This is a genomic window from Rhodococcus sp. 05-2254-5 (assembly GCF_002258575.1).
GTDB classification, from domain to species: domain Bacteria; phylum Actinomycetota; class Actinomycetes; order Mycobacteriales; family Mycobacteriaceae; genus Rhodococcoides; species Rhodococcoides fascians.
The window spans coordinates 519,044-576,714 of record NZ_NOZG01000002.1 but is presented as its reverse complement, the minus strand read 5'-3'; the positions used below and the strand labels follow the sequence as shown (position 1 = coordinate 576,714).

Sequence of the window (57,671 nt, the reverse complement as noted above, 5' to 3'; positions counted from 1 at the left end):
TGACGATGATTCCGCCCGCGTGCAGCACCAAGCGGATGTCGCCCGAGACGTGTTCCTGCGTGTGCTGAACGAACGTGTCGAGTGCACCCTTGAGCGGCGAGTACCACAGGCCGTCGTAGACCAGCTCGGCCCACTTCTGGTCGGTATGACGCTTGTAGCGGCCGAGTTCGCGCTCGAGGGTCACGTGCTCGAGTTCTTCGTGCGCACGGATCAGGACCATCGCACCGGGAGCCTCGTAGATTTCACGGCTCTTGATGCCGACGAGCCGATCCTCGACGACGTCCAATCGGCCGACACCCTGAGCGCCCGCACGGGTGTTGAGTTCTTGGATCGCACCGAGCACCGACAGCGGACGGCCGTCGATGGCGACCGGGCGACCCTTGTCGAACGTGAGTATCAGTTCGTCGGGTGCCTGGAAGTTGACCGTCGGATCCTCGGTGTAGTCGTACACATCCTTCGTCGGCGCGTTCCACAGATCTTCCAGGAAGCCGGTCTCCACTGCTCGTCCCCACACGTTCTGGTCGATGGAGAACGGTGACTTGGTGGTGACGTTGATCGGAATGTCGTTCTCCTCGGCGAACGCGATCGCCTTCTCCCGGGTCCACGCGTAATCGCGTACCGGTGCCAGCACTTCGAGCTCCGGAGCGAGCGTGTTGAAACCGACCTCGAACCGGACCTGATCGTTGCCCTTGCCCGTGCATCCGTGGGCGACGACGGTTCCGCCGTGCGCACGTGCGTTCTCCACCAGATGCTTGACGATCAGCGGGCGGCTGATGGCCGAAACCAACGGATACCGATCCATGTACAGCGCGTTGGATTGCACCGTCGGCAGGCAGTACTCGTCGGCGAACTCGTCCCTGGCGTCGACGACGACCGATTCGACTGCGCCGCAGTCCAATGCGCGCTGGCGGACGACATTCATGTCCTCACCGCCCTGGCCGAGGTCGATGGCAACAGCGACGACCTCCTTGCCGGTCTCCCGTCCGATCCAGCTGATGGCGACAGAGGTGTCGAGTCCGCCGGAGTAGGCGAGGATGACGCGTTCGGCCATGGTGATGACGCTCCTTCGTGGTTCGTGTGGTGCAGTGCGGAGTGACCGGATCTCAGTTTCCGCGTCGAGCGAGCTTTTCTATCTTGTCGGCGATCTCGCCGCCGGTGGTCGGTTCACGGGCGATGAGCAGGATCGTGTCGTCCCCGGCGATCGTTCCCACGACTTCCGGCAATGCAGCACGATCGAGGGCGCTGGCCAGGTAATGCGCAGCTCCGGGCGGTGTCCGCAGAACTGCCTGGTTTCCGCTGTGATCGGTGGACACCAACAGCTCCCCCAACAGCCGCAGGAGACGGTCGGTTCCGCCCGACACCCCGCGCACCGGGCTGCCGTCCTCGGGGACCACGTACACCCCGACGCCGCCGTCGGGAGCGCGCAACTTCACCGCACCCAACTCTTCGAGGTCACGCGACAGCGTCGCCTGGGTAGTGTCGATCCCCTCGGCGGCGAGCAACGACGCCAGCTGCGGTTGACTGCGCACCTGATGCGTGGCCAGCAACGCGATGATCCGCGCCTGTCTGCCCGCGCGGGTCGACGCGGTCAGCGGAACCGCAGTGACGTCGTCACTCACGGTCGCCGAGCCTGCTCGAGGAGCCAGACCAGCAGTGCTTTCTGCGCGTGCAGACGGTTCTCGGCCTCGTCCCAGACGACACTGTGCGGACCGTCGAGCACCTCGTCGGTGATTTCCTCGCCGCGGTGGGCAGGAAGGCAATGCAGCACGACCGCATCGGATTTCGCCTTCGACAGCAGCTCGGAGTCGATGCGGTAGGGCCGGAACGGAGCGACTCGATCGAGTCCGTCGTTCTCCTGACCCATCGATGTCCAGGTATCGGTGACGAGAGCGTCGGCACCGTCGGCGGCCTCGTCGGGGTCTTCGGTCACCGTGATGGACGCTCCGGTCTCCTCGGCGCGCGCACGTGCGGCATCGAGGACGTAACCGAGTGGTGCGAATTCCTTCGGAGCGGCGATCCTGACATCGAGTCCCGCGGTCACTCCGCCGATGAGAAGCGAATGTGCCATGTTGTTGGCACCGTCGCCGAAGTACGCCAGCGTCCTCCCGGTCAGGTTTCCCTTGTGCTCGATCAGCGTCTGCAGATCGGCGAGGACCTGGCAGGGATGGAACTCGTTGGACAGCGCATTGACGATGGGAATCGTTGCACCCGTTGCCATCTGCTCCAGCCGCTTCTGGCCGAACGTACGCCAGACGACCGCCTCGACGTAGCGGGACAGCACGCGGCCGGTGTCCTGCAGAGTCTCCTCGCGTCCCAGTTGAGTGTCGCTTCCGGTGACCACAACGGCGTGGCCACCCAACTGCGCAATGCCCAACTCGAACGAGAACCGAGTTCTGGTGGAATTCTTCTCGAAGATCACACCGACGCCCTTCGGCCCCTCGAGCGGCCGCTTGGAGAACGGAGCCCGCTTGATCTCGGCCGCGAGCGCCAGGATTTCTCCCTGCTGCTGCGGGGTGATGTCGTCGTCGCGAAGGAAGTGCTGAACGGTCATGGCTGGTGTGCCTCCTGTGCTGCGTCGAGAATTGCCGGTAGTGCCGAGACGAACGACGCGGCCTGCTCTTCGGTGATGATCAGCGGCGGTGCGAGCCGCAATACGTCTGGTTGCGCTGCATTGATCAGGAAGCCTGCGTCACGGGCCGCCGCCTCGGCCGCAGGCGCAACTGCGGCCGTGAGCACCACTCCGAGCAGAAGCCCGGAGCCCCGAACATGGCTGACGAGAGGGTGTTCGAGAGCCTCGATGGAATGAGCGATGGTCTTGCCGAGACTGTCGGCGTGCGAAACGAGGTCGTCGGCGGCAATGGTCCGCAACACAGCCAACGCAGCAGCGGCGCAGACCGGGTTGCCGCCGAAGGTGGTGCCGTGCTTGCCCGGATGCAACAACTCCCCCGCCGCCCCGATACCGATGCAGGCTCCGATGGGCAGACCCCCGCCCAGTCCTTTGGCCAAGGTGATCACGTCGGGCACGATGCCGACCGACTGGTGGGCGTAGAACCAGCCCGTGCGGCCGATACCGGTCTGCACCTCGTCGAGGACCAACAGCGCGCCGTGCTTCGCCGTGATCTCACGTGCGGCAACGAGATACCCGTCGGGAGGAACGACCACGCCGCCCTCCCCCATGATGGGTTCGAGAAACACTGCGGCGGTGTCGGAATCGACGGCTGCCTCGAGCGCGGCGATGTCTCCGTAGGGCACGTGCTGGACACCGGCAGGCATGGGTTCGAACGGAATTCGCTTGTCGGCTTGTCCGGTGAGCGCCAGTGCACCCATCGTCCGTCCGTGAAAGGCCTTCTCGGCGGCAATGATGTGGGGACGACCGGTCAGACGCGCGATCTTGAACGCCGCCTCGTTGGCCTCGGTACCCGAGTTGCAGAAGAACACTCGTCCCGTCGCACCCGCACCCAGATGTGCGAGCAATTGCTCGGCCAGTTCGATACCCGGTTCCGTCGCATACAGATTCGACGTATGACCCAGCGTGGAGAGCTGAGCAGTGACCGCCTCGATCACCGCAGGATGAGCGTGGCCCAGGATATTGACGGCGATACCGGCCAGCAGGTCGAGGTACTGCTTGCCGTCGGCGTCGGTCACCACAGCGCCTTCGCCTCGGACGAGCGCTACGCGCGGCACACCGTAGTTGTCCATCAGCGACGTGGACCACCGCTGCTGTAGATCGACCGTGGACTGCGTGCCGGTCATGACGTGACTCCTGACGTAGACGAGTGATCGGGGGTGACCATGGTGCCGATCCCCTCTCCGGTGAACAGCTCCACCAGAACCGAATGTTCGACGCGACCGTCGATGACGTGCGCCGACGGCACTCCGGCACGAACGGCCCGCAGGCAGGCTTCCATCTTCGGAACCATCCCGGCATCGAGCGTGGGCAGCAATGCGTCGAGTTCCGACGCGTCGATTCGAGAGGTCAGGGAACTGCGATCGGGCCACGCCGTGTAGAGACCCTCGACATCGGTGAGCACGACCAACTTCTCTGCCCCGATCGCACTGGCGAGAGCAGCAGCAGCGGTATCGGCGTTGATGTTGTGCACCACGCCGTCACTGTCGGGTGCGATGGTGGAGACCACCGGAATGCGGCCTGCGGCAATCAGATCGAAGATCGCCTTCGGATCTACCGAGGTGACGTCGCCCACCAGACCGATATCGGTATCGACGCCGTCGACCAGGACCGAACGACGCGTCGCGGTGAACAGGTGTGCGTCCTCCCCCGAGATTCCGACGGCATACGGCCCGTGACTGTTGATCAAGCCGACGAGTTCACGGCCGACCTGCCCGAACAGCACCATCCGAACGATGTCCATGACTTCCGGTGTGGTGACCCGAAATCCGCCGCGGAACTCACCCGTCAGGCCCAGCCTGGTGAGCATGGCCGAAATCTGCGGGCCTCCGCCGTGCACGACGACGGGGTGAATTCCGACGGTGCGTAGAAACACCATGTCGGCGGCGAACGCTCGTTTGAGATCGTCGTCGATCATGGCGTTCCCGCCGTACTTCACCACGACGATCTTGCCCGAGAAGCGCTGGAGCCAGGGCAGCGCCTCGGCGAGCGTGAACGCCTTCTGCGCTGCCGTCAATTGCGTTGCAGCAGCAGTCATGACGAGTACGCCGAGTTCTCTTCGACGTAGGCGTGGGAGAGATCCGTCGTTCTGATCGTGGCCGTACCGGACCCGAGTCCGAGGTCGATGGTCACGGCGATATCGACTCCGGACAGGTCCACCTCGCGCGCACCCGGAGCGCCGACGCCGTCGATGCACACCGGATTGCCGTTGAACGACACGGCAATCCGATCCGGATCGAGTTCGATCGGAGCAATACCGATCGCCGCGAGTACACGGCCCCAGTTGGGGTCCGAACCGAACAGGGCCGTCTTGGTGAGACTGTCCCTGGCGACCGTCCTCGCACCGACGAGAGCCTCGTCCTCGGATACTGCACCGGAGACGGTGATCTTCACTCGCTTCGTGACGCCCTCGGCATCGGCCATCATCTGATCGGCGAGGTCGTCGCATACCGCCAGAACAGCAGCGTCGAGGTCCTCCTGCGACGGGCTCACACCGCTCGCCCCGGAGGAGAGCAGCAGTACCGTGTCGTTCGTGGAGGATGCGCCGTCGACGTCGAGTCGGTCGTAGGACAACCGGGTGGCCGCACGAAGCGCGGTGTCGAGCTGCTCCGCGGTCGCGACGGCGTCGGTGGTGATGACACTGAGCATCGTGGCCAGCGAGGGTGCGAGCATGCCCGCGCCCTTGGCCATGCCACCGACATTCCACTTGTCTGCGTGATGAATCGCGGCCTGCTTCGGAACGGTATCGGTGGTCATGATCGCGTAAGCGGCATCGGTGCCACCGGAGATACCGCCGGCCAGTTCGTGCACCACCTCGGTCACCCCCGGCAACAGCTTGTCCATCGGCAACCGATCGCCGATGAGACCTGTCGAGCACACGGCAACCTCGATGGCCCCTGTTTCCGAACCCCAGTTGCTCAACACGGACGCGACCTCCTCGGCCGTCCGATGCGCGTCCTGGAAACCGGGTGCACCGGTACAAGCGTTGGCACCGCCCGAGTTCAACACCACCGCGCGAAGCCGACCGGTGGTGAGCACCTGCTGCGACCACAGCACCGGCGCGGCCTTGACCTTGTTGCGGGTGAAGACGCCCGCTGCCGTGAAGTCCGGGCCCTCGTTGAACACCAGAGCCAGATCGGACCTGCCACTTGCCTTGATACCCGCGGGAATCCCGGCCGCACGGAATCCGGCGGGAGACGTCACGCCCTGGGAACGCACGAGCTTCCCCGCGATCGAGGCGACCGTATCCGTCTCGCTCTTCAGGCCGGTCATGGAGCAACTCCTACGGTAGAGAGACCGTCGGTCTCGTCGATTCCCAACGCCAGATTCATCGATTGCACTGCTGCACCGGCTGTTCCCTTGGCCAGGTTGTCGATGGCCGCGATGACCACCAGCAAGCCGGCGTCTGCATCGACGGACACACTCATCTGCACGGCGTTCGATCCGATGACCGAACCGGTCTGCGGCAGCCGCCCGGCCGGAAGAACATGAACGAAAGGCTCTGCGGCATAGGCCTTCTCGTACACCTCGACGGCCTGAGCCTCGGTAGCGGTGGTCACGGCCGTACAGGTGGCCAGAATGCCACGCGGCATCGGCGCGAGTACCGGAGTGAACGACACCGACACGTCGGTACCGGCCACAGCCGACAGGTTCTGCACGATCTCGGGAGTGTGCCGGTGCGCGCCTGCTACCGCGTATGCGCGAACCGAGCCCATCACCTCGGAGCCCAGCAGGTCGGCCTTGGGTGCCCGGCCCGCACCGGACGTGCCGGTGACCGCAACGATGTTGACCCGTGGCTCGATGATTCCGGCGGCAACTGCCGGGGCCAGGGCTAGGCTCGACACCGTCGGATAGCACCCGGGCACGGCGATACGCGTGGCCCCGACCAGGAGCTCGCGGTGCCCCGGTAGCTCCGGGAGCCCGTACGGCCAAGTCCCCGCATGCGGGGACTTGTAGTACTTCTCCCAGGCTGCCGAGTCGTTGAGGCGGAAATCGGCACCGCAGTCGATGATCACCACGGATTCGGGCAACTGGAGCGCGAGTTCGGCGGATTTACCGTGCGGCAACCCGAGGAAGATCACGTCGTGTCCGGCAAGTTCGTCGACCGTCGTGGGGCCGAGCACACGGTCGGCAAGCGGCAACAGGTGGGGATGGAACTCACCCAGTGTCGCGCCTGCATTGCCACCCGCAGTCAGCGCTCCGATGACCAACGAGCCGTCGCGTACAGCTGGGTGGCCGAGCAACAGGCGAAGGATCTCACCACCGGCGTAGCCACTGGCACCCGCCACCGCGATGCGCTTCGGCGTTGCCTCCGAAATAGTCATGCGGTTTATTATGCAGCATCATGCAAGCTCATTCATCGGCGGGCCGGAAACGCTAGCTGCTACCCATCGATCTACGAATTTCGTCGAGCTTCTTTCGGCCCGCTTCCTGCCGATCGTTCCACTGTTTGTCCAGGTCCTGACCGGCTCTCGATTCCCGGTCCAGCTCCTCCGCCCCGACAGCCGTACCCGAGCGGTGCTCCACCTTCTCTCGCACCCCGTCCCAGGTCGGCACCCCGGAGTCGGTGAACTCGCCCGTAGTCGCACCGCCGACATAACCCCCACCCCCGCCGACGGGCAGGTCGTCTACCAATTCCGCATCGATGACGCCCGGCACCGTTCCGCCCAACGGAGCTCCCGGTGGTGGATCGCCGAGCGGCTGGTCGATACGAGGTTTCGTCACCTGCGGAACATCCACATCGGGAACGGTTCCCGGCGGGACGCCGCGATCCGGACCGGCTGGCTCGGGTTCCGCCGTCCCCAACTCGGCCGCCAGAGCGGATGCCGCCGCTGCCACCGGAGCCAACCGAGGTCGGCCGGCCACCGCCGCGAGAACCTCGTTCAACACCTGCAGATCCGAGGCCGTGGCCTGCGTGTCGGATTCACTCATCGGCTGCTCCCGTCGTCGTGCCCGTCATGACACCACGCTACGCACAACACCGGCCGCGCCGTCGACGGTTCAGCTACGCAGCTGGGCACCGACCGCTGTGGATGCCGCCGCCACGGCTGCGTCGCGAGCCGCCGTCGCCTGATCCTCGGTCAGGGTTCCGTCCGAACCGCGGAACCGGAGGGCGAACGCCAACGACTTACGCCCCTCGCCGACCTGTTCACCCTCGTAGACGTCGAACAGTCGGATGGACTCGAGCAGTTCTCCACCGCCGATCGTCAGTGCTGCCTCGACGGAGGCCGCGGGCACAGACGCGTCGACCACGACAGCGACGTCCTGCAACACGGCCGGGTATGGGGATACTTCGGGGGCCGGAAGCGATTCGACGACGGGCAGAGCGCTCAAACTCAGCTCCACCGCACACGTACGCGGCGGCAAACCGGCTCGCTCGAGCACAGCCGGATGCAGTTCACCTGCGTGCCCGACGACCTCACCGTCGAGAAGAACCTCGGCGCACCGGCCCGGATGCCAGGGAAGGTGTTGTGCTGCACGAAGATCGACGTGCACGCCGGACGCCGCGGCAACCGTGCGCACAGCGGCGAACGCGTCTGCGGCCTCGGCTGCTCGGCCCGGTCCCCAGGGCCCGGACGGCTCACGCTGACCGGCGAGCACCACGCCCACGTGTACCGGCTGTGCGGGGAGGGACCCACGGAGCATCGCGATCTGATCGTCGGTCGGTCGCCGGTCGACCGGCAACGCGTCCACTGCAGCGGTCGCGTCGTGCCGGAGAACGACCTGGGCGATTCCGAACAACGACACGTCCCGCTGACCGCGCGCGATGTTCCTGTTCAGCATTTCGAGCAGACCGGGAAGCACGGTCGTCGCAAGATCGGGGCGGTCGGCCTCGAGCGGGTTCAACACCGACGTCGTCGCCCGGCGCGGGTCGTCCGCGTCGAGGCCCCACGTGTCGAAGATTCCCTTGGGCAGGAACACCGGCGGAAGAACTTCGACATAGCCGGCGAACGCAAGGGCCTTGCCGACTGCCCGCCGACGCTTCTGCTCGGCGGTGAGGCCGCGCCCACCGGGAGCGGACGGCAGAATCGACGGGATCTTCTCGAGCCCTTCGAGCCGCAGCACCTCTTCGACCAGATCGGCGCGCTGCACCAAGTCGGGTCGCCACGAGGGAGGATCGACGACCAGTTGTCCGTGGCCGCCACCGTCGACATCCACCTCGACGGTGCATCCGATCTGAGTGAGCCGTCGAGCAGCGGTCCCGTCGGGGTACTGCACACCCGCGATCCGATCGGGCAGGTCGAAGTCCATCGTCACCGACGGGAACCGGGCAGCCTCGCCGATGTCGGTCAGCACCGGTTCGATACGTCCACCGGCGATCTCGACGAGCAACTGTGCGGCCCGATCGAGCGCCGCAACCGGGAGCGCCGAATCCACAGTCCGCTCGAAACGCTTGCTCGCCTCGCTCGACAGCTTGTGGCGACGGCCGGTTCGGAACACCGCGAGCGGATCGAACGATGCTGCTTCGAGAACGACATCGCTGGTCGAGTCGTCGACCTCGGTGGACGCCCCGCCCATGACGCCGGCCAACGAGATGGCTCCCGTTCCGTCGGCGATGACCACGTCTTCCGCATCGAGCGACCGCTCGACGCCGTCGAGCGTCGTGAGCGTCTCCCCCGCATTCGCGCGCCGCACGACGAGATGACCGTCGAGCTTGCTTGCGTCGAAAGCATGCAACGGCTGTCCGAGTTCGTGGAGCACGTAGTTGGTCACGTCCACGGCCGCCGAGATCGGTCGCACCCCGGCCAGCAGCAGTCTCCGCTGCATCCACCAGGGAGTGACGGCAGCGGGATCGATACCCACGACCTTGCGCAGAGCGAACCGAGAAGTACCGGACTCAGGCTCGACCGTCACGGGCCAGGCGTCACCGGTGACCTCGGTGGGCATCGTGCGCGCCGGATCCACATACGGAAGATCGAAGCTGCACGCCAACTCACGAGCCAGGCCGCGTACCGAGAAGGCGTACCCGCGGTCCGGTGTCACGTTCAGCTCGATCACCGAATCATCGAGGCCCAGAACGACTTTGGCATTGTCGCCGGGCTGCGCAGTCCCTTCCGGTAGCACCAGGATGCCGGAGTGGTCCCGGCCGAGACCGAGCTCGAGCGTCGAGCAGATCATCCCGTTGGAGTTGCGGCCGTACGTCTTGCGCGACGCGATGGCGAACCCGCCCGGCAGAACGCTGCCGGGCAGCGCCGCGACGATGAGGTCCCCCTCGGCGAAATTGCGTGCACCGCAGACGATCTCCTGCGGCTCGTCGGCCCCCACGTTCACGAGGCAGAACCGAATGGGCTTCTTGAATTCGGTCAGTTCCTCGATCGACTCGACCCGACCCACCACGAGGGGCCCCGTCACGTTGTCCAACGAGACCAGCTCCTCGACCTCGAAACCGACGCGTACGAAACCCGCGTCGAGCTCGTCGGGCGAGACGGACCAGTCGGGAGTACCCGCGTGCAGGACCTCGGTCAACCAGGAATGTGGGACTCGCACGTGTGCTCAGCTCTTTCTTGTATCCGAGATGAAGTGGGGCTGGAGAGTGGCCGCGTCAGGCCTGAACACCGAAGGGCAGAGTGAACCTGATATCCCCCTCGACGATGTCCCGCATGTCCGGGATGTCGTTGCGGAACTGCAGAGTTCGCTCGAGACCCATGCCGAACGCGAAACCGGTGTACACCTCCGGGTCGATGCCGCTGGCCTGCAACACCTTCGGGTTGACCATTCCGCAGCCACCCCATTCGACCCAACCGGCTCCACCCTTCTTCTTCGGGAACCACACATCGACCTCGGCGGAGGGCTCGGTGAACGGAAAGTAGTTGGGCCGCATCCGAGTGCGCGTATCGCTGCCGAACAGAGCCTGCGCGAACGCGTCCAACGTTCCGCGCAGATGCGCCATCGTCAGGCCCTTGTCGATCGCGAGCCCCTCGACCTGATGGAAGACCGGAGTGTGCGTCGTATCGAGCTCGTCGGTACGGAACGTTCGGCCAGGGCAGACGACGTAGATCGGTACGTCGCGGGAGAGCATGGACCGCACCTGCACCGGCGACGTGTGCGTACGCAGTACCTGCCGCGAGCCCTCCGGTGCGATGTGGAACGTGTCCTGCATCGTGCGAGCCGGGTGATCGGGCAGGAAGTTCAACGCGTCGAAGTTGAAGTGCTCGGTTTCCACCTCGGGGCCTTCTTCGACCTCCCAGCCCATACCGACGAAGACATCGGCGACCTGCTCCGAGATGATCGTGATGGGATGGCGCGCTCCGACGGGTGCCCGGTCGGTCGGCAGCGTCACGTCGATCGTCTCGGCCACGAGAATCGCTGCATCGCGCTCCGCCGACAGCACTGCGCGGCGCTCGTCGAAGGATTTCTGCACCCGGTCTCGTGCCACCTTGACGCGCTTGCCTGCGTCCGCCTTCTGATCACCGGGTAGAGCTCCGAGGGCGCGCTGAGCCAACGCCAGTGGCGCCTTTCCACCCACGTGATCGATTTTGACCTTCGTGAGCGCATCGAGGTCCGACGCGTCGGCGAACGCCTGCTCGGCCGAGTCCACCGCAGCGTCGAGTGCGGACTCTTCGAGAACGCTCGGATCTACCGGCTCGGGCCCGGACTCTTTCTTCGCCACGACAGATGCACTCCTCGAATAATGGTCGGTCTGCACGAAGCAGAGTGGTAACGATCCTAGGCGACCGTATTCACGGGGTCGCCGACCGTCGTCGAACACGGGCGCTCGCGTAGAGGCACAGTGCCGCGGCGGTCGCCAGGTTCAGACTCTCCGCCCGACCGTGGATGGGAATTCTGATCCGGTGATCGGCAGCTTGGGCAACGGGGAGGGACAAACCGTGGGCCTCGTTGCCGAACAACCACGCAGTCGGCTGCTCGAGCAGCTCGTCTGCGTCGTCCAAGTCGACTTCGCCGTCGGCGGCAGTCGCCACGACCGTCAGGCCGGCACGGCGCAGTGCGTCGATACCGTCTTCGATCGAGCGCTCCCGCGCAATGGGAAGATGGAAGACGCTGCCGGCCGAGGCCCGCACGCATTTGCCGTTGTGCGGGTCGACGGAGTCGCCGAGCAGGACCACCGAATCGGCCCCGGCGGCATCGGCAACACGAATGATCGTGCCGGCATTACCAGGCTCGGCCATTTGCACCGGAACGGCCACCAGCCGCGGTTTTCCTACCAACGCACGGTCGATCGGGACGTCGACCAACTCGGTGACTGCGATCAGACCCTGCGGGGTGACGGTGTCCGACAATGCCTTCGCAGCACGATCGGTGATCGGAAAGACCCGTGCGCCACCGGCCTCGATGGAGGCGATGAGGCTCTCGTGTCGGTCGAGGGCATCCGCGGTGAAGAACAGCTCGCGGACCGAACCGAACCGAGCAGCCTCGGACACAGCATTGAAGCCCTCGGCAAGGAACAGTCCCGTCTTCTTGCGCTCTGCAGCGCGAGCGAGCTTGACGGCCGAAACGACCCGCGGAGTTCGCTCGGTCAGCGAATCCACGGGTCGTTTCGGAGTTGAATCGTCGTGCGGCGACTCGCTCAGGCTGCTTCTCCAGCAGGAGCGTTGACATCGGCAGGCAATGCAGCCTTGGCGATGGCGACCAAGCCGGCGAATGCCTCGGCATCGGACACAGCGAGCTCGGCGAGGATCTTGCGGTCCACCTCGACGCCCGCGGCCTTCAGGCCCTGGACGAAGCGGTTGTAGGTGATGTCGTTGGCCCGCGCTGCAGCGTTGATACGCGTGATCCACAGCTTGCGGAAGTCACCCTTGCGCGCGCGGCGGTCCCGGTACGCGTAGGTGAGCGAGTGGAGCTGCTGCTCCTTGGCCTTGGTGTACAGACGTGAGCGCTGTCCGCGGTAGCCCTTGGACGCTTCGAGAATCGAACGGCGCTTCTTCTGGGCGTTGACGGCCCTTTTTACGCGTGCCACTGGTGAATCCTGTCGATCTGGGGGCGTGTGAAACCCCGAATGGTAATGGGATGAAGCCGACCGAAATCAGTCGGCGGCGAGCCGGATCAGATGCCGAGCAGGCGCTTGATCCGAGGCACGTCGGCCTTCTTGACAACGGCGACACCATCGAGGCGACGAGTCACCTTGGTGGGCTTGTGCTCGAGCAGGTGGCGACGGCCGGCCTTCTGGCGCAGGATCTTGCCGCTGCCGGACACCTTGAATCGCTTCTTGGCACCACTGTGCGTCTTCTGCTTGGGCATGAAATCCTCTGTTCTGTATTAGCTCTTCGGTGGTGCATGGCACAGCCACGCAGCGCCTCGGAACGGACTGCGCACCGAGGCGGGTGCGGGACTGTCTTACTGGTAGAGCGCGAAGCTCAGTTGGTCTGAGCCGGAGTAGCCGGAGCTGCTGCGGCCGGTGCCTCGGCAGCCGGAGCTGCTGCGGCGGGCTGTTCCGGCGCGGGGGCCGGTGCGCGTTGCGCAGGCGGCGCGGCAGCGCTTTCCTGAGCCTTCACGCGAGTCTTGGCACCCTTGTGCGGAGCCAGGACCATGGTCATGTTGCGGCCGTCCTGCTTGGCCGACGTTTCCACGAAACCGAGTTCCGCGACGTCGGCACCCAGGCGCTGCAACAAACGGAAACCCAGCTCGGGGCGCGACTGCTCGCGACCACGGAACATGATGGTGACCTTGACCTTCGAGCCGGCTTCGAGGAAGCGAACCACGTTGCGCTTCTTGGTCTCGTAGTCATGCGCGTCGATCTTGGGGCGGAGCTTCTGCTCCTTGATGACGGTGAGCGTCTGGTTCTTGCGCGATTCGCGCGCCTTCTGCGCAGCCTCGTACTTGAACTTCCCGTAGTCCATGATCTTGCAGACCGGCGGACGTGCGTCGGGAGCTACTTCGACAAGATCGAGGTCGGCTTCGAGAGCCAAGCGGAGTGCATCTTCAACACGCACGATCCCCACCTGTTCACCGCCTGGTCCGACAAGACGGACCTCGGGAACTCGGATGCGATCGTTGATGCGGGTCTCAGTGCTGATGGGGCCTCCTAGGTAGTGCGGTGTGGTGTGTAACCCGACCGCCTGCCACTTACACAGCCCGTCGCCCTCGAACCTCGACATCACGCTCGGCGAACCAACACCGAAAACGAAAAAACCCTGCAGCCGGTCTGTACCGACAGCAGGGCCCGATGTCGACCGGTCGATCCGTACGACATAGCGCGTCGTACAGTCTCCTCACGAGGAGGAAGCACTGGGGAATCCCGATTGGGAGACCTTCGTGCGACCGGACCGGAAGCGATCCATTCGGATCACATACCGGTGGGAGTCGGGCTCCACTTGCTGCCTCCATGCGGTGAACTCCATCGAGGAGCGCACGCCGAAGACGGTCGTCGAGTCAGACTACCAGCAGAATGCCGAAACCGACAATCGCACCGGTCGATGAAGCCGAGTCGACACCCGATCCGACCGACGGCACCCGCGGCGTGGGATTCTCGTAGGTATGACCAGTTCATCCACGCCCGCCGATCCCGCAGGCACCGACCCCACCGGTATCGAGCAAGAAGTCCGGGAACTCGCCGAGGTTCCCGCGGTCGAGGTCATCAGCCGTGCAGCGGTGATGCTGATGAGTTCCGCGGCCGAGAAGCTGGGTCTGTCCGAGCCCGATCCCGCGGAGAGCCCCTACCTCGATCTCGACGAGGCCCGACGCGTCATCACCGCACTCGCCGGCTTGGTCACCGCGTCGGTCGAGTACCTCGGTCCCCACGCTGGACCGATTCGCGACGGCCTCCAGGCACTGCAACGCGCGTTCCGGGAAGCCTCGGCACACCCGGACGAGCCAGGACTCGGCCCCGGTGAGAAGTACACCGGCCCGGTGCACTGAACGAGCGCACCCCACCCCACCCACAGACGACGAAGCCGCATCCGGCAATCCGGATGCGGCTTCGTCGTCGACGTGTTCGCGTCAGACCGCAGCGACCTTACGAGCCCGACGCTTCTTCGGGGCCGCCTTCGGCGTGGACGCCACTACCTCGCGGGAGAGCGCCTCCTGCAGGAACTTTCCGGTGTAGCTTTCGGGCACCGCTGCTACGGCTTCCGGATTACCCTGCGCCACAACCGTTCCGCCGCCCGAACCACCTTCGGGCCCCATGTCGATGACCCAGTCGGAGACCTTGATGACATCCAGATTGTGCTCGATGACAATCACGGTGTTCCCCTTGTCGACGAGTCCGTTCACCACGCCGAGCAACTTCCGGATGTCCTCGAAATGCAGGCCCGTGGTCGGCTCGTCGAGAATGTAGACAGTGCGGCCGGTCGATCGCTTCTGCAACTCGGCTGCGAGTTTCACACGCTGAGCTTCGCCGCCGGACAGTGTCGTCGCCGGTTGCCCCAGGCGGACGTAACCGAGGCCGACCTCGACGAGTGTCTTGAGGTACCGATGAATCGACGTGATGGCCTCGAAGAAGTCGGCAGCCTCCTCGATCGGCATGTCCAGGACCTCGGCGATGGTCTTGCCCTTGTAGTGCACTTCGAGCGTCTCGCGGTTGTAGCGAGCGCCTTCGCACACCTCGCACGGTACGTAGACGTCGGGCAGGAAGTTCATCTCGATCTTCAACGTGCCGTCTCCCGAGCATGCCTCGCACCGACCGCCCTTGACGTTGAACGAGAATCGCCCGGGCTGATACCCACGAACCTTGGCCTCGGTGGTGGCCGCGAACAACGTACGGATCTTGTCGAACACCCCGGTGTACGTCGCGGCGTTGGACCGGGGCGTGCGGCCGATCGGTGACTGGTCGACGCGAACCAGCTTGTCCAGTTGGTCCAGACCGTTGATCCGGGTGTGCCGACCGGGAACCTGCCGGGCACCGTTGAGCTTGTTGGCCATCACGGTCGCGAGGATGTCGTTGACCAGCGTCGACTTACCCGAGCCCGAGACACCGGTGACCGACGTCAGAACACCGAGAGGGAAGCTGACGTCGATTCCCTGGAGGTTGTGTTCACGGGCACCCACGACGGTGACCTGTCGCTTCTTGTCGACCACCCGACGGGTGTCCGGCAGCGGGATCTCCATGCGACCCGACAGATACGCACCCGTGAGCGATTCGTCGTTGGTGAGGAGGTCCGCGTAGGAACCGCTGTGCACGACGCGTCCGCCGTGCTCACCGGCCAACGGTCCGATATCGACGACCCAGTCGGAGGTACGGATGGTGTCCTCGTCGTGCTCGACGACGATCAATGTGTTGCCGAGATCGCGCAGTCGCGTCAGCGTGTCGATGAGCCGGCGGTTGTCCCGTTGGTGCAGTCCGATGGACGGCTCGTCCAGTACGTAGAGCACGCCGACGAGGCCGGAGCCGATCTGCGTGGCGAGCCGGATACGTTGGGCCTCGCCGCCGGACAGCGAGCCCGCGGTGCGCGCCAACGACAGGTATTCGAGACCCACGTCCAGCAGGAAGCCGAGTCGAGCCTGAACCTCCTTGAGGACCTGGCCCGCAATCGCTTCCTCGCGTCGCCCCAGAGTGAGACTGTTGAGGAAGTCGGCCGTATCGGCGATGGAGAGTTCACACACCTCGGCGATCGACTTCGGCCCGAAATCACCTGCCGCGATGGTGACCGACAGAATTTCCGGACGCAGCCTGGCTCCGTTGCAGGTAGGACACGGAACGTCGCGCATGTAGCCGTCGTAGCGTTCCTTCATCTGTTCGGATTCGGTCTGCTCGAGGCGGCGGTGCAGGAAGGGCATGACGCCCTCGAACTCGGCGTAGTACGACCGGGTGCGGCCGTACCGGTTCTTGTACTTCACGTGCACCTGGTGGTCGCTGCCCTCCAGGACAGCTCGCTTGACCTTCGCCGGCAGCTTGTTCCACGGAGCGTGCAGATCGAAGCCCATGGCGTCGGCGAGTCCGGACAGCAAGCGACCGAAGTACTCCGACGTCTGGCCCATCGACCAGGGCGCGATGGCACCGTCGGCCAGACTCAGATCACCGTCGGGCACCACCAGCTCGGGATCGACCTCCTTGCGCACGCCGAGCCCGACACAGTCGGGGCAGGCGCCGTAAGGCGAGTTGAACGAGAACGATCGCGGTTCGAGGTCGTCGATGGACAGCGGGTGGCCGTTGGGGCACGCGAGCTTCTCCGAGAAACGACGCTCCCGATCGGGGGCGTTCTCCTCACGGTCGACGAAGTCGAGAACCACGATGCCGTCCGCGAGCCGCAGTGCGGTCTCCACCGAGTCGGTGAGCCGCTGCTTCGAGCTGGACTTGACGGTGAGTCGGTCGACAACGACCTCGATGTCGTGTTTTTCCTGCTTCTTCAAGACCGGCGGGCTGCTGAGCTGGTGGACGACACCGTCGACGCGCACACGTGAGTAGCCCTGGGTGTTGAGCGAGTCGAACAGGTCGACGAACTCGCCCTTACGGGTTCGGACCACCGGCGCGAGGACCTGGAATTTGAGGCCCTCCTCCATGTCGAGAACCTGATCGACGATCTGCTGTGGGGTCTGCTTGGCGATCTGCTCGCCGCACACCGGGCAGTGCGCAGTGCCCGCCCTGGCGTAGAGCAACCGTAGGTAGTCGTAGACCTCGGTGATGGTGCCCACGGTGGAGCGTGGGTTGCGGTTGGTCGACTTCTGGTCGATCGAGACCGCGGGCGACAGGCCTTCGATGAAGTCGACGTCGGGCTTGTCCATCTGCCCGAGGAACTGCCGTGCGTATGCGGACAGCGACTCCACGTAGCGACGCTGGCCTTCGGCGAAGATCGTGTCGAAGGCGAGAGACGACTTGCCCGAACCGGACAAACCGGTGAACACGATCAGCGCGTCCCGGGGCAGGTCGATATCGACCCCCCTCAAGTTGTGCTCCCGTGCACCTCGCACTATCAGGCGATCCGCCACTGTGTTCCCTTCTTTTCTCACGAGCACGTCGAGCCGTGTTGCTGCTCGGCGCAGCATTGTCCGACGTCGAGTCGATGATGACGCGTGGTGCCGATGCACCGATCACACGCCGTGTAGCCGAGGACTCCACGTCGAAAACCTGTCGAGGTGAGGGACGAACCTCACCTCGTAGCAATGGTAGGTCCAGGTACCGACACACTTTTCCACGAGCGTGACCCCGGCGCTCCCGTCGTTGCTGCCGACGGTAGCGTCCTCGAAATGGACGAGCACCTCATGGTCATCGACGACAATTACACCGGCGTCGTTGCACAGGGTTCACCCCCGCAGCGGCGGACGATCCCCGGAGCCACGATCACCAAGATGTCGGTCGGCCCCATGGACAACAACACCTACCTGGTCGTCTGTTCCGCAACGGGCCATTCCCTGCTGATAGACGCCGCCAACGAGGCCGACCGCATCTCACTGCTTCTCGACGAGAACGCACCGACGCTGTCTCTGATCGTCACCACACATCAGCATGCCGACCACTGGCAGGCGCTGGCCGATATCGCCGGTGGCACCGACTCCCCCACCGCGGCCCACGAGCTGGACGCAGAACCGCTGCCGGTAGCTCCGGACCGTTTTCTTGCCGACCACGACACGGTGTCGGTGGGAGAGCTCACGTTCGATGTGGTGCATCTGACCGGTCACACTCCGGGCTCGATAGCGCTCGCGCTGACCGACGCCGAGGGCAAGACGACGCACCTCTTCACCGGTGATTCCCTGTTCCCCGGCGGCGTCGGCAAAACCAACGGCCCCGAGGACTTCACCCACCTGCTCGACGACGTGAGCGCCAAATTGTTCGACCGTTTCGCCGACGACACCGTCGTCTACCCCGGGCACGGCAAGGACACCACTCTCGGTGACGAGCGGCCGCACCTGGCGGAATGGCGCGAACGCGGCTGGTGACGCCGCACGTGCTTGAGACCGTGAAACACGGGGTATGAAGAGTGTGACAAAAGTGCACGCACCGGTGATTTCGATCTACTTTCGGTGCGAGTCCGCACGTACAACCGCCATGACACGAGAAACTACGCAGGAGGCTGTCAATGCTGGTCCGCCGTATCGCCCGTCCGCTGATGTCTACGATTTTCATCTCCGGGGGCGTCGATGCACTTCGTAATCCCGCCGGCAGGGCGAAGGCAGCCGCTCCGTTGATCGAGCAGAGCAAGGATGCTCTGCCCAACGAGGTCACCGCGAACGTGCCGACCGATCCCGAGACGTTGGTTCGGATCAACGGCGGAATCCAGGTCGCCGGCGGCATTCTGTTGGCCACCGGCAAGGCACCGCGTATCGCATCGCTCGCTCTGGCTGGAAGCCTCGTTCCGACGACGCTGGCCGGACACGCGTTCTGGAACGAAACCGACCCGGAGACCAAGGCTGCGCAACGCATCCACTTTTTCAAGAACCTCAGCCTCCTCGGCGGACTGCTGATCGCAGCCGTCGACACCGAGGGCAAGCCCTCCGTCGCGTGGCGCAGCAAGCGGGCGGCACGCCGCGCACAGGAATCTGTGGTCTCTGCGCTGCCCGGTCACACCACTCACGACACCGGGGAACGCGTCAAGGAAATTGCCTCGATCGCAGCGAGCCGCGGTGCCGATCTGGCCGACGCCGCACAGCCGAAGCTGGCCAAGCTCGCCGACGCCGCACAGCCGAAGCTGGCCAAGTTCGCCGACATCGCCGGCGAGAAGGGCTCGGAGCTGGCAGAGGTCGCGCAGCCCGCTCTGAACCGGTGGGCTCACATCGCCGCCGACAAGGGTTCGGAGCTGGCCGAAGAAGCCCAGAAGCGTGGCTCGAAGCTGGCCGAGCTTGCTGCCGACCGCGGAAGCGATCTGGCCGAAGAAGCGCAGAAGCGTGGCTCGAAGCTCGCCGACAAGGCCGCGCACCGCAGCTCGGATTGGGCCGAGCTCGCTCAGAAGCGGGGCTCGAAGTTGGTCGACGTCGCTGCCGACCGTCGCAGTGAACTGGCCGAGGTGGCACAGAAGCGCGGAGCGAAGCTCGCCGATCTCGCTGCCGAGAAGGGATCCGTTCTGGCCGAAGAGGCTCAGAAGCGCGGTGCCACGTGGGCCGACATCGCGTCGGATCGGGTAGACACGCTCGGCAAGCGCGCTCGTAAGCGGGCCGAGAAGCAGAACAAGGAACTCGAGAAGGCAACCGAGCAGGCTCGGGCCAAGCTCGAGAAGCGAGTTGCCAAGGCGCAGAAGAACTTGGACAAGAAGCTCCAGCAGTACGCGAAGTAGGTCTACCCACGACGCTCGGCGTCGTTCGCGCGCACGGCCCTGTCCCAGAACTCGCGGTTCTGCGGCAGGGCCGTTCTGCGGCGTAGACTGCTCTGGCTGATTTCGAGGCGATATCGTCGCCTCGGCCGAACTCCCGAGGAGAACCTTTGCCGGACGACGGCCACCCATCGAACGATCCCGGTGCACCCATCGAGGAAGACCTCGAACAGGCGCACCTGACGCGGTTGTACACGCAGCTCGATTCGCTGCGCGAGTATGCAGCAAACCGACTTCGCGCCGTGCTGCTCGAGACCGGCGGAACACCGCAGGCCCGAAGCGAGCGCGAATCCTTCAACCAGATGTACACCGAGGACATCGCCAAGTACGACGCAGCCGAGAACGGGCTCTGCTTCGGACGCATCGACCTCGACCCGGACACCCTCGATCCGAAAGTCGACGACCGCCCCGAGCGTTACATCGGCCGTGTCGGCATCCTCGACGACAAGAACGATTACGAGACACTACTGCTGGACTGGCGAGCCCCCATGGCCCGTCCGTTCTATCTGGCGACACCGGCAGCTCCCGAAAACGTGTTGCGCCGCAGGCATATTCGTACCCGCGGACGCAAGGTGACCGCCATCGCCGACGAATTCCTGGACCTCGAGTCCGCGCAGTCGTCGAACGATGCGGCTGTCGCGGGTGGCGTCGCCAGTGAGGGTGCGCTGCTGTCCGCTCTCGATGCAGCGCGAACCGGTCAGATGAACGACATCGTCGAGACGATCCAGAGCGAGCAGGACGCAATCATCCGCTCACAGCATCGCAGTGTGCTGGTGGTGCAGGGCGGACCGGGCACCGGCAAGACGGCCGTGGCACTGCACCGAGCTGCGTATCTGCTGTACACGTACCGTCAACAGCTCGGCAAGAGCGGTGTCCTGATCATCGGGCCCAACGCCACGTTCCTCGACTACATCGGCCAGGTGCTGCCGTCGCTGGGCGAAACCGGGGTATTGCTGTCGACGATCGGCGATCTGTACCCCGGAGTCCGTGCGCAGCGCGAGGATTGGGCTCTGGCCACCGAGGTCAAGGGCAGACTGTCGATGGTCGACGTACTGACGCAGGCGGTGCGTGATCGCCAGGAGGTGCCCGCACAGCCGCGCCGGCTGAAATTCGACACCTACGACATCACCCTCGATCGAAAGATAGTCACGCGTGCCCGCGGCCGCGCCCGGTCCTCCCGGCGACCACACAACTTGGCTCGGCCTCTGTTCGTGTCCTCGGTCATCGACCAGTTGGCCAATCAGCTGGCCGCGAAACTCGGCCAGAACGTGGTGGACGGATCGAGCTTGCTCAGCGCCGACGACATTGCGGACATGCGGGACGAGATGCGCGAGGACCACGACGTGATGGCTGCGATAGACGAGTTGTGGCCGGATCTGTCGCCCCAGCAGGTTCTTCGAGACCTGTTCGCATCGCCGGAGAAAATCGCATCGGCCGCACCTGCGCTCGACGAGTCGGAGCGCGAGTCGCTGCTGCGCCGCGGCCACGGCTTCTCGTCCGCGGATGCCCCGCTGCTCGACGAGCTCGCCGAGCTGCTCGGCGTCGACGATGCTGCCGAACGTGAACAGGCTCAGCGTCAATGGCGTGGCCAGATCGCCGATGCCCAGGGCGCACTGGACATCCTGACCGGGTCTGCTCCACAGGACCTCGAGGACGAACTGGACCCGGAGATTCTGATGGCGTACGACCTGATCGACGCCGATCAGCTTGCGCGACGCCAGAATTCGGGTCAGCGACTCACCACCGCGGAACGCGCAGCCGGCGACCGTACCTGGACCTACGGGCACGTGATCGTGGACGAGGCACAAGAGCTGTCGGCGATGGCGTGGCGAATGGTGATGCGGCGCATCCCCAATCGGTGGATGACACTGGTGGGTGACACCGCGCAGACCGGTGATCCGGCCGGAACCTCGTCCTGGGGATCGGTGCTCGAACCGTATGTGGCTCAACGCTGGAAGCTCACCGAACTGACGGTCAACTACCGAACGCCGTCGGAGATCATGACCGTGGCGCACGACGTGCTCGCGGCGATCGATCCGGAGCAGTCCGAACCGCGATCCATTCGCAGCACCGGCGTCGAGCCGTGGGCTCAACGCGTAGCCGCAGCAGATCTGGTGACGACGGTCGAGAAGCGAGTGGCCGACCACCCTCGTCCCGGCCTGAGCGCAGTGCTCGTTCCCTCCGAACTCGTCTCCCAACTGCAGCACCTGGCGTCGGATGTGGTGACCGTGTCGACGGTCAAGGACGCGAAAGGGCTCGAGTTCGACTCGGTGATCATCGTCGAGCCGAGCGCGATCGTTGCGGAGTCCGTCAAGGGTATGAACGACCTCTACGTGGCCCTGACCCGAGCAACCCAGCGACTCGGAGTCGTCCATGTGGATCCTCTGCCCCAGGAGCTCGGGGCCCTGCAGCCCTTCGACGCCGAGGTCTGACGAGAACAGTCCGACGAGAACAATCGGCCCGCCCCGTCATCGTCGACGGGGCGGGCCGATTGTCGTACTACGAGAAAATCAGCGGACGGTATGGACGATCAGGACGTCACAGGTCGACTTGCGGGCCGCGTCGGACGGAACCGAACCGAGCAACCGCCCGGTCAGCGAGTTCAGCCCACGGTTGCCGACGACGAGTAGATCGCCCTTGACCTCGTCCACGAGTGCCAGGAGGGACTCGACGGGCGCTCCGACGATCGGCTTCTCCTCGATGTTCTTCGCGCCGGCCTTGGTGGCGTGCTCTCGGGCGGTGCGCAGGATTTCGCGCGTCGGTGCCGAACCGGTGATCTGGTAGGCGTCCTCGCGGAGTGCGTCGGCGGCGGCAGAGGTGTCTTTCGGATCGGCCGGGTAGTAAGCACACGCGATCACCAGGGTGGCATCGGCATCTCCCGCCAGAGCCGCGGCCTTCTCCACTGCCCGCAGTGACGATTCGGAGCCATCGGTTCCGACGACGACGGTGCGGTAGGCGCTCATTCATTCCTCCATTTGTCGGTCACACACAGATGTGACACTTCTGGTCGAACTGGATTGGTGCAAGTCACAGGACCGAAAGACGTGGTCCGGGGACTGATGCGCTGACAGTAGCCGGAAGTCGACGATCGGCACGTGAACTTGGGGAACAACACGATCCGCGCCACTCACATACATTGGTTTGCATGCCGATCCCCCGCCCGCCGTTGTCGAGACGGGCCCTCGCTCTCGGTGCCGTCGCGATCTCGATCGTGATCGTGGCCGCCCTCGCATTCGCATTCCTCCCCCAGGGACGCGAAGCCGACACTGCTACGCGTGACGCGCGCATCACGCTACCGGACAGCCCCGGTTCGACGGAGACCGTCGACCTCGACACCCGGCTCTACATTCCCGAGTCCACCCCCGCTCCGGCTGTGTTGCTCGCGCACGGCTTCGGCGGCAGCAAGGACTCGGTCGACGGCGAAGCTCGTGATCTCGCCGCGCGCGGATACGTGGTTCTCGCCTACACCGCGCGCGGCTTCGGTGACAGCACGGGTTCCATCTCCATCAACGACCCCGATCGCGAGGTCGCCGATGCCCGCGGCCTGATCGACTGGCTGGCCGAACAGCCCGAAGTACAGCTCGACGCTCCTGGTGATCCCCACGTCGGCGTGGCAGGCGGGTCGTACGGCGGGGCACTGGCCCTCAGCGCAGGCGGAACAGACCCGCGTGTGGACTCGGTGGCCGCTGCCATCACCTGGAACGACCTGGGCCAGGCCCTGTTCCCCAACTTCGGCGTCACCTCGTCCGCAGGTCGAGAAGCGCTCGGAAACATCGATTCCCCGGCCGGTGCCGAATACGGCGGACCCGGCGTCCTCAAACGTGGATGGGCCGGGGTCTTCTTCGGAGCGGGGGCCTCCAGCGCTGCGCCCGGCAGTTCCACGGACGGTAACGGTGGTGGTAACGATGGCGGTGGCGCATCCGCATGCGGCAGATTCGCCCAGGAATTCTGCGACGCCTACGCACAATCCGCAGTGACCGGCATCCCCAGCCAGCCGCTGCTCGATCTGCTGACTGCCCACTCGCCCGTCGCGGTCGCGTCGAACATCACGGCTCCGACGCTTCTCCTACAGGGCACCCAGGACACTCTGTTCGGTCTCGACCAGGCCGACGCGACGGCTCGGCAGATCGCAGCCGCAGGCGGTGACGTGACCGTTCGGTGGTTCGACGGTGGGCACGATGCCGGTGGAACGAACGGTGCGTCGGATCGAGCCGTCGCGGACTTCTTCGACCGGACTCTGCGCGGCACCCCCGATCCCGCGACCTCCGAGAGCGCGCCGTTCGTGTATTCGACGCAGCGCGCAGCCGATGAGCGAGGAGGAGAACGCAATCGTCGGATGACGGCTCCCGACTACCCAGGCCTGACCCCGAACGCCGAACCCACACAGACGAATACGGTGACCTTCACCCCCGCCTCGGACGACGGGACGATCATTCGTCCGCCCGGCGCGTCACCGTCCGCCATCTCGACGGTCCCCGGTCTGGGTTCGGTGTTGTCGACACTCGGATCGACCGGAGCCGGTGCAGCGCTGACTGCGGACCTTCCGGGCCAATCCGCGATTTTCACCAGCGAGCCCGTCGACTCGTCACTGACCATCACCGGCGCGCCGAGAGTCGATCTCCGGGTGGCGTCCCTCGCCGGGCCCGGCCAGGCTGTGCTGTTCGCGAAACTGTACGACGTCGCCCCGAACGGCACACGGACCCTTCCCGGCGGCGCAGTGTCGGCCATCCGACTGCCCGACACCGGGAGCATCGATCCCGTCGACTTCACCGTCGCCCTCCCTGGAATCAGCTATACCGTCCAGCAAGGTCATCGTCTCGAACTGAGCGTCTCCACCACCGATCAGGCCTACGCCGTCCCGCTGGAGCCCGCACAATTCAGCGTGACCATGGCGAACACATCCGTCGCGTTACCGACGGTTCCCGCGGTGGCGAGCCCGAACAGCACGGTACCCGTCGCTCCACTGATCGGAATCGGCGTGGTCGTCCTGGTCGTCGGATGCATCGTCGTGGCGACGATCGTGCGAACCAGACGCCGCACGGTGGCCGAAGTCGACGAGGCTCTGGTCGACACTCCCCTGGTGATCACCGACCTGGCCAAGACGTACTCGAACGGGTTCCGTGCCGTGGACGGCGTCAGCTTCGAGGTGAAACAGGGGCAGGTACTCGGACTGCTCGGACCGAACGGTGCCGGAAAGACCACCACGTTGCGCATGCTGATGGGCCTGATCACCCCCACCGGCGGCGACATCCGAGTCTTCGGTCACAAGGTCACACCCGGTGCCCCGGTGTTGTCGCGGCTCGGCTCCTTCGTCGAGGGTTCCGGCTTCCTTCCGCATCTGACCGGCACCCAGAACCTGCGGCTGTACTGGGAGGCGACAGGGCGACCGATCGAAGACGCTCACCTCGACGAGGCACTCGAGATCGCAGACCTCGGCGCAGCGATCGAACGCAAGGTCAAGTCCTACAGCCAAGGCATGCGTCAGCGCCTCGCCATTGCACAGGCCATGCTGGGTCTACCCGATCTCATGGTGTTGGACGAACCGACCAACGGCCTCGACCCGCCACAGATCCGAACCATGCGTGACGTGCTGATCAACTACGCGAAGACGGGACGCACCGTGTTGGTCTCGAGCCACCTCCTCGCCGAAGTGGAACAGACGTGCACGCACGTCGTGGTCATGAACCGTGGCTCCGTGATCAGCTCGGGCACCGTCCGCGAGCTGACAGCGGCCGGAGGGCAGACCGAGATCAGGGTCGACGACGCCGACCGCGCCCAGTCGGTACTCGACGCCGCCGGCCATGACGGCGCGGTGATCGTCGACGACGGCACGGTGACCGTCGACCTGACCGACGCCGATTCCGCCGTCGTCATCAGAGAACTCGTTACGGCGGGGGTGTCGGTCCGCGGTTTCTCCCAGTCCACCCGACTCGAGGACGTGTTCCTCGACCTCGTTCATCGAGATACCCCAGGCACAGTCGTTCACGAGACCGACTCCAGCGAGGATCGCTCATGAGTACAACGCACGCAGACGGCCGCGCAGCGGGCTACAGCGGCGGCCGCACCCTGCCGTTTCGTACCGAACTGCGTCGACAGTTGGGCCGGCGACGCACTCAGCTCGCCATCGGTTTCCTTGCCCTGCTACCGGTGATCCTTGTCGTCGCCTTCACCGTGGGCAGCTCCAGCGCCGACTCCGACGCCGGCGGGCTCATCGAGCTCGGCACGCGAGGCGGCATGAACTTCACCGTCTTCGCACTGTTCATGTCCGTCGGATTTCTGCTCATCGTCGTGGTGGCGCTGTTCTTCGGCGACTCCGTTGCGAGCGAGGCCTCGTGGTCGAGCCTGCGCTACCTGCTCGCCATCCCGGTTCCTCGAAGCCGACTGTTGACCCAGAAGGCACTCGTCTCGGCCACGCTGTCCAGCGCCGCCATTCTGGTGCTGGTCGGAGTGTCCCTACTGATCGGGACGGTGATGTACGGTGCCGAATCATTGGTCACGCCGCTGGGTGAAGGACTGTCGTACGGCACTTCCCTGGTGCGACTACTGATTGCGGTCGCCTACATCGGCGTCAATCTGCTGTGGGTGGCAGGTCTGGCGATGTTGCTGTCGGTGCTCACCGACGCCCCTCTCGGGGCCGTCGGCGGCGCGGTGATGACGTCGATTCTGATGCAGATCCTCGATCAGATCACGGCATTGGGGTCGCTGCGCAACTATCTGCCCGGGCACTACGCGAACTCGTGGATCGACGCCTTCGGCACGAACATCGACTGGAACGACATGGTGGTCGGATCGTTCTCGGCCATCACCTACGCGGCGGTCTTCGGGCTGATCGCGTGGAGACGATTCGCCACCAAGGACATCACCAGCTGAGGCGGCCTACTTCTTTTTGATCGCTGGCCCGAAGACGCCCTCGGGAATGGTGCCCTGGCCGACGATCGACTCACGCCACGGCGTCGCGAGCGAAACCAGCCGAGCTGCACCGTCCTCGCCGAGGGCGGCCCACGGCGCGACGGCGAGGTCGTTGGTGATGTCCTCGACCAACGTGCGGAGATCTTTCCCGTCCTGAGTCAAAGCGCCGTCGGCCGTCACCAATTCACGATCGGCCAAGGACGCCACGGCTCCGTTCCACTGCTCGGTCGACCATCCACGACGCTTGCGCGCGAATTCCTTCTCGAAGCCGTACCCGGTGGCGGTGTGGGTGATCAGCGCGTCCAGGCCGTTCAACCCCGCCGTCTGCAGCGCGGCAATGTGGCCGTCGCCGCGGTATTCGCGGATCAGGGTGAGAGCGTGCCACAACACGAGGTGCGGCGCTTGCGGCCAGTCGAGTTCGGCGTAGGCGGCGTACAGCGGCCGACCGTCGTCTCCTGGGATTCCACGCGCAGCGATCGATGCGAGGTCGGCAGCTTCGGCCATATCCGGGGACGCCAACGTCTCGGAGCCCAACAGACGCTCGAATGCGGTGTCGAGTGTGGCGTAACGGATTGCCATGATCTCGTCGGGAGAGGCGATGGCCCAGGCTGCCGGAATCAGCGGGCTGATCAGATCGCGGTTGAAGTTGTAGAACGTGGCTGTCACGACACCTGCACCGACCGGCCCGAGAGGTGCTGCACGACCGGCGAAATAGCAGGCCCGTGGCGGTAACCCAGCAGCAACGAGAGCGTCCTGCGTTTCCGGCAGGAAGTAGGTCATCGAGTGGATCAGTTCGAGTGCACGAGAGGTGCGGCCGGCGGTGGTTGCGTCCATCACTGAACCGTAACCGAACCATTTCGGATCGTTCCGCAGGCTCGACTCGCACCACCCGCGCGACCTACTTGAGGCCGGCCGCGTCCATGCCCCGGAGCTCCTTCTTCAGGTCCTGGATCTCGTCGCGCAGTCGACCGGCCAGCTCGAACTTCAACTCGCGGGCAGCGTTCATCATCTGATCGGTCATGTTCTTGATCAGGTCCGCCAACTCGGCGCGCGGCATCGACGAGACATCCTGCCCCTCGTACACGCCGGAGCTGACCGACCTGCCTGCTTCGCCCTGCGCTCGCCGACCACGGCTGGCGTTCCGACCCGAGCCACCCACTTCGACGGCCGTGTCGGTGTCCTCTGCTTCCTGATACACCTGATCGAGGATGTCGGCGATCTTCTTGCGCAGCGGTTGCGGATCGACTCCCCGCTCCTTGTTGTAGGCGATCTGCTTCTCGCGCCGACGTTCGGTCTCCTCGATCGCGTACGTCATGGAGTCGGTCATCTTGTCGGCGTACATGTGCACTTCACCGGACACGTTTCGAGCGGCGCGGCCGATCGTCTGAATGAGGCTGGTGCCGCTGCGAAGGAATCCCTCCTTGTCCGCGTCGAGAATGGCGACCAATGACACCTCGGGAAGGTCGAGGCCCTCCCGGAGGAGGTTGATGCCAACCAGGACGTCGTACTCACCCAGCCGAAGCTGCCGCAGCAGCTCGACTCGGCGCAACGTATCGATGTCGGAGTGCAGGTACCGGACGCGGATGCCCAGCTCGAGCAGATAGTCGGTCAGGTCCTCCGACATCTTCTTGGTCAATGTGGTGACAAGAACTCGTTCGTCCTTCTCGGCACGCTCGCGAATTTGGTGCACGAGGTCGTCGATCTGTCCCTTGGTCGGTTTGATGACGACCTTCGGATCGACGAGGCCGGTAGGACGGATGACCTGCTCGACGAATTCGCCGCCGGTCTGCCCCAGTTCGTACTTGCCGGGAGTAGCGGACAGGTAGACGGTCTGGCCGATCCTCTGTGTGAACTCTTCCCACGTCAGCGGCCGGTTGTCCGTCGCAGACGGCAACCGGAACCCGAAATCGACCAGGTTCCGCTTGCGCGACATGTCGCCTTCGTACATCGCGCCGATCTGCGGGACGGTGACGTGGGATTCGTCGATGACGAGTAGGAAGTCCTCGGGGAAGTAGTCGATCAGGGTCGCGGGTGCGGTGCCGGCCCCGCGACCGTCTATGTGCCGCGAGTAGTTCTCGATGCCGGAGCAGAAGCCGACCTGCTTGATCATTTCCAGGTCGTATTGCGTGCGCATCCGAAGCCGCTGCGCCTCGAGCAGCTTTCCCTTGCCTTCGAGCTCCGCCAGGCGCGCCTCGAGCTCGGCCTCGATGTCCTTGACCGCCCGTTCCATGCGCTCCGGTCCGGCGACGTAATGGGTGGCCGGGAAGATGCGTACCGAATCGACTTGGCGAACGATGTCGCCCGTCAGCGGATGCAGGTAGTACAGCGCCTCGATCTCGTCACCGAAGAACTCGATGCGAATAGCGAGCTCCTCGTACGACGGAATGATCTCCACGGTATCGCCGCGGACTCGGAACGATCCGCGGGTGAACGCCATGTCGTTGCGGGTGTACTGCACGTCGACCAGAAGCCGGAGCAGCGCATCACGCTGGACCTCGACGTTGACCTCGAGCTCGATCGACCGATCGACGTACGACTGCGGGGTACCGAGACCGTAGATGCACGACACCGACGCCACCACGACCACGTCTCGACGAGAGAGCAGGGATGCCGTCGCGGAGTGCCGCAGACGCTCGACGTCGTCGTTGATGGACGAGTCCTTTTCGATGTACGTATCGGTCTGCGCGATGTACGCCTCGGGCTGGTAGTAGTCGTAGTACGACACGAAGTACTCGACTGCGTTGTTGGGCAACATGTCTCGTAGCTCGTTCGCCAACTGCGCTGCGAGAGTCTTGTTCGGTGCCATCACCAGGGTGGGGCGCTGCAGTTTCTCGATCAGCCAGGCGGTGGTGGCCGATTTACCGGTACCGGTGGCACCGAGAAGCACGACGTCCTTCTCGTCCGCCTTGATCCGACGTTCGAGTTCGGCGATGGCGGTCGGCTGATCACCGGCCGGAACGTGTTCGCTGACGACCTCGAACGCCGGTCCGGTGCGCTCGATCGCTCCCACCGGACGGTGTTCGGAGTGCGCGACAACGGGATGTTCGGATGCAAACGCCATTACACAAGCGTAGACGCGACCACCGACAAGTTCCGTCGGAGAGACCTCGGAGGTCTGTTCCCGGTAGCTTCTACAGGCATGGTCGCTCACACGTCAGCCGGTGCGCACACCGTCGTTCATGCCCCGAAACACGAAACGTTCGACCTGGTCGCGAAGACCAACGTCGACCCCAAAGGGTTCGTTCGCGTGGTCGACGAATACCGCGTCGAGCCGTGGGGGCTGTACATGGCCCGGCCATCCGACCATGCCCACTTCGACTACCTGGAGTCCTGGCTACTGCCTGCTCTCGGGCTCCGGGCCTCGGTGTTCCATTATCTGCCCGCGCACGCCAGAGACCAGGACTACTACGTCGACATCGGCGAGTACACGGCCGGGGCCAGCCGATGGACCTCGGTCGATCACTATCTCGACCTCAGTGTTCGCACCGGCCGCGACTACGACCTGCTGGACGTCGACGAGCTGTTCGACGCGCGCGTGGCGCAGCATCTGGACACCCCGACGGCCGAGCGGGCGCTGTCCCGATCGATCGCGGCCATCGAAGGACTGACGCGGCACGATTACGACCTGAACGCCTGGCTCGCGTCGATCGGCATGCCGACGGAATGGAACGGCAAACCGGCCTGAACCGCGCAGCTCTGCCTCAGGCAGTCCAGTTCGTCTCCTCCGCCCACTGCCACGCCCGCCGATACGCCACGTCGAACCACGGTGCCTTCGCGTTTACGTAGGCATCGATCGCCGGTTGATATTCGGCGATTCCGGCGGCGGCTTCTGACGCACGCCGCTTGATAGCGGCGTATTCCGTCGCGACAGCCGCGTCCGCCCGGAGCCAGTCGCGGAACAACAACGCGAACGTCTGGTTCGGCCAACCGTCGACTCGAACATGGACGTTGGCCGGTCGCCCGGGGTCTGCGTTGCCGTGAAAACGCTTGCCCCACACGGCCGGATCGGCCTCACCACCCACTCCGTACGCGGGCTTCGGATCGTCGAAGTCACTGGACTCGACGCCGGGGAACCCGGCGACGCGCAACTGTTCGCCGACCGAATCTGCGTCGGCCAGCGAGCGGACCGTGATCTGGATGTCGAGCACGTCCTTGGCGTCGAGTCCGGGTACCGCCGTCGATCCGACGTGGTCGATCCGAACAGCCTTGTCCCCACACGCGAGAGCAAGGCGCGCGATCATTCGCCGCGCCTGGGATTCCCAGGCCGGGTCTGCAGTCACGAGTTCCGGATGCGTCCGGGCGACAATGCCCTCTCTGAGGTTGCGCTCGAAGGGAATCACGCGCTCGTTCCACAAGTTTCGTACCTGATCGTCGACGCTGCCGGGCGCACCCGTGTTGTCTATCCACACATCTGCCGCAGCTCGGCGCGCATCGTCGGTCGCCTGCGCGGCGATGCGCGCGCGGGCATCGGCCTCGGGCATGTTTCGTTGGCCGGTCAGCCGACGTACTCGTTCCTCGGCGTCGACCCAGACGACGACGACCAGATGGAAGAACGGAGCCATCGAGCCTTCGACGAGAAGTGGAATATCTTGCACCACCACGGCATCCGCAGCCGCACCCTCGATGATCTCGGTAGTGCGCTGTCCGACCAATGGATGCACGATGGCATTGAGCTTCTTTCGCGACTCCTCGTCGCCGAAAGCCTTGGCGGCCAAGGCCGGCCGATCGAGTGACCCGTCGGGCGCCAGTATCTCGGTACCGAAGGCGTCCGTCAGTTGTTGCAGCCCAGGCGTTCCCGGCTCCACCACTTCGCGGGCAAGTACGTCCGAGTCGACGAGCACTCCCCCGAGTTCGGTCAGCACTTTCGCCACGGTCGATTTGCCGGCACCAATTCCGCCGGTCAGTCCCAGTCTCAGCATGCGTCCAGTCTGACACTCGAACACGCCGAAGCCCACCAGCCCCAAATGCACCGGTTTTGCGAGCCTGTCGGTTATCTTCGACGAGCGCGACCTCGATGTGCCGACCCACCGCCAGCGAAAAGGACACCCATGCAAAGCAATCAGATCCAACCGGGTCGGCACCGCCTCGGCATGGATGCAGGCGTTCACTGCATTCTCATTCCAGAAGTTGCCTCGGCGCTGGCCGACCACCGGCGTAACTGGTTCACCAACCTCCTGACCCCTGCCCGCCACAGCTTCGCCACGATGCGTAAGCGCACGGCGAGCGTCGGCCAGTGGAGTCCAGCCACCGCCGCGTAGTTCGCACTCCCCCTCAACCTTGGACCCGGTTCAGCAGAACCGGGTCCATTTCGTTCCTGTTGCACCTGCGTATTCGAACGAGAAAGCCCCGGTTCTCACAGGGAGAACCGGGGCCGAGGTCACACCCTCACGGGTGGACTACTTCTATCAGGCGTTGCCCGACAGCTTCTCGCGAAGTGCAGCGAGCTGCGCATCGCTGGCCAGCGATCCACCGGTCGAGGCGGGAGCCGACGCTGCGGGAGCATCGCCTTCTGCATCGGCGGGAGCCTGACCCGACTCGGAGGAGTAGTTGGTGTTGGCGGCTTCGGCAGCTTCGTCCTTGGCCGTCTTCTCCATCTGAGCGGTGTGCATCTTGTGGCGACGCTCGGCCTCGGCGTAGCGACCTTCCCACTCTTCACGCTGCTTCTCGTAACCTTCGAGCCATTCGTTGGTCTCGGAGTCGAAGCCCTCGGGGAAGATGTAGTTGCCACCCTCGTCGTACGAGTCGGCCATGCCGTACTTGGACGGATCGAACTCTTCTGCGTAGTCCTCGTTGGCCTGCTTGAGGCTCAACGAAATCCGGCGACGCTCGAGATCGATGTCGATGACCTTGACGAGTGCGTCGTCGCCGACACCCACGACCTGGTCCGGAACCTCCACGTGGCGCTCGGCCAACTCGGAGATGTGCACGAGGCCCTCGATGCCCTCTTCGACGCGCACGAACGCACCGAACGGAACGAGCTTGGTGACCTTGCCGGGCACGATCTGGCCGATCGCGTGGGTGCGAGCGAACTGGCGCCACGGATCTTCCTGCGTTGCCTTGAGCGACAGCGACACACGCTCGCGGTCCAGGTCGACGTCGAGAACCTCGACGGTGACCTCGGTGCCGACCTCGACAACCTCGGACGGGTGATCGATGTGCTTCCAGGACAGCTCGGAGACGTGCACCAGGCCGTCGACGCCACCCAGGTCCACGAAGGCACCGAAGTTGACGATGGAGGACACGACGCCCTTGCGGACCTGGCCCTTCTGCAGCTGGTGCAGGAACTCGCTGCGGACCTCGGACTGGGTCTGCTCGAGCCATGCGCGACGCGACAGGACCACGTTGTTGCGGTTCTTGTCGAGCTCGATGATCTTGGCCTCGATCTCCTTGCCGACGTACGGCTGGAGGTCGCGGACGCGACGCATCTCGACGAGCGAGGCGGGGAGGAAGCCACGGAGACCGATGTCGAGGATGAGTCCACCCTTGACGACCTCGATGACGGTGCCCTTGACGGCCTCGTCCTTCTCCTTGAGCTCCTCGATCGTGCCCCAAGCGCGCTCGTACTGAGCTCGCTTCTTGGACAGGATCAGACGGCCTTCCTTGTCCTCCTTGGTGAGGACGAGTGCTTCGATCTCATCTCCCACGGAGACGACCTCGTTGGGGTCGACATCGTGCTTGATGGAGAGCTCGCGGGAAGGGATGACGCCTTCGGTCTTGTAACCGATGTCGAGTAGAACCTCGTCACGATCGACCTTGACGATGGTGCCCTCGACGATGTCACCATCGTTGAAGTACTTGATCGTGGCGTCGATGGCGGCGAGAAAATCCTCTGCGGAGCCGATATCGTTGACGGCTACCTGCGGTGAGGTTGTGGTTGAGGGCATGTGTTGAGTTGCTCCGGACGGGTTGGGTATCGGTTGATGGATGTTCGGTCGGACTTGTGAAACGTGTGCAGCACGAGCATCTTCCGCGGATCCGTTGCCGGCTCCGCACGCGTCGACGCCGGGCGAACCCGACCTGGGCGCAGCATGAACACACTCGCGTTGAACAGGGTACGCGATGCCGCAGTACCAGCACAAACCCGGTTAGAGTCGGCGTGTGACCAATCCTTCCGCACCGCTGTCCACCCCCGGCCGCGGCCGAATCGATTCGGTCGCGAGCGACCGCGCGAGTCGAACCTGGTGGGATTCGGATGCCGACAACTATCACCGTACGCACGGCGCGTTTCTGGGCGCGTCGACCGAATCCGGAGAGTTCGTCTGGTGCCCGGAGGGACTGCACGAGGGCGACGCGCATCTGCTGGGTGACGTCGCGGGCAAGGACATTCTCGAGGTGGGCTGCGGGAGCGCACCCTGCGCCCGCTGGCTCGGGACTCAGGGGGCGCGCGCCATCGGCCTCGACATCTCGATGGGCATGTTGCAGCGCGGCGTCGACGCGATGACCGCGGGCGGGTCGACGGTTCCGCTGGTGCAGGCCAGTGCCGAGTCCCTACCGTTCGCCGACGAGGGGTTCGACATCGTGTGCTCGGCCTTCGGTGCGGTTCCGTTCGTCGCGGACTCCGCCAACGTGATGAAGGAAGTGGCGCGGGTACTGCGGCCGGGCGGCATCTGGGTGTTCGCGGTCAACCATCCGATGCGCTGGGTGTTCCCCGACGATCCCGGGGTGGGCGGCCTGACCGCGACGATTCCGTACTTCGATCGAACCCCGTACGTCGAGTACGACGCCGACGGGACCCCCAACTACGTCGAGCATCACCGCACGATCGGTGATCGCGTGCGCGAGCTGGTCGCCGCAGGTCTCGAGGTTCGCGACATCGTCGAACCGGATTGGCCGGAGTGGCTCGACCGCGAGTGGGGTCAGTGGAGCCCACTGCGCGGCCAGCTGTTTCCCGGCACCGCGATCTTCAGTAGTCGAAAACCGCGGTGAGTCCGTAGTCGATCAGCGCCGGTGCACCCTGGCTTCGACGGTCTCGGTGAAGGCGCTGGTCGACGCCTGACCGCCGAGGTCCGCTGTCGCGACCCCGGATTCGACGGTGTCGTCTACGGCGTGCCGAATCCGGCCGGCTGCGGCGGCGAGCCGTACGTCCCCGTGCCGATCGGCGAGCCACTCGAGCAGCATCGCGGCCGACAGGAACAGTGCCGTCGGGTTGGCGCGATTCCTGCCTGCGATATCCGGGGCGGATCCATGGGAGGCCTGCGCCATGGCCTGGGTACGCGAAGAGTTGATCGACGGTGCCGTGCCGAGTGACCCGGACAGCTCTCCGGTCAGGTCGGAGAGGATGTCCCCGAACATGTTCTCGGCCACGATGACGTCGTAGTCCTCACCGCGTCGAACCAGATGCGCCGCGAGGGCGTCCACGTGCTCTTCGGTGACGTCTACCTGCGGAAACTCCTCGCCGACGGACCGGCAGGCATCGCGAAACAACCCCGTCGTCAACGACAGCACGTTGGTCTTGTGCACGATCGTCACTTTCTTCCGCCGCCGGTCTGCGAGCGAGAAGGCCTCACGAGCGATGCGTTCGCACGCCGAACGGGTGAACACTCCCACCGCGAGCGCTACATCGGGCGTGGGCATGAACTCGCCACTGCCGACGAACATGTTGCGGTCGGCGTAGAAGCCCTCGGTGTTCTCCCGCACCACCACCAGGTCCATCTGCGGCGACATCGCGCGCACTCCAGGAAGTGCCTTGGCCGGACGGATGTTGGCGAACAGATCGAAATGCTTGCGAATTCGTCCGCCCGGAGTCAGCTGAGATCGGAACGGCTCAGGGTACGACGCGCTGTCGTGAGGCCCGAGAATCCACGCCTCGAGCCTGCCGAGCTCGTTCAACGTGTGCTCGGGCATCGGCGTTCCGTGCTCGTCGAGAGCACCCAACCCCAGCGGCAAGTGCTGCCAGTCGACGACGGGACCGTGCACTGCGGCCAGAGCTGCGTCCACCACCCGGATCGTCGCAGGGACGATCTCGTGACCGATACCGTCGCCGGTCATGGCCCCAATTCGTAAAGTCGGTGCATCTCGTCCGTCCGTCTGCGCCATCATGACTACATGGTGCAGTCCGCCGAACTCCTCCTCGACTCGGGGCTCGATACTGCGGTTCGCCGCGAGTGGGCGGCACTCTCCGATGCCGGCCTGCCGAGCCAGAACCGTCATCGGGGCGAGTCGAATCGCCCGCACATCACCGTCTCGGTGGCGTCGTCCATGCCCGCGTCCGTCGATTCCGGTACGGCCGTGCGTTTCGACCCGTTCGATGTTCGTCTCGGCGGCCTCGTCGTATTCGGTGGCCGGACCGCCACCCTGGCCCGTCTGGTCGTGCCGAGCGTCGAACTGCTCGACCTGCATGCTCGGATGCATGCCGCCGTAGGCCCGGGCTCGTTCGACAACGTCGCCATCGGGCATTGGACGCCGCACGTGACGCTGGCCCGGCGGTTGACACCCGACGAAGCCGGTGCCGCGACGCGCCTGCTGTGCCCGCACCTGGACGACCTGATCGGCTCTGCCGTTGCCTTGCGTCGGTGGGACGGCGACAACAAGTGCGAATGGCGCATCGGCTGACCGCCGGGCCTGTCAGAACCGGAAGTCTCCGAACTGGGTCACCTCCGCGTGTGTATCCGGCGTGCGGCCGACAGCGACCCACGCATCGAGGGCGAGAAACATCAACACAACCACCAGTACAATTGTCATGCCACCAGCGTCCTACCTGCGCCGACCCAACACGAGTGGCAGTAACGACATGTATCGTCGATTTTCTGCCATACTGCTGTCATGCTGAAGAAGGTGGTCGCAGTACTGCTGCCGTTGACCGAGCAGTTCGAGCTCGGCGTGGCCTGCGAGGTGTTCGGATTCGACCGCTCCGACGAGGGACTGCCCACCTACGACTTCTCGTTGATCGCCGGGGTCCCCGACACGATTCGCACCCGGGTGGGTTACACGATCGATGTGCCCCACGATCTCGACCGGCTCGACAGCGCCGATCTGATCATCGTTCCGGCCGGCGGCACCGAATCGGCCGACGACGGAAGCTACGTGTGCGGCAGTAAGTACAGCCCCTCGATCGAGCCACTACTCGACAAACTCCGTGCGGCGGTGGACCGAGGCGCGCTGGTCGCCAGCCTGTGCAACGGCGCGTTCGTACTCGGCGCGGCGGGCCTGCTCGACGGCAGGCGGTGTACGACCCATTGGCGACACTCGGCCTCCCTGGCCGCGAAATACCCGTTGGCCCAGGTCGATCCGAACGTTCTCTACGTGGACGACGGGAATGTACTGACCAGTGCGGGCACGGCGGCCGGTATCGACCTGTGCCTGCACATCGTCCGCAAATACCAAGGCAGTGTCGTGGCCAACGGAATCGCGCGCAGAATGGTCGTTCCGCCACACCGTGACGGCGGCCAGGCGCAGTTCGTCACCAGTCCACTACCGGCGATTCGAACCGAAACGTTGGCACCGTTGCTCGATTGGATGACCGAGAACCTCGATTCGGAACTCACGATCGGCCGACTGGCGGCGCGGGTGAACATGTCGGCTCGCACATTCGCCCGGAAGTTCGCCGCCGAGACCGGCACGACGCCCGCGCGGTGGCTCAACGACCAACGCGTACTGGCTGCGCAGCAGCTCCTCGAAAACTCCGACCTGCCCATGGATTCGATAGCCGAAGTCGTCGGTTTCGGCAATGCCGCAGCCCTGCGCCAGCATTTCGTCAGACTTCGCTGCACGACGCCCAACTCGTACCGCCGAACATTCCGGGCCGCGCCGCAACCCGTGTGACGGACCACGGAGAGGAGTGGGTCCGGGAAGATTCCGGAGAACCTCTGCGTTGAGACGAACAAGAAGCGCAATCAATCGAAAGGGTACGCGTGGCCACTCAGACTTTGACTCAGCAGAATTTCGACGAGATCGTCACCAGCAACGACGTGGTATTGGTCGACTTCTGGGCCTCTTGGTGCGGTCCGTGCCGCCAGTTCGCGCCGACGTTCGAGAAGTCTTCCGACGCGCACCCGGACATCGTGCACGCCAAGGTCGACACCGAAGCCGAACAGGGCTTGGCCGCTGCCGCGCAGATCCAGTCGATCCCGACGATCATGGCCTTCCGCGAGGGCATCCTGGTCTACGCCCAGCCCGGCGCATTGCCCGCTCCGGCGCTCGAAGACCTCGTCGGCCAGATCAAGGCACTCGACATGGACGTCGTCCGTCAGCAGATCGCCGAGCAGGCACCCGCAGCGGAGTAGTTCCCTCACAGCACAAAACGAAGGGCCGCTCACCGAATCCGGTGAGCGGCCCTTCGTCATGCATGAGCCGGCCCCGACTCAGTGAGCTGCGGCATCCCAACTGCGGCCGGTACCGACCGACACCTCGAGGGGCACCGACAATTCGATGGCCGATGACATCTTGTTGCGCACCAACGCCTCGACTTCCTCGCGCTCGGAGTCGACGACCTCGAGTACCAGTTCGTCGTGCACCTGCAACAGCATGCGCGACTTCAAGGTCGACTCCGCCAGAGACTTGTGCACGTCGATCATCGCTACCTTGATGATGTCTGCGGCAGTGCCCTGGATCGGAGCGTTGAGTGCCGCACGCTCGGCGACCTCGCGACGCTGACGATTGTCGCTGTTGAGATCTGGCAGGTAACGACGACGGCCGTACAGCGTCGAGGTGTAGCCCACCTTTCGGGCTTCCTCGACCGCGTTGCGCAGGTAGTCGCGCACGCCGCCGAAGCGAGCAAAGTACGCCTCCATCTGCTGCTTGGCTTCGTCGGTGGAGATCTTCAACTGCGCGGCGAGGCCGAACGCGCTGAGTCCGTAGGCGAGGCCGTACGACATGGCCTTGACTCGACGGCGTAGTTCCGGGGTGACCTCGTCGATCGGTACGCCGAACGCGCGCGAACCGACGAAGCTGTGCAGGTCCTCACCGGTGTTGAACGCTTCGATCAGCCCCTCGTCACCGGATACGTGCGCCATGATGCGCATCTCGATCTGGCTGTAATCGGCGGTGAGCAGAGTGTCGTAGCCGGCACCGACCACAAAGCCGTCGCGGATGTGGCGACCCGCCTCGTTCCGCACCGGGATGTTCTGCAGGTTCGGTTCCGTCGACGACAGTCGTCCGGTGGCCGCGACGGTCTGATTGAACGTGGTGTGAATGCGGCCGTCGTCGGCGACGGACTTGAGCAGGCCGTCCACCGTCACCTTCATTCGTGTGGCATCACGGTGGTCGAGCAGGAATTTGAGGAACGGATGCTCGGTCTTCTCGAACAGCCCCTGAAGTGCGTCGGCGTCGGTGGTGTACCCGGTCTTGGTTTTCTTGGTCTTGGGCATGTCGAGTTCCTCGAACAGCACCACCTGCAGCTGTTTGGGCGATCCGAGATTTATCTGCTTGTCGATCACGCCGTACGCAGAATTCGCGGCCTCGTCGACCTGCGCAGCAAAACCCGATTGCAGCGAGCGCAGGTGATCGCCGTCCACTGCGATGCCCGTGGCTTCGATATCGGCAAGCACTGTCAGCAGCGGCAGTTCCATCTCCGAGAGCAGAGTGGTCGACTCGATTGCTGCGAGTTCCGCGTCGAGAGCGTCGGCGAGATCGATGACCGCCCGCGCCTTGAGAATTTCGCCCTCGGCGAATGCCGCGTCAGCGGTGTCCTCGGCGTCGAGAAGTGACATCTGCCCCTCGCCCGCGTCTTCGACGCGTAGTTCGCGCTTGAGGTAGCGCAGCGACAAGTCGTCGAGGTTGAAAGACCGCTGACCGGGCCGGACGAGATACGCCGCGAGCGCGGTATCGGTCGTCAACCCACCGAGCGTCCATCCCCGACCACGAACCGCGTGCAGTGCCCACTTCGCCTCGTGTAGAGCTTTGGGTCGATCCGCATCGGCGAACCACGCGGCCAATGCGCGTTCGTCGGATTCGTCGAGAGCCGTCGTGGTGACGAAGGCGCCCTCGCCGTCTGCTGCCGCGATGGCCACCGATGTCGCATCGCTGTCGTACGGCCTGCGCGGTCCGAGGATGGATACCCCGCTACGCCGACCGTCGGACGCGTGCTCGTCCAGCCACGCCGCCAACTCCCCTGGCGCGACGATGCCGCCCCGAACGTCGAACCCTTCTTCTGCCTCGGGCTCGACCGAGGCGAGTGTCTCGAACAGTCGATCCCGCAGGATGCGAAACTCCAGATCGTCGAACAGGGCGTGGATCTTCTCGCGATCCCACGGGGCCAGCTCGAGTTGATCGGGCGTGAAGGGCAACGGCACGTCGCGCACCATCTCGGTGAGCTCGCGGTTGAGCACCACACTCGACAGGTTGGCCCGCAATGCGTCGCCCACCTTGCCCTTCACCTTGTCGACATTGTCGACGAGGGCGGTGAGCGACCCGTATTCGATGATCCACTTGGTCGCCGTCTTCTCCCCGACGCCGGGAATGCCGGGAAGGTTGTCGCTCGGATCTCCGCGCAGAGCTGCGAAGTCCGGGTACTGCGACGGCGTCAGACCGTATTTGGTGGCGACCTCGTCCGGGGTGAATCGCGTCAGGTCCGAGACACCCTTGCGGGGATAGAGCACCGTGACGTTGTCGGTGACCAGCTGCAGTGCGTCACGATCGCCGGTGACCACGAGGACGCGATAGCCCAGCGCCTCGGCTTGCGTGACCAGAGTGGCGATGATGTCGTCGGCTTCGAACCCTGCCTCGGCCATCACGGGAATGCCCATGGCACCGAGCACATCCTTGGTGATGTCCACCTGGCCCGCGAACTCGTCCGGCGTCTTGCTGCGGTTCGCCTTGTATTCGGGGAAGCGCTCGGCCCGGAACGTTTGCCGTGACACGTCGAAGGCGGCGGCGATGTGCGTCGGCTTCTCGTCCCGCAACAGGTTGATCAGCATCGAGGTGAACCCGTACACGGCATTGGTGGACTGACCGCTCGTGGTCTTGAAATTGTCCGCCGGCAACGCGAAGAAGGCACGGAAGGCCATCGAGTGACCGTCGATGAGGAGCAGCGTCGGACGCTCTTCGGCTGACTTCGCATCGGTCCGGGCTGCGGGTGCTGCACTTTTGTCGGTTACTGGGCTCACGGTTGACCAGTCTAGGTAGCGGGTCCGACATCACGTAGCCGGATGCGGGCACCGCGCCGCAATCGCCGCGGCACCGATCTCCCGCAGCGCGAAACACAACCGATACTTTCCGGAAATCTCAGTTGCCGATTTTGCGTCGTTTCAACGGATAGAGTCCGACAATTGCAGTAAATCCCCATCCCGTGACTCAACGACAACCGTCCGGAGGACGTGCGTGGCTCCAAATGTTCGATGGACCAGAAAGGTGCAACCACCGAGGTTGCGCGCAAGATCTGCAGTTCGCGTATTCCAGCGAACACTCCTACTCGCCATCCTGAGTTCCATTGCGGCGCTGCTGTTCAGTGCGCCTGCGTTGGCGCAGGAACCTACCCCCACTCCCCCGGCGGCGCCGGGAACCAGTGCCGAACAGGCACCGCCCGCAGACGCCGTCAGCGTCGCGGGATCGCTCAACAACGGTGGAGAACGCCTCGAAGGGGTCGATGTTGCGGCGCTCGACGCGTCGGGCAGCGAAGTGGCCCGCACCACCAGCGAGACCGGCGGACGCTGGACTCTCGAATTGTCGCCTGGCACATACACATTCCAGGTGGTCCAGGAAACGCTCCCCGACGGGGTGAGCGTGCAGGGCGAGGTCGAGCGCGACGTGCAGGCCGGTCGCTCGAACACCGTCATCTTCTCCTTCGGTGAGGCCAGGACCGCGACCAGCACCCCGTTCTACGAGAAGTTCGTGCGCACCACGGTCGACGGCTTCCGCTTCGGTCTGGTCATCGCGCTCGCGGCGGTCGGTCTGAGCTTGATCTTCGGAACGACGGGTTTGACCAACTTCGCACACGGCGAACTCGTGACGCTCGGAGCCGTCGCGGCGTGGTTCTTCAATGTGAGCCTCGGGATACAACTGATCCCGGCCACCGTGCTGGCCATCATTGTCGGAGTCGCGATCGGCTGGCTCAACAACGCCCTGATCTGGCGGCCGTTGCGTAAACGTCGAACCGGCCTGATCGCTCAGCTGGTGGTCACGATCGGACTCGCCATTGCGCTGCGCTACCTCATCCTGATCTTCTTCTCCGACCGCTCGGAGCCATTCGACGACTACCAGGCTCAGACCGAGAACGACTGGGGCCCACTGTCGATCACCAACGTCAACCTCGCCTGCATCGTCATCAGCGTCGTCGTCCTCATCGGCGTCGCACTGATGCTGCAGCGCACCAAGATCGGTAAAGCCATGCGTGCGGTGGCCGACAACCGTGATCTGGCTGCCTCGTCGGGTATCAACGTCGAGCGCGTCGTGACGTTCGTCTGGTGCCTCGGTGGCGGCCTGGCTGCCCTCGGCGGCGTGCTGTTCGGGCTCTCCGAACTCGGCGGCCGCGTGCAATGGGAGATGGGCTTCAAACTCCTACTGCTCATGTTCGCCGGAATCACGCTCGGAGGACTCGGCACGGCCTACGGCGCATTCCTCGGTTGCGTCATCGTGGGTCTGCTCGTGCAGTGGTCGACGTTGGTCATCAATCCCGACCTCAAATACATCGGAGGGTTGCTCGTCTTGATTCTCATCCTCGTCGTCCGTCCTCAGGGCATCCTCGGCTCGCGACAAAGGATCGGGTGACCTGCACATGGATATCATCGGCGCACTTCAGATCTCTCTTGCTCAGCTGGTCGGCCCGTCGGCCATCTTCTACGCACTGCTCGCCATCGGCCTGAACCTGCACTTCGGCTACGCCGGCCTGCTCAACTTCGGCCAGATCGGCTTCGCCCTGCTCGGCGGCTACGGCGTCGGCATCACCACGATCACCTATGAGCAGCCACTGTGGCTCGGCATTCTGGTCGGTCTCGCTGCGGCCGGCCTGCTGGCTCTGGTGCTCGGCATTCCGACCCTGCGATTGCGAGCGGATTATCTCGCCATCGTGACGATTGCCGCATCGGAAATCCTGCGACTGGTATTCCGCTCCACGGCAACCGATTCGGTGACCAAGTCCACCAACGGCATCACCGGATTCGCAGCTCCGTTCACCAACCTCAGCCCGTTCGAGGGTGGAAAGACGTACAGCTTCATCGGCGTTCGATTCCTGGGTAACGACCTGTGGGCCATGCTCGTCGGCTGGACGTTGGTACTGCTGCTGTGCGGGGTCGTCTACCTGCTGACACACAGCCCGTGGGGTCGCGTTCTCAAGGCGGTTCGTGAAGACGAGGACGCTGCCCGGTCGCTGGGTAAGAACGTGTTCGTCTACAAGATGCAGGCACTCGTTCTCGGCGGCGTGATCGGCGGTATGGGCGGGGTGTTCAACGCACTGCAGACGCAGTCGATCAACCCCGACTTCTATTCGACCGCGCAGACGTTCTTCGCGTTCGGCGCTCTCATTCTCGGCGGTGCCGCAACGGTGTTCGGCCCCGTGATCGGCGCAATGCTGTTCTGGTTCCTGCTGTCCATTCCCGACGCGATTCTGCGGCAACTGATCTCGGGCGACGATCCGGTGCTCAACCTCACCGGTGCCCAGGTCGGTGCCACCCGATTCGTACTCCTGGGAATTCTGATCGCCGTGCTGATGGTGTTCAGACCCCAGGGCATTCTCGGCAACAAGCGAGAGGTTCAACTCAATGCCTGACCCGAGCACCGGTGCCGCCGCAGATGCGACACCGAGCAAGAAAGCCAGCACACTCGAAGCACGTGCGGCCAAAGCACTGTCGAGCGATCAGCGTGTCAGTCTGTTCGCCGGCGTCGCCAACGAGCCCGGGGCAGCCAAGCCCGACGCGACATTGGTGGTCGACGGGGTCTCGCGTACCTTCGGCGGCCTCAAGGCCGTCGACGTGGCGCACCTCGAGATCCAGCGCGGATGCATCACCGGTCTGATCGGACCGAACGGCGCGGGTAAGACCACACTGTTCAACCTGCTCACCGGATTCGACCGACCCGACACCGGCACGTGGTCGATGGACGGTCAGGAACTCGGCCGGATGCACCCACATCAGGTGGCACGCAAAGGCGTCGTGCGCACCTTCCAGTTGACGAAGGCACTGTCGAAACTGACTGTGCTGGACAACGTTCGACTGGGCGCGACGGGCCAACGCGGCGAGCGCATGATCAACACGTTCATGCCGTGGACGTGGAAGGCACAGGAGCGTCAGATCACCGAACGCGCCTACGAACTGCTGGGGCGCTTCAAACTCGACGCCAAGGCCGACGATCTGGCCGGCTCGTTGTCCGGTGGCCAGCGCAAACTCCTGGAGATGGCGCGAGCGTTGATGACCGATCCGTCGGTCGTCATGCTCGACGAGCCGATGGCCGGGGTCAATCCCGCTCTGACGCAATCGCTTCTGGGCCACATCAAATCGCTGCGCGACGACGGCATGACAGTGGTGTTCGTCGAACACGACATGGATGTCATCCGCGACATCAGCGACTGGGTGGTGGTGATGGCTCAGGGCAGCATCATCGCCGAGTCCACCCCGGAAGAGCTCTCCAACAACGGTGCCGTCGTCGATGCCTATCTCGGTAGCCATCACGATCAAGCACTCGAATTCGACGCCGACGGCAATCCCGTCGGAGCCACCGCCGAACTGGCCGAGGCATTGAAGCAAGCCGAGGTGGAGGAACTGCAAGCAGGAGGCGATCTTTCGGAACCGGAGTTCGTCAGCCCCGCAGCCACCGACACTGCTGCGGGCGGCTCGCACCGAGCCAAGGAGGACAACTGATGAGCGAACAAACTCTGACGCCGGCCGAGTTCGCGGCTACGCCGGCCGAGCATGCGCGTCTGGCCGAAGGAGCGTTGCTGCGCGCCGACGGTCTGGTTGCCGGGTACATCCCCGGTGTGAACATCCTCAGTGAGTGCAACTTCTTTCTGAACGACGGTGAGATCGTCGGCATAATCGGACCCAACGGTGCAGGTAAGTCGACTCTGCTCAAGACGTTGTTCGGCCTCGTGGCGGTCCGCGAGGGCAGTGTGAAGCTGCGCGGTGACAACATCACCTCCGCCGAGGCGCACGTCCTGGTGACCAAGGGCGTCGGATACGTGCCCCAGACGCAGAACGTGTTCCCATCGCTCACGATCGAGGAAAACCTCGAGATGGGAATCTATCTGCGGCCCAAGAAGTTCGGTGAGCGGTTCGACTTCGTCAGCGAGTTGTTCCCACTGCTCGGCGAACGCAAGAAGGTCAAGGCAGGTGCACTGTCCGGCGGTGAGCGCCAGATGGTGGCGATGGGGCGGGCCCTGATGATGGAACCGTCGGTGCTGCTGCTCGACGAACCGTCGGCAGGCTTGTCGCCGATGTTCCAGGACGAGGTCTTCATCCGCTGCAAGAAGATCAACGCGGCGGGCGTCTCGATCATCATGGTCGAGCAGAATGCCCGCCGCTGCCTGCAGATCTGCGACCGCGGCTATGTTCTCGATCAAGGTCGCAACGCCTACACCGATACCGGGCCGGCGCTGATGAACGATCCCAAGGTGATCGAGCTCTACCTCGGCACTCTCGCGGGAAGCAAAGAAAAGAAGGCCTGACCCTCTCGACAAGAAGCCCCGACTCGACATAGTTCGAGTCGGGGCTTTCTCGTACCTGCGCCATAGGTACCCAACGTGGTGTATTCGAACGACTCCGGGCCCGAGTCCTGATGTCAGGACTCGGGCCCGGAGGCTGTGCAGCAGCTACAGATCACTCACCGACGACGATGTATCCGTCCGTCGTCAGCTTGTTGTCCGGTCCGAAGACCAGGTTGCCGTAGGAACCGGTGGCGGGCTCGCCTGCGTCACTGAAGTTCAGCGCGCCGGTGACTCCGTCGTAGTCGATATCGGTGCCGGCCTTGACGAGTGGGAGGCACTCGGCGAAGGTCGTGCACTTCGTGCCGTCCTTGGTGATGCTGTTGATGTTGGCAGCGATGTCGGTGCCTGCCGTCGACTTCGCCTGCTCGGCTGCCAGCGCCGAGATGACGACCGCGTCGTAGGACTCACCGGCGTAGTTGAAGTCGACCAATGCCGGATCCACGCCCTTGAGTCGGTCCTGGAACGCGGTGCCGACGTCGGTCAGCGGGGTGGTGCCGCGCATCTTGTCGAGCAGGCCGGCAGCGACCGACTCACCGAGTGCGTTGCCCATGTTGCCGTCGACGCCGTAGACCAACGTGCCGTCGGACGGTCCGATGCCGATCTCGTGCATACGGGTGATGATCTTCGCGGACTCCTCGAAGCCGATGATGGCGACGGCATCCGGGTTGAAGTTCTTCACGCCGTCGACCTCGGCGTTGAACGACTGTGCGTTCGGGTCGTAGATCGTGGTCTGGATCTGGTCTGCCGCGATGCCGGCCTCTTCGAGGTTGTCGGCGGTGTTCTTGGCCAGGCCCGTTCCGTAGGGGTCGTTGAGAGCCAGGATGGCCACGCGCTGCGCGCCGTCCTCGGCGATCAGCTGCGAGAGTGCCTGTGCCTGCAGCACATCGGTGGGCGCGGTACGGAAGTACTGGCCCTTGTCCGGGTAGCAGACGAACTGGTCGGAGGTGTTGGCAGGCGAGAACTGCACGACACCCGCGCTGGCGATCTTGTCGATGACCTTGAGCGACACCGAGGACGACGCCGCACCGACGATGACGTTCGAGCCGCCGGCGAGCAGACGGTCGACCGTGGTGTTGGCGGTGTCGGTGGTGGTGTCGCCCGAGTCACCGGGGATGAGCGTGACGGGCTGGTCGAGGACGCCGCCCGCACCGTTGACATCGTTGACGGCCAGCTGGACACCGGCGACCTCGGGTGGTCCGAGGAAGGCCAGGGTGCCGGTCTCGGGAAGGAGGGTTCCTACCACCAGCGGCGACGTGTCGGGAGTGGATCCGGCGGTGGCCTGCTCAGGAGTGCAGTCGGTGGAGACGGTCGTTTCCGCGGCCGACGTGCCGCCGCTGGCACTGGTGGAGTCGGTCGAGCCCGAGTCGTCGCTCGACGAACAGCCGAACAGTGCGAGCGAGGTGACGCTCAGCACTGCAGCCGTGCGGACATAGGTCCGAATTGCCATCTAGGTTCTCCTTGAAATTGCTCGTCGTTGAAGCTCACCTGAGTTACATGTGGCTCACGTGTGAACCAGACGCTAATGCTCGAAACCGGTTCGCAAGGCCTAGAACGACGCTCGTGACCTGACTGTGACCTAACAGGTCGAAGTTTTACGTGGCCGTAGCTTTCCGCGGGCCGATCAGCTCTCTGCCACAGGGTTGTTCGCCGGAGTACCGAGTGTTTCGATCACGACCTCGGCTACCGCCTTCATCGTCGTGCGTCGGTCCATCGCGGCACGCTGAATCCACTTGAACGCCTGCGGTTCCGTCAGCGATTGCGACTCCATCAGGACGCCCTTGGCCTTCTCGATCAACTTGCGGGTCTCGAGTCGATCTTGAAGATCGGCGATCTCCGATTCGAGCGCAGAGATCTCGCCGAACCGGCTCGCGGCCAACTCGACTGCAGGCATCAGATCGGCCTTGGTGAACGGTTTGACCAGATAAGCCATCGCACCCGCATCGCGCGCCTTCTCCACGAGCTCTCGCTGACTGAACGCTGTGAGAATCACCACCGGCGCGATCCGCTTCTCCGCGATCTCGGAGGCGGCGTCGATGCCGTCACGACGCGGCATCTTCACGTCCATGATCACCAGATCCGGTCGAAGTTCGACAGCCAGTTCCACAGCCTGCTGACCGTCCGCGGCCTCACCGACCACGTCGTACCCCTCTTCGCGGAGCATCTCCACCAGGTCGAGACGAATCAGGGATTCGTCTTCCGCGACCACCACCCGCAGCGCAGGCTTGCCAGTACCGTGCGTATCAGGAGCATTCATCTGTACCGGTCTCCTTCGACAGTCGTCGCCCCTCAGGGGCATCGAGCAACTGAAGGGTACCGGTGCACGGGGCCGAAAGCGCATCTTCTACACTCGTCAATCGTTGCTTGAAAGACGCCAGCCCTCGTATCCCAATTGGCAGAGGAAACGGATTCAAAACCCGTCCAGTGTGAGTTCGAGTCTCACCGAGGGCACCACAGCACTATCGACCGGCCGCGACAGCGGTCGGGTCCACTCCCGATCACGCCTACAGTGGGGTGATGTACATACCCAGCAGTCTTCGTTGCCATGACACCAGCGCGGGCAAATTGTGCGCGCAGAAGGTCGACCACCGTTTCGGAGATTCCGCGGACCAGTCCGCTCAGTGGGTCTACTACACCTGCAGCGCCGACTCCGCCCACGAAACCGGTTACGTCGACCGCCTGGTCACCGCCTGAATCATGTTCGTAGAGCGCGCCTTTGTCCACGCCGACGATGTGGGATCGGAGTGGCCCTTCACCGTTCCCGCTGTCGCCGACCTCGCGCGAGAGGGACTCGAGTTTCTCGCACCGGTCACAATTCTGGTGGGCGACAACGGTTCCGGTAAGTCGACGCTCGTAGAGGCAATCGCAGAGCGTTTCGGCATCGACGCCCGCGGGGGTCGGGCAGCGCAGAAGTCTCGTCGACTGGACGAGGTGACGAGCGTCCTCGGCGAGGTGCTCGAACTCGAGACCACGCCACGAGGCGCGCGCATGCTGCGGGGTCCGCGCGAGCAGAAGCGGGGATTCTTCCTGCGCGCCGAGACTGCATTCGAGATGGCCGAGAACCTCGGCGGCATGCCGGGCTTCTGGGACGAGAACACCGCCGAAATGAGCCACGGTGAGGGCTTTCTCACCATGTTCGGTGCGATGTTGGCCGAACCGGGCTTCTATGTGCTGGACGAACCGGAGTCGGCCCTGTCGTTCACCGCGTGCCTGAACCTGGTCGCGCTGATGTCCCACTTGGGCGAGGAGGGGGCGCAGCTCGTCTGTGCCACGCATTCACCGATCCTGGCTTCGACACCCGGTGCGGACATCGTCGAAGTGGGTGAACACGGTCTGCGCCGAAGCACCTGGGACGAACTCGAATTGGTCCAGCACTGGCGGCGATATCTCGACGATCCGAACGTGTATCTCCGTCATCTACTCGACTGAACCGGCACCAACGCCGCGTCCCGACGACGACGCACACTCCCCGGAGAGACTCCCATCGCCCGTTTGAACGCTTTGCCGAATGCTGCCTCCGACAAATAGCCACTGCGCCTGGCCAATTCGGCCAGCACCACGTCCTCGGACCGCAATGTGTCGTACGCGACCTGCATCCGCCACGTCGCCAGGTAACTCATCACCGAATCGCCGACCAATGCGGTGAATCGAGCCGAGAACGCCGAACGTGACATGTGTGCACTCGACGCCAGTGCCGCAACGGTCCACCGCTCGTCGGGATTTCGATGAATGCGAGCCAGCGCGCCTCCGATCCGCTCGTCCTGCAACGCTCCCAGCCAACCGGACTGCGCGCTCGGAGTGTCCACAATCCATGACCGCAACGCCTGAATCACCAGAACGTCGGAAAGCCTGGTGATCACTGCCTCTCCCCCGGGCTCGAGCGATCGTGCCTCGTCGGCCACCATGGCGAGGATGTTCTGCATACGTGCGCGCCGTGGTTCGCTGTCTGCGTCGATCATGATCACCGCCGGTAGCAGCCGAAGAAGCTGCTGCGCCGCAGGATGATCCATCCGGACGGCCCCGCAGACCAACACGGTGTCGGGTTCGCTCGCATCGCACTGGTCGATCACCGCGTACCGGTCGCTGACGTAATCGTGTGGCACCTCGTACACGCTGGTCGCGTCGCCGACAGACTCGATGTCGGCCGCCAATACGTGCCCACGCCCGTGGGGAACCAACGCGAAGTCGCCGGGAACGAGCTCACGCGTCGACTCCCCGGGGACCGACAGCACACACGACCCGTCGACCACGGTGTGGAACCACACAGCGTCGTCCATCGCGGGCAGGGCCAGCCCCCACGAGCCACTCATCTCGGAACGCACGTAGAAGGACCCGGTCATTCGGAGGAAATGCAAAGCCTCACCGAGCGGATCGGGTGACTTCCAGGGGTCGGCTCCACGCACCGGACAATTGTCCCCCACGGCCGGGACGATCGGACATGAATTCGAGCCCTGCGCGCATTGTCCATCCACCCGTGACGCGGAAAGGTCGGAAGCGCACGACGAATCCCCGGGAAGGAAAACCGATGATCGACAAGATCTCCTCGATCGCCACCCTGGTCGCAGCAGTCGGATGCGGCCTCGTCGCGGGCGTCATGCTCGCGTTCTCGGTCAGTGTTCTTCCTGGCCTGGCGTCGTTACCGGTGCCCGACGCGATCGCCGCGATGCAGAGATCGAACGCCGCGATCCTCAACCCACTGTTTCTGACGCTGTTCGTCGGTACGGCGTTGACCTGTTCTCTCGCAACCGTTCTCGCGATCACCACGGAGGGTGGGCGATCGACCTGGGTCGGCGCGGGAGCAGGGCTCTACGTGGTGGGCTGCTTCGTGGTCACGGTGGCGTTCAACGTCCCACTCAACGATGCATTGGCAGCGGTGGATCCGGCGAGTCCGTCGGGAGCCGACATGTGGCAGTCGTTCACGTCGAACTGGACGCGGTGGAACACCGTCCGGATCATCTCGTCGACGGCGGCGTGCGCCGTGCTGATCCTCGGTCAGGGCAGATCCGCGCTGGGCTGATCGGACTCACCGTCCTGGTGACGCCTGCGAATCTCGTCCTCGAAGCGGGCGATGAGATGATCGGTATCGGCAGTGGACACATCTCGCGCGCCTTCGTCCATCGCGGCGTCGCGTCCTCTGCGCAAGGCGGCGAGTTCGGCTTCGAGTTCGTTGTTGTCGAGTACGCGTGGATCCAACATCTCTCCATTGTGGTCCCACCCGAGTACCTGCGCGCGCTGTTTGCTGTAATCGCGACATGAACGTCGTGCACAGCTTCGAACCGATAGTCGACGAGCACGCTCACACGCTGATACTTGGTTCGATGCCCGGTGTCGCATCGCTTGCTGCTCAGCAGTATTACGCTCATCCCCGAAATGCGTTCTGGCCGATCATGGGCGCGCTGTTCGGTGCCGGTCCCGAACTACCGTACGAGGAACGAACAGAGCGACTGGCGCGCAGCGGGATTGCTGTGTGGGACGTACTGAAGCTGTGCACTCGGACCGGAAGCCTGGACTCGGCCATAGTCGAATCATCCATCGTGGTAAACGATGTCGCGAACCTCATCGCAGCTCATCCCGGCATCGACACCGTGCTGTTCAACGGAGCAAAAGCTGCCGACAGCTATCGCAGATACGTCGCGAACGCAGTGCAGCAGGACATCGAGTGCATCCGTCTGCCGTCCACCAGTCCAGCGCACGCCTCACTCACCCTCGAAGCCAAGACTCGACTGTGGTCGGCAGCGCTCAGGCGCGAACGCGTTTCGGGAAGTGGCGAATGAGGCCCTCCTGCACGACGGTTGCGAGCAACTGACCGTCCATCGAGAAGAATCGGCCGGTGGCGAGGCCCCGCGATCCGGCCGCGACCGGCGATTCGGTCGCATACAGAGCCCACTCGTCGAATCGGAACGGTCGGTGAAACCAGATTGAGTGGTTGACCGTCGCCGCCACGATGCGGTCGAGCCCCCAGGACAGTCCATGGGTGGTGATGATCGAATCGAGCACCGTGGTGTCCGACGCGTAGCCCATGGTCGCGGCGTGAAAGATCGACTCGTCCGGCAGATCGCCGTCCGCTTTCATCCACACTCGATTGTGGTTGAGCTTCTCACCGGTGCCGTGCATGATCCACGCCGGATCGTTCGCGTACCGCATGTCGATCGGTTTGAGTGCATCGACGAACATCTGCAGTCGGTCCTCGAACCCCACGAAGTGGTCGCCGAGAGGCGGCAGAGCATCGGGATACGGAACCTCGGGCACCTCGACGCTGTGCTCGAGGCCCTTACCGAAATCCTGGAAAGCAGCGAGCATGACGAACAGCTCGTTACCGTCCTGCAGCGCAGTGACCTGCCGGTTGGCGAACGCCCGGCCGTCGCGCTGACGACTCACCCGGTATTCGATGGGCTTCTTGACGTCACCACCGCGGATGAAGTGCGCATTGATCGCATGAACGTCCCGGGACGTTCCGGATACGGTCCGGCCGGCGGCGATGAGCGCCTGAGCGACGAGCTGCCCACCGAACGTCCGGCTCCCCACCTGCTCCGGATGCTGTCCGATGAACACATCCTCCTCGGTCTCCTCGAGGGCGAGGAGACCGAGAAGGGTTTCGAGATCGGTTCCGCGTACTGCTGTACTGCTCGGCGCGCTCTCGCTGACGCCGGTTCCCCCCGCTTCGACCACTTACCGGTCCTCTTCTCCGATTCGGTGCACATGGATCAAGTTGGTCGAGCCTACTGTGCCGGGAGGGGCACCGGCGACGATCACGACCTGATCGCCTCGGTTGTAACGACCGAGTTCGAGCAACGCCTTGTCGACCTCTTTGACCATCGCGTCCGTCGAGCCCACATCGGGAACCAGGAACGTCTCGGTGCCCCAGCTCAGGGACAGCTGACTGCGGACCTCGGAGATCGAGGTGAATGCGAGCAACGGCAGTTTGGTGTGGAGGCGAGCCAACCGTCGCACGGTGTCGCCCGACTGGGTGAAGGCCACGAGGGCCTTCGCGTCCAGACGCTCGCCGATATCGCGGGCGGCGTAGGAAATGACACCGCGCTTGGTGCGAGGAACGTGAGTCAGAGGAGGAACGCTGTCGCCTTCGGTTTCCACGGTCTCGACGATCCGAGCCATCGTCCGCACCGTCTCCATGACGTACTTGCCGACCGAGGTCTCGCCGGACAGCATGACCGCGTCGGTACCGTCGAGCACTGCGTTGGCAACGTCGGATGCCTCGGCGCGGGTGGGACGGGAGTTCTCGATCATCGATTCGAGCATCTGGGTCGCAACGATGACGGGCTTGGCGTTGGCGCGGGCGATCTGGATGGCGCGCTTCTGCACCAGGGGCACCTGCTCGAGTGGCAACTCGACACCGAGGTCACCGCGGGCGACCATGATCGCATCGAACGCGAGCACGATGGCTTCGAGGTTGTCGACGGCCTCGGGCTTCTCGAGCTTGGCAATGACCGGAACTCGGCGGCCGACGCGGTCCATGACTGCGTGGACGAGTTCGACATCGGCGGGAGAGCGCACGAAAGAGAGCGCGATGAAATCGCATCCGAGCGCGAGGGCGAACTCGAGGTCCGCAATGTCCTTCTCGCTCATGGCAGGAACGGAGACGTCCATGCCCGGGAGGGAGACGCCCTTGTTGTTACTGACCGGACCACCCTCGGTGACCCGACACAGCACGTCGTTGCCTTCGACGCCGGTGACGACGAGGCCGACCTTGCCGTCGTCGACGAGCAGGCGGTCGCCTTCCTTGGCGTCCTGAGCCAGCTCCTTGTACGTGGTCGACACACGATCGTGGGTGCCCTCGCACTCCTCGACGGTGATGCGGATGAGTTCACCGGCGGCCCAGGTGGTGGAGCCCTCGGCGAATCGGCCGAGTCGAATCTTCGGTCCCTGCAGGTCGGCCAGGATGCCCACGGCTTTGCCGGTGGCGTCCGATGCGGCGCGAACTCTCTCGTAGTTGGCCTGGTGATCGGGGTGATCGCCATGGCTGAAGTTCAGTCGTGCGACATCCATTCCACTCTCGACGAGTTCGCGGATGCGCTCTGTGGTTGCGGTTGCGGGTCCAAGGGTGCAGACAATCTTCGTACGTCGGCTCACGGTTGCGAGCGTAGCCGCTGGACGCCTTGTTCTCTATCGCAGAGGAACCCGGCCGAATACTACCGACGGGTAGCCTCGCCGGGCCGCTGCTGAAAGCACCTGTACCGGTACAGAGACGAGTGTCACACCACCGCCAGAGGCAGTGCCGTGGGGTGTACCGGGGACGGCAATTCCGAGTGTCCGGTGAGATAAGCGTCGACCCCGTTGGCAGCCGAACGCCCCTCGGCGATCGCCCACACGACCAACGACGCACCGCGGTGGGCATCCCCACAGACGAACACACCCGGGGCCGTCGTCTGCCAATCGGGACCACACGACAACGCGCCGCGCTTCGTCAGCGCCAGGCCGTAGTCGTCGAGCAGCGGTCCATGCTCGACACCCTCGAATCCGATGGCGAACAATGCCAGATCACAGGGCAATTCGACCTCTTCACCGATGGGCGTCACGATGCGTCGCCCGTCCGCGTCGCGCTGCACCTCGACCTCGGCGAGCACCATGGCGCGCACATGTCCGCGCTCGTCGCCGAGGAATCGCTGCACCGCGACCTGATGACGCACGACGCCACCCTCCGCATGAGCAGGCGACGTCCGGAGCACCAACGGCCACGACGGCCACGGCGAGAGGCCGTCGTCGCGGGCACCGGGAAGAGCAGGGTTGTAGTCGAGCTGAGTGACCGACGCGGCACCCTGACGGTGAGCCGTGCCCAGACAATCGGCCCCGGTGTCTCCGCCGCCGATGATCACCACATGCTTGCCCGCAGCGGATATCGACGTCGGCCCGTCGCCCTCGCATTCCTTGTTCGACGGCACCAGATGCTCCATCGCCAGGTGAATGCCGTCGAGTTCACGGCCGATCACCTCGGTGTTGTCGCGAGCCCGCAAAGCGCCGACGGCGAGCACGACCGCATCGAAGCTCTCGCGCAGTTGCTCGACCGTGAAGTCGATGCCGACCTCGCACTCCGTGACGAAATGCGTGCCCTCGGCCCGCATCTGCATCAGCCGCTGATCGAGCACCGACTTCTCCAACTTGAATTCGGGGATTCCGTATCGAAGCAATCCACCGAGCCGATCGTCGCGCTCGTACACGGTGACATCGTGCCCGGCCCTGGTGAGCTGTTGCGCCGCAGCCAGTCCCGCCGGACCCGAACCCACGACGGCCACTCGTTTACCGGTGGTGATCGTCGGCGGCTGGGGAACGACGCTGCCCTGTTCCCAGGCCAGGTCTGCGATGGTCTGCTCGACCCGCTTGATCGTCACACTTCCGCCGGTGGCGGCCTCGGAAATGGACAGCACACAAGCGGATTCACACGGGGCCGGACACACTCGGCCGGTGAACTCCGGGAAGTTGTTGGTGGCGTGCAACCGATCACTGGCCGCGTCCCACCGATCGCGGCGCACGAGATCGTTCCATTCCGGGATCAGGTTGCCCAACGGGCATCCGGCAGTTCCGGAGTGGCAGAACGGAATTCCGCAATCCATGCAGCGGCGCGCTTGTTCCGAGACCTCGGCTGCGCGTTCGCTGCTGGGCTGATCCGAGTACACCTCGTTCCAGTCCCTGACCCGTTCGTCGGTAGGACGCTTGGCGGCCTCACGCTTGACGACCTTCAGAAATCCCTGTGGATCAGCCACGTGCAGCCTCCATGATCGCAGCGTCGACGTCGCGCCCCTCGGCGCGCGCCATTCGTGTCGCCTCCAGCACTCGCTGGTAGTCGACGGGCATGACTTTGGTGAACAGAGCGGACCGGCGGGGCCAGTCGGCGAGCAGCGATGCCGCGACGGTGGAGCCGGTCCAGCGCTCGTGGTTCTCGACCGTCTCGCGCAGCCACACCAGATCGTCCGGATCGGGAACCTGCAACTCGACCATTGCCGTGTTCACGTCCGCGGGGTCGAGACCCAGAACGAAGGCGATACCGCCCGACATGCCGGCCGCCATGTTGCGTCCGGTCGGCCCGAGCACGACCACCCGTCCGCCCGTCATGTACTCGAAGGCGTGATCTCCCACGCCCTCGTTGACCGCAACGGCTCCGGAGTTGCGCACGGCGAACCGCTCCCCCGCCTTACCGCGCAGGTACACCTCCCCCGACGTGGCTCCGTAGAGAATCGTGTTTCCGGCAATGACGTTGTCCTCGGCAACGAACGGTGCGTCCTCGGCCGGTCGGACGACGATGCGTCCTCCCGACAGGCCCTTGCCCACGTAGTCGTTCGCGTCGCCGACGAGATCGATCGTGATTCCGGGCGGCAGGAATGCCCCGAGCGATTGCCCGGCAGAGCCGGTGAACGACACGCGAATCGTGTCGTCGGGTAACCCGGCCGCGCCGTAGCGTCGCGTGACCTCGGACCCCAGAAGTGTTCCGACCGTGCGGTTGACGTTGCGCACGGGCAGCTCCAGCGTCACCGGATGCGCGTCCTCCAATGCGCCCTCGGCCAGCTGGATCAGCGTGCGATCCAGCGCGAAATCGAGGCCGTGGTCCTGATCGCGTAGGCGTCGACGCTGCGTCATGGGCGCGCCGTGTCGATCCACCGGCATCGCGAAGATGGGTGCGAGGTCGAGTCCCTTGCTCTTCCAATGTGCGACGCCGGCAGCGGTCTCGAGCACGTCGGCATGGCCGACGGCCTCGTCGATGCTGCGGAACCCGAGCTGCGCGAGGTACTTTCGCACATCCTCGGCGACGAACCTGAAGAAGTCCTCGAGGAACTCGGGCTTGCCGGTGAATCGCTTGCGCAGTTCGGGGTTCTGAGTCGCGACACCCACTGGGCAGGTGTCGAGATGGCAGACCCGCATCATGATGCATCCCGCGACGATCAGAGGTGCCGTCGAGAACCCGAATTCCTCGGCACCGAGCAGCGCCGCGACGATCACATCACGGCCGGTGCGCATTCCGCCGTCGCACTGGACGGTGATGCGATCGCGAAGTCCGTTGAGCACCAACGTCTGTTGGGCGTCGGCCAGCCCGATTTCCCAGGGCGCACCGGCATGCTTGAGAGACGTCAACGGAGCCGCGCCCGTGCCACCGTCGTATCCCGAGATCAGTACGACGTCGGCGTGCGCCTTGCTCACTCCCGTCGCCACCGTGCCCACTCCTACCGAGCTGACGAGTTTGACGTGGACGCGCGCGTTCTCGTTGGCGTTCTTGAGATCGTGGATCAACTGCGCGAGATCCTCGATGGAATAGATGTCGTGGTGCGGAGGCGGGGAGATCAGGCCGACCCCGGGCGTCGAGTGCCGAGTCTTGGCCACCCACGGGTACACCTTGTAACCGGGCAGCTGCCCGCCCTCACCGGGTTTGGCACCCTGCGCCATCTTGATCTGAATGTCGGTGGCGTTGACCAGATAATCGCTGGTCACCCCGAACCGTCCACTCGCGACCTGCTTGACCGCACTGCGCCGGCTCGGATCGTAGAGGCGATCGACGTCCTCTCCGCCCTCACCGGAGTTGGAGCGCCCACCCAGATTGTTCATCGCAACGGCCATGGTCTCGTGCGCCTCGGCAGAGATGGATCCGTAGCTCATCGCGCCTGTGTTGAACCGAGTGACGATGGACTCGACCGGCTCCACCTCGTCGAGCGGAACAGGCGTGCGCACATGGTCTTTGAACTCGAACAGGCCCCGGAGTGCGCCCCCCTCACGGGCAAGCCGGTTCACTTCGTCGCTGTATTTCTGGAACACGTCGTAGCGACCGGTGCGTGTTGCGTGCTGCAACAGGAACACCGTCTCGGGAGTAAACAAGTGGAGTTCGCCCTCACGCCGGAACTGGTACTCGCCGCCGATCTCGAGGCGGCGGTGAACACGGTCGGTGGGATTCTCCGGGTATGCCTTCCGGTGACGGAGTTTGACCTCTTCGGCAAGGACGTCGAGACCGACTCCGCCGAGCTTGCTGACGGTGCCCTTGAAGTACTCGCGCACGACCTCGCGATCGAGACCGACCGCCTCGAAAACCTGTGCGCCGGTGTAGGACCCGACGGTCGAGATGCCCATCTTGGACATGACCTTGAGCACGCCCTTGCCGAGCCCGTACAGGTAGTTGCGCACCGCGACAGTGGGCTCGACCCCGGTGAGCTCGCCTTCGCCGACCAGGTCCTCGATCGACTCCATGGCCAGGTACGGGTTGACGGCCGCCGCGCCGAATCCGATCAGCAGGGCCAGGTGGTGCACTTCTCGTGCATCGCCGGACTCGACGACGAGGGCGACCTTGGTGCGTTCCTTGGTACGCACCAAATGGTGATGCACAGCAGAGGTGGCCAGCAGGGACGGAATCGGTGCCCGAGTGTGGTCCGAATCACGATCGGAGATGATCAGCGTGCGGTAGCCGGCAGCGATGGCTTCCGATGCCCGCGAGCGCAGCTCCTCG

General features: G+C 64.5%; 50 protein-coding genes and 1 tRNA gene (2 of these 51 running past the window's edge). 21 read left to right on the top strand and 30 right to left on the bottom strand.

Annotated features, from left to right (window positions below):
* The 14 genes from CH278_RS03800 to infC form a co-directional block, all read right to left on the bottom strand.
* Window positions 1-1,051 carry the 5' portion of an argininosuccinate synthase gene (locus tag CH278_RS03800; RefSeq protein WP_094621187.1) on the bottom strand. The gene continues 149 nt to the left of window position 1, outside the view, so the window shows 1,051 of its 1,200 coding nt (coding positions 1-1,051); its start codon is at window positions 1,049-1,051; the stop codon falls past the left edge of the window.
* Between the two features lie 52 nt (window positions 1,052-1,103).
* On the bottom strand, window positions 1,104-1,619 hold the full coding sequence (locus CH278_RS03795) for an arginine repressor (protein WP_032365512.1): 516 nt from the start codon (window positions 1,617-1,619) through the stop codon (window positions 1,104-1,106).
* Window positions 1,616-2,551, bottom strand: coding sequence for an ornithine carbamoyltransferase (gene argF, locus CH278_RS03790; protein WP_032365513.1), 936 nt, complete (start codon window positions 2,549-2,551; stop codon window positions 1,616-1,618). The genes CH278_RS03795 and argF overlap by 4 nt, the downstream gene beginning before the upstream one ends.
* Complete coding sequence (locus CH278_RS03785) at window positions 2,548-3,753, bottom strand: acetylornithine transaminase (protein WP_027497234.1); 1,206 nt, start codon at window positions 3,751-3,753, stop codon at window positions 2,548-2,550. The genes argF and CH278_RS03785 overlap by 4 nt, the downstream gene beginning before the upstream one ends.
* Window positions 3,750-4,664: an acetylglutamate kinase gene (gene argB, locus CH278_RS03780; RefSeq protein WP_027497235.1), complete on the bottom strand. Its 915-nt coding sequence runs from the start codon at window positions 4,662-4,664 to the stop codon at window positions 3,750-3,752. The genes CH278_RS03785 and argB overlap by 4 nt, the downstream gene beginning before the upstream one ends.
* Complete coding sequence (gene argJ / locus CH278_RS03775) at window positions 4,661-5,899, bottom strand: bifunctional glutamate N-acetyltransferase/amino-acid acetyltransferase ArgJ (protein WP_048318716.1); 1,239 nt, start codon at window positions 5,897-5,899, stop codon at window positions 4,661-4,663. Before argJ ends, argB begins: the two co-directional genes overlap by 4 nt.
* Entirely contained in the window at window positions 5,896-6,951 is a 1,056-nt protein-coding gene (argC, locus tag CH278_RS03770; protein ID WP_027497237.1) for an N-acetyl-gamma-glutamyl-phosphate reductase, read from the bottom strand. The genes argJ and argC overlap by 4 nt, the downstream gene beginning before the upstream one ends.
* Window positions 6,952-7,003: 52 nt before the next feature.
* Entirely contained in the window at window positions 7,004-7,558 is a 555-nt protein-coding gene (locus tag CH278_RS03765) for a hypothetical protein (protein ID WP_094621186.1), read from the bottom strand.
* A gap of 69 nt (window positions 7,559-7,627) precedes the next feature.
* Window positions 7,628-10,114: a phenylalanine--tRNA ligase subunit beta gene (pheT, locus tag CH278_RS03760; RefSeq protein WP_094621185.1), complete on the bottom strand. Its 2,487-nt coding sequence runs from the start codon at window positions 10,112-10,114 to the stop codon at window positions 7,628-7,630.
* Window positions 10,115-10,169: 55 nt separating this feature from the next.
* Window positions 10,170-11,237, bottom strand: a complete 1,068-nt coding sequence (gene pheS / locus CH278_RS03755; RefSeq protein ID WP_027497240.1) for a phenylalanine--tRNA ligase subunit alpha — start codon at window positions 11,235-11,237, stop codon at window positions 10,170-10,172.
* A gap of 70 nt (window positions 11,238-11,307) precedes the next feature.
* Window positions 11,308-12,114, bottom strand: coding sequence for a TrmH family RNA methyltransferase (locus CH278_RS03750; protein ID WP_094621184.1), 807 nt, complete (start codon window positions 12,112-12,114; stop codon window positions 11,308-11,310).
* A 38-nt stretch (window positions 12,115-12,152) separates the two neighbouring features.
* Window positions 12,153-12,542 carry a 50S ribosomal protein L20 gene (gene rplT, locus CH278_RS03745; protein ID WP_008715924.1) on the bottom strand — a complete coding sequence of 130 codons (390 nt, stop codon included), beginning with the start codon at window positions 12,540-12,542 and terminating at the stop codon, window positions 12,153-12,155.
* Between the two features lie 86 nt (window positions 12,543-12,628).
* Window positions 12,629-12,823 carry a 50S ribosomal protein L35 gene (gene rpmI / locus CH278_RS03740; protein WP_008715923.1) on the bottom strand — a complete coding sequence of 65 codons (195 nt, stop codon included), beginning with the start codon at window positions 12,821-12,823 and terminating at the stop codon, window positions 12,629-12,631.
* Between the two features lie 116 nt (window positions 12,824-12,939).
* Window positions 12,940-13,680, bottom strand: coding sequence for a translation initiation factor IF-3 (gene infC, locus CH278_RS03735; protein WP_045841242.1), 741 nt, complete (start codon window positions 13,678-13,680; stop codon window positions 12,940-12,942).
* A 379-nt stretch (window positions 13,681-14,059) separates the two neighbouring features.
* On the opposite strand from infC, the gene CH278_RS03730 reads away from it, so the two are divergent.
* Window positions 14,060-14,440: a DUF1844 domain-containing protein gene (locus CH278_RS03730; protein ID WP_027497243.1), complete on the top strand. Its 381-nt coding sequence runs from the start codon at window positions 14,060-14,062 to the stop codon at window positions 14,438-14,440.
* An 81-nt stretch (window positions 14,441-14,521) separates the two neighbouring features.
* Here the strand turns inward: CH278_RS03730 and uvrA are convergent, their stop codons facing one another.
* The gene (gene uvrA, locus CH278_RS03725; RefSeq protein WP_032374518.1) at window positions 14,522-17,446 is read right to left on the bottom strand and encodes an excinuclease ABC subunit UvrA; all 2,925 of its coding nucleotides are present in this window, start codon (window positions 17,444-17,446) and stop codon (window positions 14,522-14,524) included.
* A gap of 258 nt (window positions 17,447-17,704) precedes the next feature.
* Between uvrA and CH278_RS03720 the strand changes: the two genes are divergently transcribed.
* The 3 genes from CH278_RS03720 (at window position 17,705) to CH278_RS03710 (ending at window position 22,193) form a co-directional block, all read left to right on the top strand.
* On the top strand, window positions 17,705-18,394 hold the full coding sequence (locus tag CH278_RS03720; protein ID WP_032374317.1) for an MBL fold metallo-hydrolase: 690 nt from the start codon (window positions 17,705-17,707) through the stop codon (window positions 18,392-18,394).
* 140 nt (window positions 18,395-18,534) lie between these two features.
* A complete protein-coding gene (locus tag CH278_RS03715; protein WP_027497246.1) occupies window positions 18,535-19,725 on the top strand; it encodes a DoxX family protein in 1,191 nt (396 codons plus the stop codon).
* Window positions 19,726-19,871: 146 nt separating this feature from the next.
* Window positions 19,872-22,193 (top strand): HelD family protein, encoded by a 2,322-nt coding sequence (locus CH278_RS03710; protein WP_094621183.1) that lies wholly within the window; start codon window positions 19,872-19,874, stop codon window positions 22,191-22,193.
* 78 nt (window positions 22,194-22,271) lie between these two features.
* Here CH278_RS03710 and CH278_RS03705 read toward each other — a convergent pair whose 3' ends face one another.
* The gene (locus CH278_RS03705; RefSeq protein WP_008715916.1) at window positions 22,272-22,724 is read right to left on the bottom strand and encodes a universal stress protein; all 453 of its coding nucleotides are present in this window, start codon (window positions 22,722-22,724) and stop codon (window positions 22,272-22,274) included.
* A gap of 182 nt (window positions 22,725-22,906) precedes the next feature.
* Here CH278_RS03705 and CH278_RS03700 point away from each other — a divergent pair, with 182 nt between their 5' ends.
* Window positions 22,907-25,777: an alpha/beta fold hydrolase gene (locus CH278_RS03700; protein ID WP_094621182.1), complete on the top strand. Its 2,871-nt coding sequence runs from the start codon at window positions 22,907-22,909 to the stop codon at window positions 25,775-25,777.
* Complete coding sequence (locus tag CH278_RS03695) at window positions 25,774-26,631, top strand: ABC transporter permease (protein WP_032365525.1); 858 nt, start codon at window positions 25,774-25,776, stop codon at window positions 26,629-26,631. Before CH278_RS03700 ends, CH278_RS03695 begins: the two co-directional genes overlap by 4 nt.
* 6 nt (window positions 26,632-26,637) lie before the next feature.
* Here the strand turns inward: CH278_RS03695 and CH278_RS03690 are convergent, their stop codons facing one another.
* Together CH278_RS03690 and uvrB are read right to left on the bottom strand one after the other, a co-directional pair.
* The gene (locus CH278_RS03690) at window positions 26,638-27,504 is read right to left on the bottom strand and encodes an SCO6745 family protein (RefSeq protein ID WP_032370338.1); all 867 of its coding nucleotides are present in this window, start codon (window positions 27,502-27,504) and stop codon (window positions 26,638-26,640) included.
* Window positions 27,505-27,568: 64 nt separating this feature from the next.
* A complete protein-coding gene (gene uvrB, locus CH278_RS03685; protein WP_027497251.1) occupies window positions 27,569-29,731 on the bottom strand; it encodes an excinuclease ABC subunit UvrB in 2,163 nt (720 codons plus the stop codon).
* 78 nt (window positions 29,732-29,809) lie between these two features.
* Between uvrB and CH278_RS03680 the strand changes: the two genes are divergently transcribed.
* Entirely contained in the window at window positions 29,810-30,355 is a 546-nt protein-coding gene (locus CH278_RS03680) for a DUF402 domain-containing protein (RefSeq protein ID WP_094621181.1), read from the top strand.
* 16 nt (window positions 30,356-30,371) lie between these two features.
* Here CH278_RS03680 and coaE read toward each other — a convergent pair whose 3' ends face one another.
* Window positions 30,372-31,589, bottom strand: a complete 1,218-nt coding sequence (coaE, locus tag CH278_RS03675) for a dephospho-CoA kinase (RefSeq protein ID WP_032370432.1) — start codon at window positions 31,587-31,589, stop codon at window positions 30,372-30,374.
* A 129-nt stretch (window positions 31,590-31,718) separates the two neighbouring features.
* Between coaE and CH278_RS03670 the strand changes: the two genes are divergently transcribed.
* Window positions 31,719-31,928, top strand: a complete 210-nt coding sequence (locus CH278_RS03670) for a hypothetical protein (RefSeq protein WP_027497254.1) — start codon at window positions 31,719-31,721, stop codon at window positions 31,926-31,928.
* Between the two features lie 147 nt (window positions 31,929-32,075).
* Here CH278_RS03670 and rpsA read toward each other — a convergent pair whose 3' ends face one another.
* A complete protein-coding gene (gene rpsA / locus CH278_RS03665; protein ID WP_027497255.1) occupies window positions 32,076-33,554 on the bottom strand; it encodes a 30S ribosomal protein S1 in 1,479 nt (492 codons plus the stop codon).
* Window positions 33,555-33,768: 214 nt separating this feature from the next.
* Here rpsA and CH278_RS03660 point away from each other — a divergent pair, with 214 nt between their 5' ends.
* Window positions 33,769-34,596 (top strand): class I SAM-dependent methyltransferase, encoded by an 828-nt coding sequence (locus CH278_RS03660; RefSeq protein WP_094621180.1) that lies wholly within the window; start codon window positions 33,769-33,771, stop codon window positions 34,594-34,596.
* 12 nt (window positions 34,597-34,608) lie between these two features.
* On the opposite strand, the gene CH278_RS03655 is transcribed toward CH278_RS03660, so the two are convergent.
* Window positions 34,609-35,706 (bottom strand): isocitrate/isopropylmalate dehydrogenase family protein, encoded by a 1,098-nt coding sequence (locus CH278_RS03655; RefSeq protein WP_094621226.1) that lies wholly within the window; start codon window positions 35,704-35,706, stop codon window positions 34,609-34,611.
* 9 nt (window positions 35,707-35,715) lie between these two features.
* On the opposite strand from CH278_RS03655, the gene CH278_RS03650 reads away from it, so the two are divergent.
* From CH278_RS03650 to trxA, 3 genes are all read left to right on the top strand, one after another.
* Window positions 35,716-36,222 (top strand): 2'-5' RNA ligase family protein, encoded by a 507-nt coding sequence (locus CH278_RS03650; RefSeq protein ID WP_027497258.1) that lies wholly within the window; start codon window positions 35,716-35,718, stop codon window positions 36,220-36,222.
* Window positions 36,223-36,432: 210 nt separating this feature from the next.
* A complete protein-coding gene (locus tag CH278_RS03645) occupies window positions 36,433-37,431 on the top strand; it encodes a helix-turn-helix domain-containing protein (protein WP_032365530.1) in 999 nt (332 codons plus the stop codon).
* A gap of 89 nt (window positions 37,432-37,520) precedes the next feature.
* The gene (trxA, locus tag CH278_RS03640) at window positions 37,521-37,892 is read left to right on the top strand and encodes a thioredoxin (RefSeq protein ID WP_027497260.1); all 372 of its coding nucleotides are present in this window, start codon (window positions 37,521-37,523) and stop codon (window positions 37,890-37,892) included.
* A 78-nt stretch (window positions 37,893-37,970) separates the two neighbouring features.
* On the opposite strand, the gene polA is transcribed toward trxA, so the two are convergent.
* Window positions 37,971-40,712 (bottom strand): DNA polymerase I, encoded by a 2,742-nt coding sequence (gene polA, locus CH278_RS03635; RefSeq protein ID WP_032374320.1) that lies wholly within the window; start codon window positions 40,710-40,712, stop codon window positions 37,971-37,973.
* A 259-nt stretch (window positions 40,713-40,971) separates the two neighbouring features.
* Between polA and CH278_RS03630 the strand changes: the two genes are divergently transcribed.
* From CH278_RS03630 to CH278_RS03615, 4 genes are read left to right on the top strand one after another with little or no spacing between them, the layout of a single operon-like run.
* Complete coding sequence (locus tag CH278_RS03630) at window positions 40,972-42,312, top strand: branched-chain amino acid ABC transporter permease (RefSeq protein ID WP_051365155.1); 1,341 nt, start codon at window positions 40,972-40,974, stop codon at window positions 42,310-42,312.
* Window positions 42,313-42,319: 7 nt separating this feature from the next.
* Window positions 42,320-43,309 carry a branched-chain amino acid ABC transporter permease gene (locus CH278_RS03625; RefSeq protein ID WP_027497263.1) on the top strand — a complete coding sequence of 330 codons (990 nt, stop codon included), beginning with the start codon at window positions 42,320-42,322 and terminating at the stop codon, window positions 43,307-43,309.
* Complete coding sequence (locus tag CH278_RS03620; protein ID WP_032382850.1) at window positions 43,302-44,396, top strand: ABC transporter ATP-binding protein; 1,095 nt, start codon at window positions 43,302-43,304, stop codon at window positions 44,394-44,396. Before CH278_RS03625 ends, CH278_RS03620 begins: the two co-directional genes overlap by 8 nt.
* A complete protein-coding gene (locus CH278_RS03615) occupies window positions 44,396-45,199 on the top strand; it encodes an ABC transporter ATP-binding protein (protein WP_032368063.1) in 804 nt (267 codons plus the stop codon). Before CH278_RS03620 ends, CH278_RS03615 begins: the two co-directional genes overlap by 1 nt.
* Before the next feature lie 151 nt (window positions 45,200-45,350).
* Here CH278_RS03615 and CH278_RS03610 read toward each other — a convergent pair whose 3' ends face one another.
* Together CH278_RS03610 and CH278_RS03605 are read right to left on the bottom strand one after the other, a co-directional pair.
* Window positions 45,351-46,685 (bottom strand): ABC transporter substrate-binding protein, encoded by a 1,335-nt coding sequence (locus CH278_RS03610; protein WP_032374321.1) that lies wholly within the window; start codon window positions 46,683-46,685, stop codon window positions 45,351-45,353.
* A gap of 174 nt (window positions 46,686-46,859) precedes the next feature.
* On the bottom strand, window positions 46,860-47,492 hold the full coding sequence (locus CH278_RS03605; RefSeq protein WP_027497267.1) for an ANTAR domain-containing response regulator: 633 nt from the start codon (window positions 47,490-47,492) through the stop codon (window positions 46,860-46,862).
* Window positions 47,493-47,612: 120 nt separating this feature from the next.
* Here CH278_RS03605 and CH278_RS03600 point away from each other — a divergent pair.
* From CH278_RS03600 to CH278_RS03595, 3 genes are all read left to right on the top strand, one after another.
* A tRNA-Leu gene (locus CH278_RS03600) sits at window positions 47,613-47,689 on the top strand.
* A 63-nt stretch (window positions 47,690-47,752) separates the two neighbouring features.
* Window positions 47,753-47,929: a hypothetical protein gene (locus CH278_RS27355; RefSeq protein ID WP_165430221.1), complete on the top strand. Its 177-nt coding sequence runs from the start codon at window positions 47,753-47,755 to the stop codon at window positions 47,927-47,929.
* 3 nt (window positions 47,930-47,932) lie between these two features.
* Window positions 47,933-48,664: an AAA family ATPase gene (locus tag CH278_RS03595; RefSeq protein WP_032400010.1), complete on the top strand. Its 732-nt coding sequence runs from the start codon at window positions 47,933-47,935 to the stop codon at window positions 48,662-48,664.
* Here the strand turns inward: CH278_RS03595 and CH278_RS03590 are convergent.
* The gene (locus CH278_RS03590; RefSeq protein ID WP_094621179.1) at window positions 48,649-49,638 is read right to left on the bottom strand and encodes an AraC family transcriptional regulator; all 990 of its coding nucleotides are present in this window, start codon (window positions 49,636-49,638) and stop codon (window positions 48,649-48,651) included. The two genes, CH278_RS03595 and CH278_RS03590, sit on opposite strands and share 16 nt — an antisense overlap.
* A gap of 122 nt (window positions 49,639-49,760) precedes the next feature.
* Here CH278_RS03590 and CH278_RS03585 point away from each other — a divergent pair, with 122 nt between their 5' ends.
* Window positions 49,761-50,252, top strand: coding sequence for an anthrone oxygenase family protein (locus tag CH278_RS03585; RefSeq protein WP_027497270.1), 492 nt, complete (start codon window positions 49,761-49,763; stop codon window positions 50,250-50,252).
* Here CH278_RS03585 and CH278_RS03580 read toward each other — a convergent pair.
* A complete protein-coding gene (locus CH278_RS03580) occupies window positions 50,228-50,431 on the bottom strand; it encodes a hypothetical protein (protein WP_027497271.1) in 204 nt (67 codons plus the stop codon). The two genes, CH278_RS03585 and CH278_RS03580, sit on opposite strands and share 25 nt — an antisense overlap.
* 56 nt (window positions 50,432-50,487) lie before the next feature.
* On the opposite strand from CH278_RS03580, the gene CH278_RS03575 reads away from it, so the two are divergent.
* Window positions 50,488-51,009: a DNA-deoxyinosine glycosylase gene (locus CH278_RS03575; RefSeq protein ID WP_094621178.1), complete on the top strand. Its 522-nt coding sequence runs from the start codon at window positions 50,488-50,490 to the stop codon at window positions 51,007-51,009.
* Here the strand turns inward: CH278_RS03575 and CH278_RS03570 are convergent.
* From CH278_RS03570 to gltB, 4 genes are all read right to left on the bottom strand, one after another.
* Window positions 50,975-51,904: an acyl-CoA thioesterase gene (locus CH278_RS03570; protein WP_032370334.1), complete on the bottom strand. Its 930-nt coding sequence runs from the start codon at window positions 51,902-51,904 to the stop codon at window positions 50,975-50,977. The two genes, CH278_RS03575 and CH278_RS03570, sit on opposite strands and share 35 nt — an antisense overlap.
* Complete coding sequence (pyk, locus tag CH278_RS03565; protein ID WP_027497274.1) at window positions 51,905-53,323, bottom strand: pyruvate kinase; 1,419 nt, start codon at window positions 53,321-53,323, stop codon at window positions 51,905-51,907.
* A 122-nt stretch (window positions 53,324-53,445) separates the two neighbouring features.
* Entirely contained in the window at window positions 53,446-54,951 is a 1,506-nt protein-coding gene (locus CH278_RS03560) for a glutamate synthase subunit beta (RefSeq protein ID WP_094621177.1), read from the bottom strand.
* On the bottom strand, window positions 54,944-57,671 hold the 3' portion of the coding sequence (gene gltB / locus CH278_RS03555; RefSeq protein WP_373557317.1) for a glutamate synthase large subunit. 1,841 nt of this gene lie beyond the right edge of the window; only the last 2,728 of its 4,569 coding nucleotides appear in the window; its start codon lies beyond the right edge, outside the window; it ends in the stop codon at window positions 54,944-54,946. The genes CH278_RS03560 and gltB overlap by 8 nt, the downstream gene beginning before the upstream one ends.

Coding starts and splice junctions, on each gene's coding strand:
- argF (WP_032365513.1), bottom strand. CDS start 2,551: ATGACCGTTCAGCACTTCCTTCGCGACGACGACATCACCCCGCAGCAG.
- CH278_RS03785 (WP_027497234.1), bottom strand. CDS start 3,753: ATGACCGGCACGCAGTCCACGGTCGATCTACAGCAGCGGTGGTCCACG.
- argB (WP_027497235.1), bottom strand. CDS start 4,664: ATGACTGCTGCTGCAACGCAATTGACGGCAGCGCAGAAGGCGTTCACG.
- argJ (WP_048318716.1), bottom strand. CDS start 5,899: ATGACCGGCCTGAAGAGCGAGACGGATACGGTCGCCTCGATCGCGGGG.
- argC (WP_027497237.1), bottom strand. CDS start 6,951: ATGACTATTTCGGAGGCAACGCCGAAGCGCATCGCGGTGGCGGGTGCC.
- CH278_RS03765 (WP_094621186.1), bottom strand. CDS start 7,558: ATGAGTGAATCCGACACGCAGGCCACGGCCTCGGATCTGCAGGTGTTG.
- rpmI (WP_008715923.1), bottom strand. CDS start 12,823: ATGCCCAAGCAGAAGACGCACAGTGGTGCCAAGAAGCGATTCAAGGTG.
- infC (WP_045841242.1), bottom strand. CDS start 13,680: ATGTCGAGGTTCGAGGGCGACGGGCTGTGTAAGTGGCAGGCGGTCGGG.
- CH278_RS03730 (WP_027497243.1), top strand. CDS start 14,060: ATGACCAGTTCATCCACGCCCGCCGATCCCGCAGGCACCGACCCCACC.
- CH278_RS03720 (WP_032374317.1), top strand. CDS start 17,705: ATGGACGAGCACCTCATGGTCATCGACGACAATTACACCGGCGTCGTT.
- CH278_RS03715 (WP_027497246.1), top strand. CDS start 18,535: ATGCTGGTCCGCCGTATCGCCCGTCCGCTGATGTCTACGATTTTCATC.
- CH278_RS03705 (WP_008715916.1), bottom strand. CDS start 22,724: ATGAGCGCCTACCGCACCGTCGTCGTCGGAACCGATGGCTCCGAATCG.
- CH278_RS03700 (WP_094621182.1), top strand. CDS start 22,907: ATGCCGATCCCCCGCCCGCCGTTGTCGAGACGGGCCCTCGCTCTCGGT.
- CH278_RS03695 (WP_032365525.1), top strand. CDS start 25,774: ATGAGTACAACGCACGCAGACGGCCGCGCAGCGGGCTACAGCGGCGGC.
- CH278_RS03690 (WP_032370338.1), bottom strand. CDS start 27,504: ATGGACGCAACCACCGCCGGCCGCACCTCTCGTGCACTCGAACTGATC.
- uvrB (WP_027497251.1), bottom strand. CDS start 29,731: ATGGCGTTTGCATCCGAACATCCCGTTGTCGCGCACTCCGAACACCGT.
- CH278_RS03680 (WP_094621181.1), top strand. CDS start 29,810: ATGGTCGCTCACACGTCAGCCGGTGCGCACACCGTCGTTCATGCCCCG.
- coaE (WP_032370432.1), bottom strand. CDS start 31,589: ATGCTGAGACTGGGACTGACCGGCGGAATTGGTGCCGGCAAATCGACC.
- CH278_RS03670 (WP_027497254.1), top strand. CDS start 31,719: ATGCAAAGCAATCAGATCCAACCGGGTCGGCACCGCCTCGGCATGGAT.
- rpsA (WP_027497255.1), bottom strand. CDS start 33,554: ATGCCCTCAACCACAACCTCACCGCAGGTAGCCGTCAACGATATCGGC.
- CH278_RS03655 (WP_094621226.1), bottom strand. CDS start 35,706: ATGGCGCAGACGGACGGACGAGATGCACCGACTTTACGAATTGGGGCC.
- CH278_RS03650 (WP_027497258.1), top strand. CDS start 35,716: ATGGTGCAGTCCGCCGAACTCCTCCTCGACTCGGGGCTCGATACTGCG.
- CH278_RS03645 (WP_032365530.1), top strand. CDS start 36,433: ATGCTGAAGAAGGTGGTCGCAGTACTGCTGCCGTTGACCGAGCAGTTC.
- CH278_RS03625 (WP_027497263.1), top strand. CDS start 42,320: ATGGATATCATCGGCGCACTTCAGATCTCTCTTGCTCAGCTGGTCGGC.
- CH278_RS03620 (WP_032382850.1), top strand. CDS start 43,302: ATGCCTGACCCGAGCACCGGTGCCGCCGCAGATGCGACACCGAGCAAG.
- CH278_RS03615 (WP_032368063.1), top strand. CDS start 44,396: ATGAGCGAACAAACTCTGACGCCGGCCGAGTTCGCGGCTACGCCGGCC.
- CH278_RS03610 (WP_032374321.1), bottom strand. CDS start 46,685: ATGGCAATTCGGACCTATGTCCGCACGGCTGCAGTGCTGAGCGTCACC.
- CH278_RS03605 (WP_027497267.1), bottom strand. CDS start 47,492: ATGAATGCTCCTGATACGCACGGTACTGGCAAGCCTGCGCTGCGGGTG.
- CH278_RS27355 (WP_165430221.1), top strand. CDS start 47,753: ATGTACATACCCAGCAGTCTTCGTTGCCATGACACCAGCGCGGGCAAA.
- CH278_RS03595 (WP_032400010.1), top strand. CDS start 47,933: ATGTTCGTAGAGCGCGCCTTTGTCCACGCCGACGATGTGGGATCGGAG.
- CH278_RS03585 (WP_027497270.1), top strand. CDS start 49,761: ATGATCGACAAGATCTCCTCGATCGCCACCCTGGTCGCAGCAGTCGGA.
- CH278_RS03580 (WP_027497271.1), bottom strand. CDS start 50,431: ATGTTGGATCCACGCGTACTCGACAACAACGAACTCGAAGCCGAACTC.
- CH278_RS03575 (WP_094621178.1), top strand. CDS start 50,488: ATGAACGTCGTGCACAGCTTCGAACCGATAGTCGACGAGCACGCTCAC.